This is a genomic window from Nonomuraea antimicrobica (assembly GCF_039536965.1).
Lineage (GTDB): Bacteria > Actinomycetota > Actinomycetes > Streptosporangiales > Streptosporangiaceae > Nonomuraea > Nonomuraea antimicrobica.
Map to the genome: position 1 here is coordinate 1 of NZ_BAAAZP010000008.1, position 46,616 is coordinate 46,616.

52 protein-coding genes, 1 tRNA gene and 1 pseudogene are annotated in these 46,616 nt (G+C 70.3%); 26 read left to right on the forward strand and 28 right to left on the reverse strand.

Annotated elements, in window-relative coordinates; all coding sequences use genetic code 11:
* The 3 genes and pseudogenes from ABD844_RS02175 to ABD844_RS02185 form a co-directional block, all read right to left on the reverse strand.
* Positions 1 to 527, reverse strand: a pseudogene (locus tag ABD844_RS02175) (hypothetical protein); the annotation flags it as partial.
* Positions 528 to 534: 7 nt separating this feature from the next.
* Entirely contained in the window at positions 535 to 1,179 is a 645-nt protein-coding gene (locus ABD844_RS02180; protein ID WP_344872353.1) for a hypothetical protein, read from the reverse strand.
* Positions 1,176 to 1,838 (reverse strand): hypothetical protein, encoded by a 663-nt coding sequence (locus ABD844_RS02185; protein ID WP_344872355.1) that lies wholly within the window; start codon positions 1,836 to 1,838, stop codon positions 1,176 to 1,178. The genes ABD844_RS02180 and ABD844_RS02185 overlap by 4 nt, the downstream gene beginning before the upstream one ends.
* A gap of 168 nt (positions 1,839 to 2,006) precedes the next feature.
* On the opposite strand from ABD844_RS02185, the gene ABD844_RS02190 reads away from it, so the two are divergent.
* The 5 genes from ABD844_RS02190 (at position 2,007) to ABD844_RS02210 (ending at position 9,972) form a co-directional block, all read left to right on the forward strand.
* Complete coding sequence (locus ABD844_RS02190; protein ID WP_344872357.1) at positions 2,007 to 3,956, forward strand: hypothetical protein; 1,950 nt, start codon at positions 2,007 to 2,009, stop codon at positions 3,954 to 3,956.
* 167 nt (positions 3,957 to 4,123) lie between these two features.
* Positions 4,124 to 7,006 carry an ATP-binding protein gene (locus ABD844_RS02195; RefSeq protein WP_344872359.1) on the forward strand — a complete coding sequence of 961 codons (2,883 nt, stop codon included), beginning with the start codon at positions 4,124 to 4,126 and terminating at the stop codon, positions 7,004 to 7,006.
* A 97-nt stretch (positions 7,007 to 7,103) separates the two neighbouring features.
* Positions 7,104 to 8,333: a MurT ligase domain-containing protein gene (locus ABD844_RS02200; protein ID WP_344872361.1), complete on the forward strand. Its 1,230-nt coding sequence runs from the start codon at positions 7,104 to 7,106 to the stop codon at positions 8,331 to 8,333.
* Positions 8,323 to 9,036, forward strand: coding sequence for a type 1 glutamine amidotransferase (locus tag ABD844_RS02205; RefSeq protein WP_344872363.1), 714 nt, complete (start codon positions 8,323 to 8,325; stop codon positions 9,034 to 9,036). The genes ABD844_RS02200 and ABD844_RS02205 overlap by 11 nt, the downstream gene beginning before the upstream one ends.
* A 123-nt stretch (positions 9,037 to 9,159) precedes the next feature.
* On the forward strand, positions 9,160 to 9,972 hold the full coding sequence (locus ABD844_RS02210) for an ArsR/SmtB family transcription factor (RefSeq protein ID WP_344872365.1): 813 nt from the start codon (positions 9,160 to 9,162) through the stop codon (positions 9,970 to 9,972).
* A 16-nt stretch (positions 9,973 to 9,988) separates the two neighbouring features.
* Here ABD844_RS02210 and ABD844_RS02215 read toward each other — a convergent pair whose 3' ends face one another.
* Entirely contained in the window at positions 9,989 to 10,351 is a 363-nt protein-coding gene (locus tag ABD844_RS02215) for a DsrE family protein (RefSeq protein ID WP_344872367.1), read from the reverse strand.
* 63 nt (positions 10,352 to 10,414) lie between these two features.
* Between ABD844_RS02215 and ABD844_RS02220 the strand changes: the two genes are divergently transcribed.
* From ABD844_RS02220 to ygfZ, 4 genes are all read left to right on the forward strand, one after another.
* Positions 10,415 to 10,903, forward strand: coding sequence for a heme-binding beta-barrel domain-containing protein (locus ABD844_RS02220; protein WP_344872369.1), 489 nt, complete (start codon positions 10,415 to 10,417; stop codon positions 10,901 to 10,903).
* Positions 10,903 to 11,205, forward strand: coding sequence for a DUF2470 domain-containing protein (locus ABD844_RS02225; protein ID WP_344872371.1), 303 nt, complete (start codon positions 10,903 to 10,905; stop codon positions 11,203 to 11,205). Before ABD844_RS02220 ends, ABD844_RS02225 begins: the two co-directional genes overlap by 1 nt.
* Before the next feature lie 326 nt (positions 11,206 to 11,531).
* Positions 11,532 to 11,945: a Fur family transcriptional regulator gene (locus ABD844_RS02230; protein ID WP_344872373.1), complete on the forward strand. Its 414-nt coding sequence runs from the start codon at positions 11,532 to 11,534 to the stop codon at positions 11,943 to 11,945.
* Positions 11,946 to 12,037: 92 nt separating this feature from the next.
* Positions 12,038 to 12,976: a CAF17-like 4Fe-4S cluster assembly/insertion protein YgfZ gene (ygfZ, locus tag ABD844_RS02235; RefSeq protein WP_344872375.1), complete on the forward strand. Its 939-nt coding sequence runs from the start codon at positions 12,038 to 12,040 to the stop codon at positions 12,974 to 12,976.
* A 60-nt stretch (positions 12,977 to 13,036) separates the two neighbouring features.
* Here ygfZ and dtd read toward each other — a convergent pair whose 3' ends face one another.
* Entirely contained in the window at positions 13,037 to 13,462 is a 426-nt protein-coding gene (gene dtd, locus ABD844_RS02240) for a D-aminoacyl-tRNA deacylase (RefSeq protein WP_344872377.1), read from the reverse strand.
* Between the two features lie 61 nt (positions 13,463 to 13,523).
* Between dtd and ABD844_RS02245 the strand changes: the two genes are divergently transcribed.
* Complete coding sequence (locus ABD844_RS02245) at positions 13,524 to 14,432, forward strand: asparaginase (RefSeq protein ID WP_344872379.1); 909 nt, start codon at positions 13,524 to 13,526, stop codon at positions 14,430 to 14,432.
* Here the strand turns inward: ABD844_RS02245 and ABD844_RS02250 are convergent.
* Together ABD844_RS02250 and ABD844_RS02255 are read right to left on the reverse strand one after the other, a co-directional pair.
* On the reverse strand, positions 14,429 to 16,039 hold the full coding sequence (locus tag ABD844_RS02250) for a DUF2207 domain-containing protein (protein ID WP_344872381.1): 1,611 nt from the start codon (positions 16,037 to 16,039) through the stop codon (positions 14,429 to 14,431). The two genes, ABD844_RS02245 and ABD844_RS02250, sit on opposite strands and share 4 nt — an antisense overlap.
* Before the next feature lie 28 nt (positions 16,040 to 16,067).
* A complete protein-coding gene (locus ABD844_RS02255; protein WP_344872383.1) occupies positions 16,068 to 17,150 on the reverse strand; it encodes an FAD-dependent monooxygenase in 1,083 nt (360 codons plus the stop codon).
* 100 nt (positions 17,151 to 17,250) lie between these two features.
* On the opposite strand from ABD844_RS02255, the gene ABD844_RS02260 reads away from it, so the two are divergent.
* Positions 17,251 to 18,162 (forward strand): TetR/AcrR family transcriptional regulator, encoded by a 912-nt coding sequence (locus tag ABD844_RS02260; RefSeq protein ID WP_344872385.1) that lies wholly within the window; start codon positions 17,251 to 17,253, stop codon positions 18,160 to 18,162.
* A gap of 23 nt (positions 18,163 to 18,185) precedes the next feature.
* Here ABD844_RS02260 and ABD844_RS02265 read toward each other — a convergent pair whose 3' ends face one another.
* On the reverse strand, positions 18,186 to 18,920 hold the full coding sequence (locus ABD844_RS02265; protein WP_344872387.1) for an alanyl-tRNA editing protein: 735 nt from the start codon (positions 18,918 to 18,920) through the stop codon (positions 18,186 to 18,188).
* A gap of 28 nt (positions 18,921 to 18,948) precedes the next feature.
* Here ABD844_RS02265 and ABD844_RS02270 point away from each other — a divergent pair, with 28 nt between their 5' ends.
* Positions 18,949 to 19,611 (forward strand): SGNH/GDSL hydrolase family protein, encoded by a 663-nt coding sequence (locus tag ABD844_RS02270; RefSeq protein WP_344872389.1) that lies wholly within the window; start codon positions 18,949 to 18,951, stop codon positions 19,609 to 19,611.
* A 1-nt stretch (position 19,612) separates the two neighbouring features.
* Here ABD844_RS02270 and ABD844_RS02275 read toward each other — a convergent pair whose 3' ends face one another.
* The 5 genes from ABD844_RS02275 to ABD844_RS02295 all read right to left on the reverse strand — a co-directional run bounded on the left by ABD844_RS02275 (position 19,613) and on the right by ABD844_RS02295 (position 22,387).
* Positions 19,613 to 19,978, reverse strand: coding sequence for a DUF2516 family protein (locus tag ABD844_RS02275; RefSeq protein ID WP_344872391.1), 366 nt, complete (start codon positions 19,976 to 19,978; stop codon positions 19,613 to 19,615).
* Positions 19,979 to 20,099: 121 nt separating this feature from the next.
* On the reverse strand, positions 20,100 to 20,501 hold the full coding sequence (locus tag ABD844_RS02280) for a hypothetical protein (protein WP_344872393.1): 402 nt from the start codon (positions 20,499 to 20,501) through the stop codon (positions 20,100 to 20,102).
* Between the two features lie 3 nt (positions 20,502 to 20,504).
* Entirely contained in the window at positions 20,505 to 20,996 is a 492-nt protein-coding gene (locus tag ABD844_RS02285) for a helix-turn-helix domain-containing protein (protein WP_344872395.1), read from the reverse strand.
* Positions 20,997 to 21,056: 60 nt separating this feature from the next.
* Positions 21,057 to 21,962, reverse strand: coding sequence for a M56 family metallopeptidase (locus ABD844_RS02290; RefSeq protein WP_344872399.1), 906 nt, complete (start codon positions 21,960 to 21,962; stop codon positions 21,057 to 21,059).
* Positions 21,959 to 22,387 (reverse strand): BlaI/MecI/CopY family transcriptional regulator, encoded by a 429-nt coding sequence (locus ABD844_RS02295; RefSeq protein ID WP_344872401.1) that lies wholly within the window; start codon positions 22,385 to 22,387, stop codon positions 21,959 to 21,961. Before ABD844_RS02295 ends, ABD844_RS02290 begins: the two co-directional genes overlap by 4 nt.
* A 123-nt stretch (positions 22,388 to 22,510) precedes the next feature.
* Here ABD844_RS02295 and ABD844_RS02300 point away from each other — a divergent pair, with 123 nt between their 5' ends.
* Positions 22,511 to 23,014: an O-acetyl-ADP-ribose deacetylase gene (locus tag ABD844_RS02300; protein WP_344872404.1), complete on the forward strand. Its 504-nt coding sequence runs from the start codon at positions 22,511 to 22,513 to the stop codon at positions 23,012 to 23,014.
* 65 nt (positions 23,015 to 23,079) lie between these two features.
* Here ABD844_RS02300 and ABD844_RS02305 read toward each other — a convergent pair whose 3' ends face one another.
* The gene (locus ABD844_RS02305) at positions 23,080 to 23,892 is read right to left on the reverse strand and encodes a class I SAM-dependent methyltransferase (protein ID WP_344872406.1); all 813 of its coding nucleotides are present in this window, start codon (positions 23,890 to 23,892) and stop codon (positions 23,080 to 23,082) included.
* 21 nt (positions 23,893 to 23,913) lie between these two features.
* Complete coding sequence (locus ABD844_RS02310; RefSeq protein ID WP_344872407.1) at positions 23,914 to 24,657, reverse strand: SDR family NAD(P)-dependent oxidoreductase; 744 nt, start codon at positions 24,655 to 24,657, stop codon at positions 23,914 to 23,916.
* A 114-nt stretch (positions 24,658 to 24,771) separates the two neighbouring features.
* On the opposite strand from ABD844_RS02310, the gene mshA reads away from it, so the two are divergent.
* The 3 genes from mshA to ABD844_RS02325 all read left to right on the forward strand — a co-directional run bounded on the left by mshA (position 24,772) and on the right by ABD844_RS02325 (position 27,411).
* Complete coding sequence (mshA, locus tag ABD844_RS02315; RefSeq protein ID WP_425568495.1) at positions 24,772 to 26,052, forward strand: D-inositol-3-phosphate glycosyltransferase; 1,281 nt, start codon at positions 24,772 to 24,774, stop codon at positions 26,050 to 26,052.
* A gap of 78 nt (positions 26,053 to 26,130) precedes the next feature.
* Positions 26,131 to 26,610, forward strand: coding sequence for a type III secretion system chaperone family protein (locus tag ABD844_RS02320; protein ID WP_344872409.1), 480 nt, complete (start codon positions 26,131 to 26,133; stop codon positions 26,608 to 26,610).
* Positions 26,611 to 26,667: 57 nt separating this feature from the next.
* Complete coding sequence (locus ABD844_RS02325; RefSeq protein WP_344872411.1) at positions 26,668 to 27,411, forward strand: phosphoglyceromutase; 744 nt, start codon at positions 26,668 to 26,670, stop codon at positions 27,409 to 27,411.
* A 194-nt stretch (positions 27,412 to 27,605) separates the two neighbouring features.
* Here ABD844_RS02325 and phoU read toward each other — a convergent pair whose 3' ends face one another.
* Positions 27,606 to 28,250, reverse strand: a complete 645-nt coding sequence (gene phoU / locus ABD844_RS02330; protein ID WP_344872413.1) for a phosphate signaling complex protein PhoU — start codon at positions 28,248 to 28,250, stop codon at positions 27,606 to 27,608.
* 133 nt (positions 28,251 to 28,383) lie between these two features.
* On the opposite strand from phoU, the gene ABD844_RS02335 reads away from it, so the two are divergent.
* Positions 28,384 to 29,556, forward strand: coding sequence for a sensor histidine kinase (locus ABD844_RS02335; RefSeq protein ID WP_344872579.1), 1,173 nt, complete (start codon positions 28,384 to 28,386; stop codon positions 29,554 to 29,556).
* Positions 29,557 to 29,623: 67 nt separating this feature from the next.
* On the forward strand, positions 29,624 to 30,316 hold the full coding sequence (locus tag ABD844_RS02340; RefSeq protein WP_080043325.1) for a response regulator transcription factor: 693 nt from the start codon (positions 29,624 to 29,626) through the stop codon (positions 30,314 to 30,316).
* Between the two features lie 76 nt (positions 30,317 to 30,392).
* On the opposite strand, the gene ABD844_RS02345 is transcribed toward ABD844_RS02340, so the two are convergent.
* On the reverse strand, positions 30,393 to 31,043 hold the full coding sequence (locus ABD844_RS02345) for a copper chaperone PCu(A)C (protein WP_344872417.1): 651 nt from the start codon (positions 31,041 to 31,043) through the stop codon (positions 30,393 to 30,395).
* A gap of 179 nt (positions 31,044 to 31,222) precedes the next feature.
* Between ABD844_RS02345 and ABD844_RS02350 the strand changes: the two genes are divergently transcribed.
* The 3 genes from ABD844_RS02350 to ABD844_RS02360 all read left to right on the forward strand — a co-directional run bounded on the left by ABD844_RS02350 (position 31,223) and on the right by ABD844_RS02360 (position 32,664).
* Positions 31,223 to 31,705 carry a CarD family transcriptional regulator gene (locus tag ABD844_RS02350; RefSeq protein WP_020544658.1) on the forward strand — a complete coding sequence of 161 codons (483 nt, stop codon included), beginning with the start codon at positions 31,223 to 31,225 and terminating at the stop codon, positions 31,703 to 31,705.
* A 17-nt stretch (positions 31,706 to 31,722) separates the two neighbouring features.
* Positions 31,723 to 32,193, forward strand: coding sequence for a 2-C-methyl-D-erythritol 2,4-cyclodiphosphate synthase (ispF, locus tag ABD844_RS02355; protein ID WP_344872420.1), 471 nt, complete (start codon positions 31,723 to 31,725; stop codon positions 32,191 to 32,193).
* 183 nt (positions 32,194 to 32,376) lie between these two features.
* Entirely contained in the window at positions 32,377 to 32,664 is a 288-nt protein-coding gene (locus ABD844_RS02360; protein ID WP_344872422.1) for a GlsB/YeaQ/YmgE family stress response membrane protein, read from the forward strand.
* Between the two features lie 519 nt (positions 32,665 to 33,183).
* On the opposite strand, the gene ABD844_RS02365 is transcribed toward ABD844_RS02360, so the two are convergent.
* Positions 33,184 to 34,590 (reverse strand): DUF2637 domain-containing protein, encoded by a 1,407-nt coding sequence (locus ABD844_RS02365; protein WP_344872424.1) that lies wholly within the window; start codon positions 34,588 to 34,590, stop codon positions 33,184 to 33,186.
* A gap of 55 nt (positions 34,591 to 34,645) precedes the next feature.
* On the opposite strand from ABD844_RS02365, the gene ABD844_RS02370 reads away from it, so the two are divergent.
* The 4 genes from ABD844_RS02370 (at position 34,646) to ABD844_RS02385 (ending at position 37,598) form a co-directional block, all read left to right on the forward strand.
* Entirely contained in the window at positions 34,646 to 35,032 is a 387-nt protein-coding gene (locus ABD844_RS02370; protein WP_344872426.1) for a PPOX class F420-dependent oxidoreductase, read from the forward strand.
* A gap of 43 nt (positions 35,033 to 35,075) precedes the next feature.
* Complete coding sequence (gene cysS / locus ABD844_RS02375) at positions 35,076 to 36,470, forward strand: cysteine--tRNA ligase (protein WP_344872428.1); 1,395 nt, start codon at positions 35,076 to 35,078, stop codon at positions 36,468 to 36,470.
* Positions 36,471 to 36,539: 69 nt separating this feature from the next.
* Positions 36,540 to 37,505, forward strand: a complete 966-nt coding sequence (rlmB, locus tag ABD844_RS02380) for a 23S rRNA (guanosine(2251)-2'-O)-methyltransferase RlmB (protein WP_344872430.1) — start codon at positions 36,540 to 36,542, stop codon at positions 37,503 to 37,505.
* Between the two features lie 20 nt (positions 37,506 to 37,525).
* A tRNA-Thr gene (locus tag ABD844_RS02385) sits at positions 37,526 to 37,598 on the forward strand.
* Between the two features lie 109 nt (positions 37,599 to 37,707).
* Here the strand turns inward: ABD844_RS02385 and ABD844_RS02390 are convergent.
* From ABD844_RS02390 to ABD844_RS02430, 9 genes are all read right to left on the reverse strand, one after another.
* Positions 37,708 to 38,925 carry a tyrosine-type recombinase/integrase gene (locus ABD844_RS02390; protein WP_344872432.1) on the reverse strand — a complete coding sequence of 406 codons (1,218 nt, stop codon included), beginning with the start codon at positions 38,923 to 38,925 and terminating at the stop codon, positions 37,708 to 37,710.
* The gene (locus tag ABD844_RS02395; RefSeq protein WP_344872581.1) at positions 38,922 to 39,107 is read right to left on the reverse strand and encodes a helix-turn-helix domain-containing protein; all 186 of its coding nucleotides are present in this window, start codon (positions 39,105 to 39,107) and stop codon (positions 38,922 to 38,924) included. Before ABD844_RS02395 ends, ABD844_RS02390 begins: the two co-directional genes overlap by 4 nt.
* A complete protein-coding gene (locus ABD844_RS02400) occupies positions 39,104 to 40,423 on the reverse strand; it encodes a replication initiator (RefSeq protein WP_344872583.1) in 1,320 nt (439 codons plus the stop codon). The genes ABD844_RS02395 and ABD844_RS02400 overlap by 4 nt, the downstream gene beginning before the upstream one ends.
* Before the next feature lie 250 nt (positions 40,424 to 40,673).
* The gene (locus tag ABD844_RS02405) at positions 40,674 to 41,012 is read right to left on the reverse strand and encodes a hypothetical protein (RefSeq protein ID WP_344872434.1); all 339 of its coding nucleotides are present in this window, start codon (positions 41,010 to 41,012) and stop codon (positions 40,674 to 40,676) included.
* A 14-nt stretch (positions 41,013 to 41,026) separates the two neighbouring features.
* Entirely contained in the window at positions 41,027 to 41,704 is a 678-nt protein-coding gene (locus tag ABD844_RS02410) for a DUF2637 domain-containing protein (protein WP_344872436.1), read from the reverse strand.
* 27 nt (positions 41,705 to 41,731) lie between these two features.
* Complete coding sequence (locus tag ABD844_RS02415; RefSeq protein ID WP_344872438.1) at positions 41,732 to 43,066, reverse strand: FtsK/SpoIIIE domain-containing protein; 1,335 nt, start codon at positions 43,064 to 43,066, stop codon at positions 41,732 to 41,734.
* Entirely contained in the window at positions 43,059 to 43,385 is a 327-nt protein-coding gene (locus tag ABD844_RS02420) for an SCO3933 family regulatory protein (RefSeq protein WP_344872440.1), read from the reverse strand. Before ABD844_RS02420 ends, ABD844_RS02415 begins: the two co-directional genes overlap by 8 nt.
* Before the next feature lie 324 nt (positions 43,386 to 43,709).
* Entirely contained in the window at positions 43,710 to 44,906 is a 1,197-nt protein-coding gene (locus tag ABD844_RS02425; protein WP_344872585.1) for a helix-turn-helix domain-containing protein, read from the reverse strand.
* A gap of 2 nt (positions 44,907 to 44,908) precedes the next feature.
* The gene (locus tag ABD844_RS02430) at positions 44,909 to 45,241 is read right to left on the reverse strand and encodes a putative quinol monooxygenase (RefSeq protein WP_344872442.1); all 333 of its coding nucleotides are present in this window, start codon (positions 45,239 to 45,241) and stop codon (positions 44,909 to 44,911) included.
* A gap of 148 nt (positions 45,242 to 45,389) precedes the next feature.
* On the opposite strand from ABD844_RS02430, the gene ABD844_RS02435 reads away from it, so the two are divergent.
* Positions 45,390 to 45,818, forward strand: coding sequence for an ATP-binding protein (locus ABD844_RS02435; protein WP_344872444.1), 429 nt, complete (start codon positions 45,390 to 45,392; stop codon positions 45,816 to 45,818).
* A 534-nt stretch (positions 45,819 to 46,352) separates the two neighbouring features.
* Here ABD844_RS02435 and ABD844_RS02440 read toward each other — a convergent pair.
* Positions 46,353 to 46,616 (reverse strand): tetratricopeptide repeat protein (locus ABD844_RS02440; protein WP_344872446.1); only part of this gene is annotated, 264 nt, incomplete at its 5' end.

Genomic DNA, 46,616 nt, shown 5'->3' on the forward strand with positions numbered 1-46,616 from the left:
GCGGGCGGCGCGTCGCCGGGCGGGGCGGGCTGCTCCTGGCCTGAGGACGGTGGCGGCTCCGGAGCGGCCTGCCCCGCGCCCGGCTGTGTGCCCGTCTGTGTGCCCGGTGGGGGGCCGAACATGGGGACGCTCCGCGCCGTCCCGGCGGTGGACCGTACGGCGGGGAAGGGCTGGGTGGCGTCGTCGATGGGCTCACGCTGAGCCGGTGGCCAGACCTGTTGGTCGGGATGGGGTTGCCTGGGGCGGGGCTGGGCGGCCGGGCCGTACCCGGGAGGCGTGCCCTGCCGAGGGCGCGGCCGCTGGGGCCGCGGCGCCCTCTGCTGGTACGGCGCTCCCTGCGGGTGGGGCGGGCTCTGCGGGTGGGGCGGGCCCTGGCGGGGCGGCACGTCCTGCTCCGGCCGCGCTCCGAGGCCGGGCGGCGGGACCTGACTGGGCGGCGGGACCTGGCCGGGCGGGGGTGGCTGATCCGCGTCCGGCCGCCGGTCGTTCCGCGGCGTGAACCAGTCGCGCTCCTCGTTCGTGCTCATGCTGCGATCACTTCTTCACCGAGTAGACGGCCTGCGGCGAGGCGGCGAGCGTGCGCGCGCCCTGCTCGTCGAGCCCGAGGTCGATCTCGACCTCGGGCCGGTACGACTCGACCAGCACCGACCCCGGGAGCCCGAACACGACGCCCGCGCCCGGCAGCGCCGACGCCGGGACCTCGAAGAAGAAGCGCCCGCTGGCCCAGATGTCCGGCTGCAGCCAGGTGTCCGACAGTTGCACGGAGTTGTCCACCCGGTCGGTGGCGTCGAATCTCTTCCCGTCGGCCGCCAGCAGCACCGGCTGCCCGAGGCGGAACGGCTGACGGCTGGACTTGGCGGACACGCTGACGATGAGGAAGAGGTTGTCGGTCCCGATGGTCTTGCTGAAGCTCTCGATCGACTTCGCGGCGGTGAACGAGTCGAGCCGTACGGAGAACCGCCGCGCGTCCACCTCCTCGCCCTTGCCCCCGGTGTACGTGAGCGCGTCGGAGAGCTCGCCCTCACCCAGGTGCAGGGTCTGGAGCCCGACCGCGCCGGCGAGCAGCACCAGCCCGGCGACCGCGTTGAGCAGCCGCGAGCCGGTGCCCCGCCGCCGCTCGGCCCGCCTGCCGCGCCGGGACTCGGGGCCGGCCGCTGATCGTCGCTGTGTGGCGGTCACGCTGGGTCGCCCTCCTTGACCGGCAGGGTCACCCGGGCCTTGACCTCGGGCGCGAACTTGTCGCCCACCTCTTTGGTGACCATCGTCCAGCGCGGGAGGTTGTTGTTGAAGTCGGGGGCGAACTCGAAGGCGGCCACGTCCATCGTGATCTTCTCCGGTGGCTGCTGACCGTTCTTCAGCTCGTAGCGCACGACGACCTGGCTGGTCACCCCGGGGAAGAGCTGGCCCGTCTCGCCGCCCTTGCTGAGGGCGTAGGCGAACGGCCCCGCCTCCTTGTCGAAGGCCGGGCTGATCTTGATCAGCGAGCCGGCGAAGGAGGTGGCCAGGTGGGCCTGCTCCGGCCGTACGGGCGGGGCGCCCACGCTGAAGGTGTCGTCCGCCTGGTTGGTGACGTCGAAGACCAGCTCCACGAACCGCTTCTCCTCGTCCCAATCATTCTCGGGGGGTTCGACCTTCACCCGCGACTCGACGAACTTGGTGGAGTACAGCCCCTGGTCGAGCACCGCGCCCTGGCCCAGGGGGTCAGGCTCCTCGGTGGCCTCGCTCAGACCGCCCAGGAGAGCGGTGATCCCGAGGGCGGTGGCCGCCACCAGGGCGATGGCGGGCACCACTACCGGACGTCTGGGCCTGTCGGTGCTGCCGCCGGTGGGTTCCGTCATGGGTATGGATGGTAATAGGTATCGCTTGTCCCATCTGCCCCTATGCTCCCATCGGGTCGGTCGAATTGCCGAGAACCCTGCCATTACCGGGCCGGTAACTCATACGCTGTCACGAAGCGGAAAGGGCGAGCCCAACATCTAATGACATATCGGCGGCCGGAGGGTCACGTGACGGACGTGCATCCCGAGCATGCCCAGCTCCAGGCGGACCGCATCTACCTGGGCTGGCAGTACATCCTGCTGCACCCCGACCCCGGCCCACCGCCCAAGCGTCCCTCTCCCGTCCAGGAGGCGCCCCAGGAGGCCGCCGCGCCCGACCCCGCGCAGTCCGAGCTGCTGCGCCGCGAGCGGCTCCAGGAGGACATGCTCAACCGGCCGGTCCGGCACGTGCGCCTGTTCATGCTGATCTTCAGCGTCCTGATCCTCGCCGCCGCCCTGGCCGGTTACCTCGCCTGGATGTTCGCGCTGGTCGGGCTCGTCGCCGCCGGCGGCGTGGCGGGCATCTGCACCTACGCGCTGGTGCAGGGCGACCGGGCGGTCAGGTACCGGGTGCTGGAGCAGCAGGCCAGGGACGAACGCCAGCAGCAGGAACGCGACCGGGAGCTGTTCCGCGCCCAGGAGGAGCACGCCCGGCGCTACCGCGAGTGGCAGGAGTCGAAGGAGCGGCACGACCGGCAGCTCTCCTGGTACGCCGTCGCGGTGCCCGACGAGATCGACCGCATCGACGTGGCGGGCGGCACCTTACCCGGCTGGTCCGCGCTGATCACCCTGCTCGGGGCCACCCGGCTCTACAGCGGCGGCCATCTGACCGTGCTCGACCTGTCCGAGGGCGCCATCGCCAAAGACCTGATCGAGCTGGCCCGCAAGGGCGGCGACGACCCGCTCGTGTGGGTGCTGCCGGTCGATCTGCCCCGGCTCGACCTGGGCGCCACGCTCAAGCCCGAGGCGTTCGCGGACGTGCTGGCCCACGTGGTGAGCGTGAGCGAGGAACACCGCACCACGCGCGACCTCAGCTTCGACAACGCGATCCTGGAGCGGGTGCTGGAGGTGCTCGGCGAGAACGCCACGATCAGGCAGGTCACGGCCGCCCTGCGGGCGCTGGCGCAGGTGGGCGACCCGCGCGACGACCTGCGGTTCGGGCTGATCACCGCCACCCAGCTCGAACGCATCGGCACGCTGTTCGGCCGCGGCGTGAGCGACCGGGTGGTGATCGAACGGGCCTGGGCGCTGGAGTCGCAGCTCCGCAAGCTGGAGTCCCTCGGCACCGAGGCCGTACGCCTGCCGCCCGCCCGGCTCCGGGTGGTGAGCATGGACCGGCAGGCGGGCGTGTTCGGCAACCGGGTGCTCGGCACGTACGTGGCCACCGCCCTGACCCACATCCTGCGCCAGTCGCCCGCCTCCGACCGGCCCTGGTACCACACGATCATCGTGGCGGGCGCGGACAAGCTCAGGGGCGACGTGCTCGACCGGCTCATGGACGCCTGTGAGACCTCCCGTACCGGGCTGGTCCTGACGTACCGGTCACTGACGCCGACCGTGCGCGAACGGCTCGGCAGGGGGCACGCCGCGGTCGCGTTCATGAGGCTGGGCAACGCCGAGGACGCCCGGGTGGCCAGCGAGCACGTCGGCACCGAGCACCGGCTGGAGCTGGCCCAGCTCACCGAGACGATCAGCGACTCGCTGCCGGGCCTCAACGGCGGCTACACCTCCACGATCGCCCAGTTCGACGACGAGCGGGAGGACCGCGAGCAGAATCGGGTGGACCTGGTCGGGGACATCACCGAGTCCACCGAGTGGGGCAGGACCGCCGACAAGATCTCCGAGAAGGAGCGGGTGCTCCAGCGCTCGCGCGAGTTCCTCGTCGAGCCGCACCAGCTCCAGCAGCTCCCCACGACGTCCGTGATCGTCACGGACGCCACGACGCAGGGCAGGCGCGTACGCCTGGCCGACGCGAACCCCGCCATCCTCGCCTTCCCCAAGACCACGCTGGGCGAGCTGGAGGAGGTGGGAGACGCCGTGCTGGCCCTCGACCCCAGGAACGGCAACGGCGAGGCGGAGCCGCCGCCCAACCTCGGGCCACCACCGCCACGCCTGGACTGGCGCAAGGGGAGGCAATGACATGGTCAATGTCAAGGTGACGAGCTGACGGTTGGCGGAATTTAACAAAGAACCGTCTGTGGGGGATTGAAATGCAGCCGAGTGTGTCGCTGAGTGGGCCTTGGTATCGAATTCAGTCGATCGCAGCACCCTCGCGATGTTCGTCGGCGGAATGGGATTTCGTCACCGTGCTTCCCGCGGTGCTGTCGGCGGCGCAGCGTGGCCGGCCGTTCGTCATCGGCTGGCTGTCGCGGGGGTCCGGGGCGCCGCTCGAACTCATCACCAACGCCGGCCCGTTGTCGCCGCCGCGCCAGCCGCGCCGGTCCACCGACCTGCCCGACGACCCGAGCGGGCCGCAGCCGCTGCTGTTCCCCGGGGGCGCGCGGGGGGTGCGGCTCGACGAGGAGTACCTCGCCGACCTGGCGGACCTGGTGTGGGCGCCGTGCCCGGGGCGGCAGGCGCCGCCGCTGGGGAGCAAGGGGCGCGAGTTCGACCCCGACGAGCTGCGGCGGCCGACGTTGTTCGAGTCGACGCTGGTGACCTTGATGTCGCGGCCGTTCGCCTGGCTCGTCGTCGCCGAGCCGACCGACCTGCTGGACGCCGAGGTGGCGCACCTGCGTACCCAGCTCAACGTGCTGCGCCAGTACGGCGACGCCTCCGAGCGCTCCCGCTTCGACGCCGAGCGGGCCGAGCGCCGCATGCAGGAGCTGGACGCCTTCCGCGAGGCGGGCCTCTGGAACGTACGCGTGCTGGCCGGCGGTGCCACGGCCGACGAACTGCGGCAGATCGCGCCCGTCCTCGTCGGGTCGGTCGAGATGAGCCACCACCCCTACCGGCTGCGCAGCTCGCACGGGGCGGCCTACGCCCTGTCGGAGGCCCTGGCCATCGCCGCGCAGGACCCGGCCGACGGTGCCGCCGCCCCGTTCGCCGCCACGGCGGGGGCGCTGGCGGCGCTGGCCGGGCTGCCCCGGCGGGAGGTGCCCGGCGTACGCGTGCTCGACTCGGGCTTCTTCGACGTCACGTCCGAGTCCGACGGCCGGTCCGACGGGGCCGAGCTGGAGCTGGGCGAGATCCTCGACGGTCAGGACAGGGGGGTCGGCACGTTCCGGGTGCCCCTGGCCACGCTCAACCGGCACGCCTTCGTCACGGGGGCGACCGGCTCGGGCAAGTCGCAGACCGTACGGCACCTGCTGGAGCAGCTCAGCCGGGCCCGCATCCCGTGGCTGGCCATCGAGCCGGCCAAGTCCGAGTACGCCGCCATGGCCGGCCGCATCGACAACCCCGTCACGGTGATCAACCCGTCGGCGCCCGACGGCGTGCCGTTCAGCGTCAACCCGCTCGAACCCGAGCCCGGCTACCCCGTACAGGCCCACATCGACATGGTCAGGGCGCTGTTCATGGCCGCCTTCGACGCCGAGGAGCCGTTCCCGCAGATCATGTCGCTGGCCCTGCAGCGCGTCTACGAGGCCACCGGCTGGGACGTGGTCACCGGCGGCGCCGTGCCCGGCTCGAACGTCCCGCCCAGCGTCCCCACCCTCGAACAGCTCCAGCAGCACGCCATGGACGTCATCAAGGAGATCGGCTACGGGCGCGAGGTGCAGGCCGACGTCGAGGGCTTCATCTCGCTGCGGCTGCGCTCGCTGCGGGTGGGCTCGGCCGGGCGCTTCTTCGAGGGCGGTCACCCCGCCGACATCGGCGGCCTGCTCGAACGCGACGTCGTCCTGGCCATCGAGGACGTGGCCAACGACGAGGACAAGGCGTTCCTCATGGGCACCCTGATCATCCGGATCGTCGAGCACCTGCGCATGCGCGCCAGGAAGGAGCGCTCGGCCGAGCTGCGCCACGTCATCGTGATCGAGGAGGCGCACCGGCTGCTGCGCGACCGGGGGCACGGCCGCGCCTCCACCCACGCCGTGGAGCTGCTGGCCGGGCTGCTCGCGGAGATCAGGGCGTACGGGGAGGGCATCGTGGTGGCCGAGCAGATCCCCACTAAGCTCGTCTCCGACGTGGTCAAGAACACGGCGCTGAAGGTCGTGCACCGGCTGCCCGCCGAGGACGACAGGAAGCTCGTCGGGGCCGCCATGAACCTCAGCGACGAGCAGTCCCGCCACGTGGTCTCGCTGGAGCCGGGCTCGGCGGCCGTGTTCGCCGACGGCATGGACCGGCCGCTGCGGGTGCGCGTGCCGCTGGGGGAGTCGCGGGAGAAGGTGCTGCCGGGGCCGCCGCCGCCCATCCGGGGGCGCAGGTCGGCGGCGTGCGGGACGCAGTGCCGTACCGGGCTGGCGTGCACGCTGGTGGAGCTGCGCGAGGCCGACGTGCTGGCCGCGGCGCCCGAATGGTCGTGGTTGCGGATCTGGTGCGACACGGTCGTGCTGGCGTTCGTGAGCAACCGGCCGCTGCCCGGCGTGCCGCGCGCCCTGGCGGCCGCCTGGGGCGACCTGCCGGCGCGGCGCAGGGAGTGCCTGCTGGCCACCATGGTCGAACGCTCGGTGCAGCGGCGTGCCTGGTCGCTGCGGACCTGGTTCGACCCGGCGCTGCTCACCGAGAAGGCGGCGGAGACGGCCGGACGCCTGCTCGGCGGGCTCGACAGCGGCGGCGAGCGCCCGGGGGCGTCGTGGGTCATCCCCCAGGTGCGCTGGCTGCACGAGGTCGACCGGCTCTTCCCGTACGGGCAGCCCGCCCCGAACCTGCGCAGCCCCGCCCCGCCCATGGAGTACGCCCTGTTCCGCCCGCCGAACGGAAACGGCTCGGGCGACCTCGCCCACACCGAGCTGCTCGGCCACCGGGCCAGGGCGCTGCGCCACCACCCGCTGTCGATGGAGGTGGACCGCAACAGGACGCTGGCGTGGCGGGTGATACTCGGGGACGACGAGCACGACGGCGTACAGCGGGACATCGTGACCGTCGCGATCGGCGTCGAGTCGTCGGCGCGGATCCGGCACGTGGGGCAGACGATGGGCGCGGGCTGGCTGGAGGGCGTGCTGTCGTGGCCGCGCCGTTTCGTGCTCCCGTTCGAGCAGGGCGGCGCCCCGGAGATCACCTTCGGTGAGCCCGCCGCCACCTCACCGTGAGGAGGGACCGGCCTCCGGGCGCCGGGCACGCCGGACCTGGCGGCGTTTTCCCGTGCGTCTCCAGTCCAAGGGCCAACGCGGACTAGGATCCATGCACATGACCCAGCTTCCTCTGCGGGCGCAGCTCGCCAGTGCCCTGGGCCGCAGTGCCGCCACGCTGTCCAGGATGACCGGGCGTGGCGACGGCTCGGTGATCGGCGGACGGGTCGGCCTGCTGCTAGAGCCCGACCTCCTGCGCCAACTGGCCCGCGACCGCAAGTTGGCCCTGGTCAGTGCGACCAACGGCAAGACCACCACGACCCGGCTGATCACCTCGGCCCTGCTCGACGTCGGCGAGGTGGCCACCAACGCCTTCGGCGCCAACATGCCGGCCGGGCACGTCTCCGCGCTCTCCCAGCACAAGCACGCGCCGTTCGGCGTGCTGGAGGTCGACGAGAAATACCTGCCCGAGGTGCTCGGCACGACCGGCGCGGGCGTCGTGTGCCTGATGAACCTCAGCCGCGACCAGATGGACCGCGCGGCCGAGATCTGGCTGCTGGCGCAGAAGTGGCGCAAGGCCCTGTCCGGCAAGCCCACCCACGTCATCGCCAACTGCGACGACCCGCTCGTCACCTGGGGCGCCTCCACGGCCGCCAAGGTCACCTGGGTGGCCGGCGGGCAGCGGTGGAAGGAAGACTCCTGGTGCTGCCCCGAGTGCGGCGGCCCGCTCGACCGCAAGGACGCCGACTGGGCGTGCCGCGAGTGCACCTTCCACCGGCCGGAGCCGCAGTGGGCGGTCGACGACGAGTCGGCGATCGACCCACGCGGGCAGCGCTGGCTGCTCGACATCCAGCTTCCCGGGCAGGCCAACCGCTCCAACGCGGTGATGGCGCTGGCGGTGGCCGACGCGTTCGGGGTGCCGGTGGAGCGGGCGCTGCCCAGGCTGCGCGAGGTCACCTCGGTGGCCGGCCGCTACACCACGGTCGAGCGCGACGGCCGCCACGCCCGCCTGCTGCTGGCGAAGAACCCGGCGGGCTGGCTGGAGGCGTTCGACGTGGCCGACCCGCAGTTCCCCATCGTCCTGTCGGTCAACGCGCAGGGCCCCGACGGCCGCGACACCTCGTGGCTGTGGGACGTCGACTACCGCATCCTGCGCGGGCGTCCCGTGTTCGTCACCGGCGAGCGCCGGCTCGACCTGGCGCTGCGGCTCGACGTGGCCGGCGTGCCGTTCACGCTCTGCGGCACGTTCGCCGAGGCCCTGGCCATGCAGCCGCAGGGCCGGGTCGACGTGATCGCCAACTACACCGCCTTCCAGCAGATCCGATCGGAGTTCGGTCGTGCCGAGTGACAGCGCCCTTCGCATCGTCTGGATCTACCCCGACCTGCTGAGCACGTACGGTGACCAGGGCAACGTCCTGGTCCTGGAGCAGCGGGCGCAGCGCAGGGGGATCGAGACGGAGACGATCCACGTACGCTCGGCCGACCCCGTCCCCGAGACGGGCGACATCTACCTGATCGGCGGCGGCGAGGACCGCCCGCAGATCCTGGCCGCCGCGCGCCTGCGCCGTGACGGCGGCCTGCACCGCGCCATCGCCCGCGGCGCGGCCATGCTGGCGGTGTGCGCCGGCTACCAGATCATGGGCAGCACGTTCGGCGGCGAGGAGGGCCAGCCGGTCGACGGCATCGGCCTGCTCGACATCGCCAGCACCCGTGGGCCCGCGCGGGCCGTGGGCGAGCTGGTGGCCGAGGTCGACGCCGCACTCAACCTGCCCACGCTGACCGGTTTCGAGAACCACATGGGCGTCACCAGCCTCGGCCCCGGCGTCCGGCCGCTGTCGAGGACGATCGCGGGCGTGGGCAACGGCGACGGGTTCGAGGGCTGCTACGCGGGGCACGTCGTCGGCACCTACCTGCACGGCCCCGCGCTGGCCCGTAACCCGGCCCTGGCCGACCTGCTGTTGTCGTGGCGGGTGGGGGAGCTGGCGCCGCTCGACGACTCCCGCTACGAGGCCCTGCGCCAGGAACGCCTCGCCACCGTCCTCCAGGGCTGACGGCGTCCCGGAGATCCTTCTTCAGGAGGTGCCGTGACCATGGGCGCACGGTTGACATGCAGCCGTTCGGCTGCCTATTCTGCAGACATGCAGCCAAACGGCTGCCTGTTTGGACGGCGATAGATGGACGAGGTGTTCAGGGCGCTGGCCGACCCCAGCCGCCGCAGACTGCTGGACGCGCTCAACTCCCGCAACGGTCAGACCCTGCGCGAGCTGTGCGCCGGGCTCGACATGGCCAGGCAGTCGGTCAGCAAGCACCTGGCCGTGCTGGAGGAGGCCAACCTGGTCACCACCGTACGGCGAGGGCGGGAGAAGCTGCACCACCTCAACGCCGAGCCGATCAACGCCATCGCCGAACGCTGGATCAACCAGTACGACCGCCACCGCGCCGAAGCCCTGGCGGACCTGAAGACGGCACTGGAGGAACACCCCATGGACCAGGCGAGCACCGACTTCGTCTACACCACCCACATCCGCACCACCCCGGAACGCCTCTGGCAGGCGCTCACCGAACCCGCCTGGACCAAGCGCTACTGGGGCGTCGAACTCGCCTCCGACTGGACCGTCGGCTCGGCGGTGACGTGGGAGTTCGAGGGCGTCACGATGGCCGACCCCGAGCAGGTCGTGATCGAGTCGGATCCGCACAAGCGCCTGGCCTACACCTGGCACACGTTCACCCCCGAGTTCGGCGAGATCATCGGGGTGAGCGCCGGCGAGCTGGCCGCGCTGAACCAGGAGCCGAGATCGACGGTGGCCTTCGAGATCGAGCAGATGGGCCCGACGGTCAAGCTCACCGTCGTGCACGGCGGCTTCGTGCCCGGCAGCGCCGTACGCGCGAGCATCAGCGGCGGCTGGCCGGAGATCCTGTCCAGCCTCAAGACCCTGCTGGAGACCGGCGAGGCCCTGCCCGCCGCGGATCAGCAGGCGGGCCAGTAGACGGCCACCAGACGGCTCAGTAAACCAGGGCCTGCACGCCCTCGGCGGTCACTTCCTCGACGAACGCCGGCGCCCCCGCGATGCGGATGCCGTCGATGAGGTCGTCGACGGTGATGTTCCTGCGGGCCGCGCACTGGGTGCAGAGCGTCACCCGCCCGACGGCCAGCACGGCGTCGAGCAGGTCGGTGAGTGGCGCGGCGTGCGGCAGGCTGAACTCCTTGGCCCGCCCCGGCAACGCGAACCACGACGACTCGCCGGTCAGCCACAGGGAGACGGACACCCCGCTCGCGAGCGCGGCCGCCGCGACCGTGAAAGCCTGGTTGCACCGCTCGGGGGCGTCGGCCCCGGCGGTAACCTTGATCACCAGTGATCGTGCCATGCCCGCCACCCTAACGCCACGCGGGAGTCGCGGCGGCGTCCGCCGCCACTAGTCTTGGGCACCATGGAAGAACCTCAGGTGCACCCCGACCTGGAGCCGATCGCGTTCCTGCTGGGGCGGTGGGAAGGCGCCGGCGTGGGCGGCTACCCGACGATCGAGAGCTTCAACTTCGGCCAGGAGATCGAGTTCGGGCACAACGGCAAGCCGTTCCTGACCTACGTGAGCCGCACCTGGCTGCTCGACGACGACGGCAACCGGGTCAGGCCGCTGGCGACCGAGTCGGGCTACTGGCGGCCCCAGCCCGACAGGCAGGTCGAGGTCGTGCTCGCGCACCCGACCGGGATCGTCGAGATCTACATCGGCGAGGTCGTCTTCCACAAGATCGAGCTGCGCACCGACGTGGTCGCGCGCACCGCCTCCGCCAAGGAGTACACCGCGGGGCACCGGCTTTACGGGCTGGTCAACGGCAACCTCATGTGGGCCTACGAGATGGCCGCCGTCGGTCACCCGCTCACCGACCACATGTCGGCAGAGCTGAAGAAGGTCGCCTGATGAGCACGGCGTTCACCGAGGAGGTCGTCGAGGCGATCAAGCGCCACATGAACGACGACCACGCCGGCGACGCGCTGCTCATCGTGCGGGCGCTCGGCGACCGGCCGGGGGCGGGCAGCGCCGTGACGAGCGACGTGGACGCCGAGGCGATCACGTTCACGATCGACGGCGGGGAGCGGGTGCGGGTGCCCTGGGGCGAGACGCTGACCGAACGGGCCCAGGTGCGCAAGGCCGTGGTGCGGCTCTACCGGGAGGCGTGCGCCAGACTCGGTGTCCAGGCCCGCGGCGAGCACCAGGACTGATCACCCCCGCTGGTGAGCGGTCGCGTGGACCTGGCCAGGACATGAAGAAGGGCCCCGGGCGGCGCTCCGCCTGCGGTGCAGACGGGCCGGATGGACCATGGTCGGGACGGGTGTCCCGCCCTCCGGCTGCCAGGGGCCCCGGTGGTTGCCTCGTATTCGCCTCACAGCACGAGACAACAGCCCGCGAGGTCAGCGGGCAACCACCTCGCTAGCCCGACTATGACTCACCATTATTCGGACCACCTCCTTTCCGCGTACCCATGAAGCTATGCGGTGCCGTGCGAAAGGGGCAAGCGAATATCCAAGGCGCGCTTAGACTCGGGGTTATGACGGAGACGCAGTGGCATGAAGAACTCCGCGCCAAGGGCTACCGGGTCACCCCGCAGCGCCAGCTCGTCCTGGAGGCGGTCAAAGAGCTGGAGCACGCCACCCCGGAAGAGATCTGCGTCAAGGTCCGCGAGACGGCCCGCGGCGTCAACATCTCGACCGTCTACCGCACGCTCGAGCTGCTCGAAGAGCTGGGCCTGGTCACCCACACCCACCTCAGTCACGGTGCCCCCACCTACCACCTGGCCGCCGAGGCGGATCACGTGCACCTGGTGTGCCGGGGCTGCGACGAGGTCTTCGAAGTACGCCCCGAGCTGGCCGAAGGGCTGGTCAACGGGCTGGACGAGGAGCTGGGCTTCGCCGCCGACGTCCACCACCTGACCGTCTTCGGCCGCTGCCGCAACTGCCGCTGACCCCCGGTCCCCCTTCCGCGAGGGGAGTGCGGGCCCGTCCCGCGTGGGCACCCTTTTCCGGCCGTCCCGCGACTGCGGATAGCCTGGAAGGCATGCGTAGCCCTCTGCTCGATCTCCCCGGCGCAGTCCCCGCGGACGCCCCGGACTCCGACGTAGCCGCACACTACGGCGACCTGTTCGCCGAGCAGCGCGCGCTGGCCAAGGGAGAGGTGGTCGTCGACCGCAGCAATCGCGAGGTGATCCGCATCTCCGGCGCGGACCGGCTGAAATGGCTCAACGACCTCACCTCGCAAAAGCTCGACACGTTGCGACCGGGCGAGTGGACACAGACGCTCGACCTCGACCTGCAGGGCCGGGTGCTGCACCACCTGACGCTGGTGGACGACGGTGAGAGCGTGCTGGCCCACGTCGAGCCTGGCACCGCGCAGAGCCTGGTCGACTACCTCGACCGCATGCGGTTCATGTTGCGCGTGGAGGTGTCGCGGGCCGACGACCTGGCCGTGCTGTCCACGGCCGCGGAAGACTTCCTGGTGCCGCGGGCCGAGCTGGCCGAGCACCTGGGCAAGCCCCTGGCGGGGCTGTGGGCCTACGAGGCGCTGCGGATCGAGGCGCACCGGCCGCGGCTCGGCTTCGAGACCGACCACAAGACGATCCCCCACGAGGTGGCCTGGATCGGCGGGGCCGTGCACCTCAGCAAGGGCTGCTACCGCGGCCAGGAGACCGTGGCGCGGGTGCACAACCTCGGGCACCCGCCGCGCCGCCTGGTCTTCCTGCACCTCGACGGCAGTGTCGACACGCTGCCCGAGCACGGCGCCCCGGTGATCTTCGAGAGCCAGGAGGTCGGGGTGGTCGGCTCGGCGGCCCGGCACCACGAGCTGGGTCCGATCGCGCTGGCCGTGATCAAGCGTACGGTGCCGGTCGACGCCCCGCTGCTGGCCGGTGGGGTGGCCGCCGCGCAGGAGGTCGTCGTCCCGCCGGACGCGGGCCGCAACGTCGCCATCGACCCCGCCCTGCGCCGCCGGGTCCGCTGACCGCCGCGCGCGCCGTGGGCTGTGTCATGAGCCCTGGCCGGGGCTCCACGGGGCGCGCGGTCACAGGTCCAGCACCAGCGTGATCGGCCCGTCGTTCACCAGCGACACCTTCATGTCCGCCCCGAACACGCCCGTCTCGACGTGCGCCCCCAAGGCCCTCAGCTCCTCCACCACGGCCGCCACCAGCGGCTCGGCGACCGGCCCCGGGGCGGCCGCCTGCCAGGTGGGCCGGCGGCCCTTGCGCGCGTCGCCGTACAGGGTGAACTGACTGATCACCAGCAGCGGGGCGGCCACGTCGGAGCACGACTTCTCGCCGTGCAGGATCCGCAGCCCCCAGAGCTTGGCGGCGAGCCTGGCGGCCTGCGCGCGCGTGTCGGTGTGCGTGACCCCCACCAGGACGAGCAGGCCGGGCTCGCTGATCGCCCCGACCGTGCGCCCCTCGACCTCGACCGACGCCGAACTGACCCGCTGTACGACTGCCCGCATGGAATCCCATTCTGGACCAGGTGCGGCCCCTCCATACACTCGTCCCGAAAGGGGATGTGACATGTCGATGATGGTGGAAGTTGTCCGTTCCGGGTTCGTGGAGTCCACGCATCGGGCACGCGTGCTGACCGTGGACGCCCAGGGCCGGCCGGTCGAGACCAGGGGCGCGGTGCACGTGCCGGCCTCCCCACGGTCGTCGATGAAGCCGCTGCAGGCGCTCGGCATGCTCCGTGGCGGCCTGCGCCTGGAGGGCGAACTGCTCGCGCTGGCCTGCGCCTCGCACTCGGGCGAGCCCTTCCACGTGGACGGCGTCAGGAAGATCCTGGTCGGGGCGGGCCTGGAGGAGTCGGCGCTGGGGTGCCCCGAGGACTACCCGATCGACCGGTCGGTGACCGAGCGCGGGCGCGTCTACATGAACTGCTCGGGCAAGCACGCCGCGATGCTCGCCACCTGCGTGGTGAACGACTGGCCGCTGACGACGTACCTGGAGCCCGCGCACCCGCTCCAGCGCAGGATCCGCGAGACGGTGGAGGAGCTGACCGGGGAGCGGGTCGCGGCCTCGGGCGTGGACGGGTGCGGGGCGCCGCTGTTCTTCGTGTCGATGCTCGGGGTGACCAAGGCGTTCCGCGCGTTCCCGATGTCGTCGGAGGACTCGTTCGAACGGAAGATCTTCGACGCCATGCGCGCCTACCCCGAGTGGACCTCGGGCACCGACCGGCCCGAGGCCAAGCTCATGCGGGCGCTGCCCGGCCTGATGCTGAAGGCCGGGGCGGAGGCGTTCGACGCGTTCGTGTTCGAGGACGGGCGCGCGGGCACCGTCAAGATCGAGGACGGCTCCCAGCGGGCCCGCGTGCCCGTCACCGTGGCCGCGCTGCGCTCGCTCGGCCTGGACGCGCCCGAACTGGCCGAACTCGGCGCCCCCGAGGTGCTGGGCGGCGGACGGTCCGTGGGCGAGCTGAGGATCCGCTAGAGGCTGCGGAACTGCCGGGTGGCGGAGATGGCGCCGGAGGTGGTCGTGGTGAACGTCCGCATCGATCCGGCGAACTTCGACAGGTCCCACTCCGCCGGCCCGTGGTACCAGTACAGGTTGTCGGCCCGGTGGCCGTTGCCGGTGACGGAGGCCACCACCCGCGACCAGTGCTCGACCCCGTCGAAGATCACGGCGTAGGGCAGGTAGCGGGAGAACAGCTCCACCCGGTGCTGTTCCGGCACCTCGCCCAGCTCGCCGGAGAACAGGTACTGCCGAAAGCCCATGGTGTGCGCGAGCGCCGCCGAGCCCTTGGCGGTCTTGGCCGGCATGTACTGGCCGCCGACCGCCAGCGCGCCGCCCGCGATGACCAGGGCCAGGCCCAGCAGCCCGTACGTGGTGAACCAGGCCAGCCCGACCGTGGCCAGCAGCCCCGCGCCGATGAGCACCACGCCGATCGTGGTCCACCTGGTGCGCTCGGTGTCGGGGCGGCGGGCGAACCAGCCCTGCTTGACCACGTCCGCGTAGAGCGCGTCGCGCACCTCGCCCAGGTGCGCCGCGAACGAGCCGGTCAACTGCGACAGCAGCACCGCGTCCCGGCCCTCGAAGATGGCGTCGTGGAGGGCCCGCTCGTACGGCAGGAGCGCGTCGACGGGCGCGTTCCGCAGCCTGACGAGCAGCCAGTCGGGCGCGTCGTACGTCTGGCGGGGCTGCTCGTCGATGCGCAGGTAGCCGCGTACCGCGAGGTCCACGATGGTGGCGGTCACGTCGACCACGTCGGCCTGCTCGTCCACCAGCGTGCCGATCTGGCCGGGCCGTACGCCGTCGGGCGGGGTGAAGTGCCCGTTGTGCACCGGGACGACCGCGCCGCTCTCGTGGCCGACGATCCGCGCGTCGCGGCCCCGTGTCCAGTAGAGCAGCGCCACGCCGCCGAGCAGCAGCACCAGCAGCCCGGCCAGCGCGCCCCCGGTGACGGTGTCGAGCGTGAACGCGGCGGCCAGCGAGAACCGCCGCTCCAGGATGGGCCGGCCGCCGCTGGAGCCCTTCGGGTATCCGACGACCACGGTCAGGGCCTGGCCGGGGGAGAGGTTCGCCTGCTCGAAGTCGGCCCGCGTGGCCACGTGGTCCATGGAGGCCGAGGTGCAGCCGATGGCCGAGGTGAGCTCGCCGGCGAAGCAGGACAGGTTCTGCACCTGCCCGGGGCCGCTCACCTGGACGGTGGCCTTGGCGACCGGCTGGTTCCAGCCGTTCACCGCGAACCAGCGCAGCTCCTCGACGCCGCCCGAGGTCGTCACCGCGCCCATGACGTCGTACTCGACGGTCTGGCCCGTTACGGTGAGCACGTCGCCGGCCAGGGTGCCGCCCTTGACGTTCGTGATCCGGTAGACGCGGTCGGTGGTGTCGTCGTAGCGGGTCCGGGTGATGAACGTCCGCTTGAGCGGCCCCGACGCCCCGCTGATCTTCTCGACCACGTGCAGGGTGCCGTCCTTGCCGAGGGTCATCGTCACCTCGTCCGTGATCCCGGCCTGCGCCGCGAGGGCGGCGGGCGCGGCGGTCAAGGTGAGAGCGGTGGCCGCCAGGGCGGCCATCGTCAGCCTGATACCCGTCATGGCGGCAAATCGTATCGGTTCGTGACTCTCAGTCCAGTGTGATGGCATTCGCCGCCCGCTGAACGCTCTCCGGCGCCGCGCCCCGCCCGGGGTTCTCCAGGGCGAGCGCCTGGTTCGCGGCCACGAACGGGCGCATCCGCTCCTCGTAGCGCGCGAAGGCGGTCGCGGGGTCCGCGCCCAGCTCCTCGGCCAGCACGTACGCCCCCACCATGGCCAGGCTCGTGCCCTGCCCCGACAGCGGCGAGGCGCAGTAGCCCGCGTCGCCCACCAGCGCGACCCGCCCCTTCGTCCAGTGCTCCATCCTGACCTGGGCCATGGCGTCGAAGTAGAAGTCGTCGGCCTTCCACATCGCCTCCAGCAGCCTGGGCGCCTCCCAGACCCGCGCGCAGCGCCGCTCGACGAGCCGCCGCTGCGCGTCGAGGTCGCGGTGGTCGTAGTCGATCGGCTCTTCGGCCTCGAAGCCCAGGTTGACCCGCATCTCCGAGCCGTCGCGGTCGCTGAAGACGGCTCCTCCTGCCCCGCCCTCCCCGAACCAGGTCTGCCAGCGGTCCAGGCCCAGGAAGTTCTCGGTGGTGAAGATGGAGACGTACGTGCCGAGGTGGTGCACGAAGCGCGACTCCGGGCCGAAGGCGAGCCTGCGCACGTTGGAGTGCAGGCCGTCGGCGCCGATGACGTAGTCGTAGCAGTCTTCCGCGCCGCTCTCGAACGTCACCCCGCCGTCCTCGGTCAGCGTGGCGATCGAGTCACCGTAGACGTGGCGGGCGCCGCCGGCGGCGACGAGGATCCGGGTGAGGTCGTCGCGCATGATCTCCACGTCGGGGCTGTCGAACCGGCCGCCGCTGAACGTCTCTTCGGTGCTGCGCATGGTCTCGTTGCCGTCGCGGTCGACCATGGACATGCCGCGCATGGTCGTACGCAGGGCCTCGATCTCCGCCAGCACCCCCATGCGCGCGGCCACGGTCAGGGCGGCGCCCCTGAGGTCGACGGCCTGGCCGCCCTTGCGCGGGGCCGGTGCCCGTTCGACCACGGTCACGTCGTAGCCGTGCCGCCCCAGCCAGTGGGCCAGCACCGGGCCGCCGACGCTCGCCCCCGACACCAGTACCTTCATCATCACTCCTTTGTTGACGTCGTACGCAGATCTGAATGTACGTAGTAAATACAGCAGGTCACAAGGCTATGATGGGAAGATCTGTACTAGTACAGGAGGCTCGATGACCACATCGCCGCACGCCCGCATCGCCGCCGACATCAGGCAGCGCGTCGCCGACGGCCGCCTCCGTCCCGGCGAGCGGGTGCCCTCCACCCGGCAGCTCGCCCGAGACTGGGGCGTCGCCCTCGCCACCGCCGCCAAGGCGCTGACCCTGCTGGCGCGGGAGGGCGTCGTGGTCGCCGAGCCCCGGGTGGGCACCGTCGTGGCCGAGCGCAGGGGCGTACGGGCCGGACCGGCGCCGTCCGGCGGTGAGTTGACGCGCGAGCGCGTCGTCAGGGCCGCGATCGAGATCGCCGACACGGAAGGGCTGCCCGAGCTGACCATGCGCGCCGTCGCGGGACGGCTGGGCGTGGCCACCATGTCCCTCTACCGCCACGTCGGCGGCAAGGACGACCTGGTCATGATGATGGTCGAGGCCGTGATCGAGAAGTTCGCGCTGCCCGCCGAGCCGCCCGAGGGGTGGCGGGCACGGCTGGAGGTCTCGGCCCGGGTCCAGTGGGCCGGCTACCGCGCCCACCCGTGGATGGCCGGGGTCACCTCGCTGACCAGGCCGCTGCCCTCACCCGCCCTGCTCAGGCACACCGAATGGGTGATGGCGGCGCTGCGGGACACGGCGCTCGACGCGGTGGCCAAGATGCACGTGCACACGCTGCTCTACAGCTACGTGCAGGGGATCGCGGCCAACCTCGAACTGGAGCGGCGGGCGCGGGCCGCCACCGGGCTGACCGCCGACGAGTGGATGAGCAGGCAGGAGGAGCACCTGGGGTGGATCACGCGGTCGGGGCGCTATGGGGCCTTCGCCGGGGTCGTGGCGGAGCTGGACGGGGACTTCGACCTCGACCTCGACGTGCTCTTCGAGTTCGGTCTGAAACCCCTGCTCGACGGCCTGGCCTCCGTGATCGGGCCCCGCTGACCACCCGCGCCCGGCAGGCGAGGTCAGCCGGAGATCTGGATGCGGAGGCGGCGGAAGCCGCGCCCCTTGCTCTCGATCTTGGCGACCCTGATGTGCCCGATCTGCTTCGTGGAGGCCACGTGGGTGCCGCCGTCGGCCTGGGTGTCGAGGCCCACGATGTCGACGACGCGCACGTCCTGGACGGTCTCCGGCACCAGGTTCGTGGCGGTGCGGATGATGTCGGGGATCGCGAACGCCTCGCCCCGGGGCAGCACCTTGACGTCGATGCGCCGGTCGGCCGCGATCTCGGCGTTGCAGGCGTCCTCGACGGCCTGCTTGAACCCTGGCGGCACCTCAGGCAGGTCGAAGTCCATGCGCGCGCTGAGCGGGTCCATGTTGCCGCCGGTGACCAGGCAGCCGTAGTCCCTGAACACCACGCCGCACAACACGTGCAGCCCCGAGTGCGTACGCATCAGCGCCGAGCGCCGCTCGTCGGCCACCGCGCCCTCGACCACGGCGCCCACCGGCGGGATCGGATCGCCCTCGGCCGGGATCAGGTAGAGATCGTCCCCTTTGCGCGCTCCGACGATGCGCGTTTCGACACCCTGCCAGATCAGAACCCCGTGATCCGCCGGCTGCCCGCCACCGCCCGGATAGAATGCCGACCGGCTCAGCACGATTCCCTCGGGCGTGGAGTCCAGTACGACGGCCTCGAAGTCGCGCAGATTCTGGTCGGACAATTCCAGGCGTCGCGTGCGCCCGTGGAGATCGTCGCTCATATCGGCAGCCTAGCGCCCTGAGGTGGTCATGCCTGGCCTGACGCGGTTCGCCCTGCTGATCGCGATGCTGTCCGGATCGGCGTGCGGCAGCACCTCGGCCGGGGGCGCCGTGCCGCCGTCCCCCGCCGAGCGGGAGGCGCCGGTGGTGATGTTCGTCGGCGACAGCTTCACGGTCGGGTCGGGCCCGGTGCCGCGCCGGCAGTCGTACGCCTCGCAGACCGCCCGGCTGCTGGGCGGCCGGCCGGTCATCGCCGGTGCGAGCGGCACCGGCTTCTGCAACGAGGGCCGGGCGGGCCGTACGTTCGAGCGTTCGTTCGAGGTGGAGCTGGCCGGGCGCCCGGCGCCCGCCCTGCTGGTCGTCTCGGGCGGCCACAACGACCGCCGCTGCGGCGCCACCCAGGTGCGCGAAGCGGCCGTCCGCCTGCTGGCGAGGGTGCGTACGCACTGGCCGGACACCCGCACCGTCGTCGTGGGCCCGATCTTCATGGGCAGGACCCCGAGGAAGGCGTACGCGGTGCGCGACGCGCTGGCGCAGGCCGCCGAGGCGGCGGGGGTGTCGTTCCTCGACCCCCTGGGCGAACGCTGGCCGCCGGGGGCGACCCTGCCCGACGGCGTGCATCCCACGCTCGCCGGGCACGAGAGCATCGCCGCCTGGCTGGCGGGCGAGCTGGGTGGCCTGACCCTGCGGTGACCTACCAGGGCCCGTACGGGCCGCTGCCGCCCCGGCCGCCCATGCCCTTGACGGCGGGCTTGACGTCCACGATGTAGATCGTGGCCGCGATGACCGCCACGATCGAGAACAGCCCGAGCCCGATGCCGAGGAACACGGCGCCGCCGACGCGGATGAACGCATCGAGGTAACTGAACGCCCCGGCCGCCGAGAACAGCGTGGCCAGGCCGAGGATCAGCAGCCACAGGTTCTTCTTCAGCTTGCCCGCCGAGATGAAGGCGGCGGGCTGCACCCGCAGGGCATGCACCAGCGCGTAGACCGACATGCCCAGGATGCCCACGGCGAGTGCAAGGAAGAGGAAGTTGAAGACCCCGTAGATCATCGTCATGTTGTCGTCTCCGCCCAAGGCCGTGATGAATCGGCTTCAGCCTAATAGGCAGCCCGCTCACGCGGGCACCCCTGAACGAAAAGGCCCGTCTCCCGCACGGAGACGGACCTTCGGGACAGCGTCAGACCTTGGCCTTCGTCGTGCGGGTCCGCCTGGCCGGCTGGGCGGGCCTGGCCTTCTCCGACACCTCTTCGAGCTCGAGGGCGGCGTCGGCGCTCGTCTTGCTGACGACCCGGCGACCGCGGGTGGCGAAGTCCTCGTAGACCTCGGTGGCCCTGTGGCTGAGCTGGTCGGCGTAGCCGCGGGCCTTGTCGGGGAACTCCCTGGCGAAGCCCTCGGCCTTGTCGGCGTATTCGCGGGCCTTGCCCGGCAGCTCCTTGGCCAGGTCGTAGCGGCGCGACTGGAGCTTCTGGAGCTGACCGGGCAGCTCGCGCAGCTTCTCGACGGCGAAGTCGCCGACGCCGGCGACCGCGTAGAACGGCTTGGACTCGGTGAGCTTCTTGACTTCGGTGGCGAGCGTCATGGGTTAACCTTCCTTGGTTTCGTGTGTGGCGTCGCTGTCGCCCGAGGGCGCCGCGAAGGGCTCGAGAGCGGCGAGAAACTCCTCGGGCAGCGGCTCGTCGTCCACCTCGGAGTCGCGCCGGGGATGAGCGTTCTGGGAGGTCTGCTCATCCTCGGCGGGATTCTCCTTGCGGAACGAGTCGTAGATGTCGATCAGCACTTGGCGTTGCCGCTCGCTGAGATTTGCGTCGGCCCTGATCGCGGTGATCACGTCGCTCGGCGGCTCGCGGTCCTCGATAAGGCCCGCCTGCACGTAGAGCGCCTGTGAGGAGATGCGCAGACCTTTGGCGATCTGGTTGAGGATCTCCGCGCTCGGCTTGCGCAGGCCGCGCTCGATCTGGCTCAGGTAGGGGTTGGAGACCCCGGCCGCCGCGGCGAGCTGGCGCAGCGAGATCTTCGCCTGCTGCCGCTGATCGCGGATGTATTCACCGATCGAGCCGACTTTGGGTAGTGCCATACCTCTAGTCTGCCTCGCGGTGCTTGCTTTTGCAAACACAGCGATTAACAGGAGCAAGCGTCAGAGCTGGATGACCCACAGGAACGGGGCGCTGGTGAGCAACGTCACCGACAGCGCGATGAAGCCGTAACGGACGGACGCGGCGAGCTCGGGGCCCGGCTTGATCAGGCGATCCACCCTCGCCATGACGTTGTGGACGTGCACGCCCAGCATGCCGTGGGGCGTCGGCATGGCCCCGGCGGTGCCGAACCGCAGCAGCGCCGTGGCCAGCCGGCGCGGCGAGCAGTAGCGGCGGGCCCGGTCGTCGGCGGCCATCTCGATCAGCAGCTCGACCTGGGCCTGCGCGTCGGCCACCACCTTCGACCAGGGCAGCGCCCTGCGCAGCGCGGCGAACGGCAGCAGCACCAGGTCGTGCCGCTCGCGTACGTGCGCCGCCTCGTGCGCCAGGACGGCCTCCAGCTCGCCCTCGGACAGCAGCTTGAGCGCGCCCTCGCTGACCACGACCTGCGAGCGCAGCCCGGGTACGCAGTAGGCGGCGGCGCTGGGATGGGCCAGCACCCGCACGCCCGGCACGCCGGGGTCGTCGTGGGAGATCAGCGCCAGCAGCATCCGGTGCCTGCGCCGGGCCCGCAACGCCTGCACGCCCGCGGTGAGCAGCACCGCGATCAGCACGGCCAGCGCGGTGAGCCCCGCGATCAGGGCCAGCACGTGCAGCGGGTCCCACGCCTGCCCGGGAGCCTCACCCTGCGCGAACGCGATCAGCCCGGGCAGGATGCCGACCCCGTAGGGCTGGACGGCGTAGGCGAGCATCGCGCCCGTGGTGGCCAGCCCCCAGGACACGCCGAGGGACTGCCAGAGAATGATGGCCAGCCGGGGGGCCCGCGAGGTCCACCGGGCCGTGGTGAAACGCCAGGAGCCGACCGCGCACGCTGTGGCGAGCGCTGCCAGGGCCGCTGCCGTGATCACTCTTCCTCCAGCTCCGTGAGGGCTCTGCGCAGGATCTCCGCCTCCGTGCCCGACACGGCTTGGGCGAAGCGGGTCAGGGCGGCCGAGCGGTCGCCCGTCAGGTCCAAGGCTTCCAGCATAAGCTCGGCGATGTACGTGTCACGGCTTTCCGCCGGCTGATATCTCCACGCGCGGCCGTCGCGGGTGCGCTCGAGGAAGCCCTTGCGGGTGAGGCGGTCGAGAACGGTCATGACCGTGGTGGGAGCGAGGTCGCGGTCGGCGATCAGCCTGCCGACCTCGCGGGCGGTCAGCGCGTTGCTCTCCGCCCAGAGGATGTCCATGATGCTGCGCTCAAGCTCGCCAAGACCCTTCACGTCATTCAGACTAGCTCTACAACCTGTCGAGCTGGCATTCGGGTGACACGACTTCTTCACGTCGGGGTCCACGTCACGTCCCGCAATCTTTTCATGACCGACGGCTGACCGTCTTTTTGCGGTACGCGCTCGGCGAAGGCGGGGATCCTGGCCGTCGTTTGCCGCTCCCGGTCCGGCACTGACATTGTCGGGGGCATGGAGATCACGCTGGTCCAGGGCGACATCACCGAGCAGCGGGCCGACGCCGTCGTGAACGCGGCCAACTCCTCGCTCCTGGGCGGCGGGGGCGTCGACGGCGCCATCCACCGCAGGGGCGGGCCCGAGATCCTCCAGGAGTGCCGCGGGCTCCGCGCCTCCCGGTACGGCCGGGGCCTGCCCACCGGGCGGGCCGTGGCCACGACGGCCGGCCGGTTGCCCGCCAAGTGGGTCATCCACACCGTCGGCCCCGTCCACTCGGCGTCGGAGGACCGTTCGGACCTGCTGGCCTCCTGCTATCGGGAGTCGCTGCGGGTGGCCGAGTCGCTGGGGGCCAGGTCGGTGGCCTTCCCCGCGATCTCGACCGGCATCTTCGGCTGGCCGATGGACGACGCCGCCCGCATCGCCCTCGACGCGGTGCGGCAGTCGGGCACGGCGGTCGAGGACGTCCGGTTCGTACTGTTCGACCACGACGCGTACGCCGTCTTCGAGGCCCGCCTCTGACGGGTCCCGCCGGGAGGCGTGCCCGCGGCGGCGACGGTTCCCGGCGGGCGGCACGCCTGTAGCGGTCAGCGGGGATCGACGGCCGACCAGGGGAGGGTCAGCTCGCCGAGCCGCCACCGCGCGGCACCGCCCAGCGGCGGCCGGGCCGGGACCGGCCACGACTCCGACAGCAGCCCTATCGCGGCCAGCCACCGCTGCCGCCGCCCATGAGCCCCGTACGGGGCGCTCACCGCCCAGGCGCGGTCGAAGTCGCTCAGGAACGCATGAATCCGCTCACCCGGCACGTTCCGGTGGATGAGCGTCTTGGGCAGCCGGTCGGCCAGGTCGGAAGGCCGTTCGAACGCCTCGAAACGGGCGGAGAACGTGACCGTCTCCGGCCCGCAGGGCGAGAGCCCCACCCAGACGGCCCGCCGCCCGTTCTCGGACGAGGTGCCCTCGACCAGGACGCCGCCGGGGGCCAGGCCGGCGCGGAGCACGTCCCAGTAGTGCCACGCCTCGTCCTCGTCGTACTGCCGCAGCACGTTGAACGCGCGTACCAGCGTGGGCGGGCGCGGGACGGGCAGCTCGAAGCCGCCGAGCCGGAAGCTCAGCCCCTCCCGCTCGTACGGCTCGGCCAGCGCCACCCGCGCCGGGTCGATCTCGATGCCCACGACCTCCACGCCCGGCGCCACCCGGCGCAGGCGGGTGAACAGCTCCAGCGTCGTGGTGTGCGAGGCGCCGTAGCCGAGGTCGACCACGAGCGGCCGACCGGCCGAGCGCAGCAGGCGGCCGTGCACGGCGGCGATCCAGCGGTCGCCGCGCCGCAGCCGGTTGTGGCCGGTCGTGCCCCGCGTGACCGCCCCGACCGGCCTGCCCGCCGCCCTCCCCGACCCGCTCACCCGCGCGGGGCTCCCACCGGCTCAGCCACTGACGCGGTGCACCTTGTGCTGGGCGGCCTGGGCGCGGGGGCGGATGACCAGGCGGTCGATGTTCACGTGGGAGGGCCGGGTGACGGACCAGGCGATCGCGTCGGCCACGTCGTCGGAGGTCAGCGGCCCCGGCACGCCCTCATAGACGCGGGCCGCGGCCGCCTCGTCGCCCCTGAACCTGGTGACCGCGAAGCCCTCTGTCTGCACCATGCCCGGCGCGATCTCGACGATCCGCACCGGCTGCCCGACCAGCTCCAGGCGGAGCGTCTCGGCCATCGAGCGCTGCGCGTGCTTGGCCGCGACGTAGCCGCCGCCCCCCTCGTACGCGCTCAGCCCGGCCGTCGAGGTGAGCATCACCAGCACGCCGTCTCCCGACTCGACGAGCTTGGGGAGCAGCGCCTGGGTCATGCGCAGGGAGCCGAGCACGTTCACGTCGTACATCCGCTGCCAGTCGTCCAGCCGCCCCTCGGCCACCGGCTCCATGCCGAAGGCGCCTCCGGCGTTGTTGACCAGCACGTCGCACCGCTCCAGGGACGCGGCCAGTGCGTCCACCGACTCCTGCGCGGTCACGTCGAGCGTCACCGGCCTGATCGAGGGGACCTCCGCGGCCAGCCGGTCCAGCCGGTCGTGGCGCCGGGCACCTGCCACCACCTCGAACCCCTCGGCGGCGAGCCGTCGCGCGGTCGCCTCTCCGATCCCGCTGCTCGCACCCGTCACCACTGCCGTCTTCCGCATGCCCCACATCCTGCCAGGAGGAAACAGTGGCGGTCATGCACCCCTGGTTGTCACCGTTTGACGGGAATGTCGAAAAAATCGGGATGGTTGTAAAACGTTTGGAGGTGGTGTCGAGTGAGGCGACGACGGGTCAACCGGGTCGCGATCATCAGCATGCACACGTCGCCGCTGGACCAGCCCGGAACGGGCGACGCCGGCGGCATGAACGTGTACATCGTCGAGTCGACCAAGCTACTGGCCCAGCTCGGCGTGGAGGTGGAGATCTTCACCCGGGCCACCGCCCGCGACCTGCCGCCCGTGTACGAACTCGCCCCCGGCGTGCTCGTACGACACCTCACGGCCGGCCCGTACGAGGAGATGGACCGCGCCGACCTGCCCGGCCAGCTCTGCGCGTTCCTGTCGGGGGTGCTGCGCACGGAGGCCATGTACGACCCGGGCCGCTACGACGTCATCCACTCCCACTACTGGCTGTCCGGCCAGGTCGGCTGGCTGGCCAAGGAGCGCTGGGGCGTGCCCCTCGTCCACACCATGCACACCATGGCCAGGGTCAAGAACCGGCTGCTCGCCCAGGGCGACCAGCCGGAACCCCTGGCCCGCGTGGTCGGCGAGCAGCAGGTCGTCGAGATCGCCGACCGCCTCGTCGCCAACACCGCCGACGAGGCCCGCGACCTGATCGAGCTGTACGGCGCCGCCGAGCAGCGCGTCGCCGTCGTCAACCCCGGCGTCAACCTCACCGTCTTCCAGCCCGCCTCCCAGGGCGCCGCCCGGCGCCGGCTCGGCCTCCCGCAGGACGCCCACGTCCTGCTCTTCGTCGGCCGCGTCCAGCCGCTCAAGGCCCCCGACGTGCTGCTGCGGGCCGCGTCCAGGATGCTCATCGACGACCCGTCGCTCCGCGGGCGCCTGGTGGTCGCCTGCGTGGGCGGCCCTTCGGGCAACGGCCTGGCCCAGCCCTCGCTCCTCACCGACCTGGCCGCCGCACTCGGGATCTCGGACGTCGTCCGCGTCGTGCCCCCCGCCCCCCAGGAAGAGCTGGCCGACTGGTACCGGGCTGCCTCGGTCACCGTCGTCCCCTCCCACAGCGAGTCGTTCGGGTTGGTGGCGCTGGAGTCGCAGGCGTGCGGCACGCCGGTGGTCGCCGCCGCGGTCGGAGGGCTGCGCACGGCGGTCCGCGACGGGGTGTCCGGGCTGCTCGTGGACGGCCACGATCCGGCCGACTGGGCGCGGGCGCTGCACCGCTTCGTCACCGCGCCCCGCCTGCGCGACCAGCTCTCGGCGGGCGCGCGTACGCACGCGGCGGCGTTCGGCTGGCAGGCCACGGCCGCGCGCCTGATGGACGCGTACGCCGCCGCCATCGCGAACCTGCACAAAGTCCCCGTGGCCGTGTCGAACTTCTGACCCCGTCCCGGTCCGTGGCGGCTTTTGTCGTGGTTTTCACCGCGGCCCCTGTCGTGGGCGGCCCCTATTGTGGTCGGCATGCGCGATGTCGTCGAAGCCGCGCTCAAGGCCGCGGACGTCTCCTACGACGAGCCGCGGCCGGGGGCGTTCCTCGCCAGACTGCCCGGACAGCACAAGCTCGCCACCATGGCCTGGCTGATCGTGGGCGAGCGGGTGCTGCACATCGAGGCGTTCTTCTGCCGTCAGCCCGACGAGAACCACGCCGAGTTCTACCGCTGGCTGCTCGGCAGGAACGGCTCGATGTACGGAGTGCACTTCTCCCTCGACCCGGTGGGCGACGTCTACCTGGTGGGGCGGATGCCGTTGACGGCCGTCACCGAGGAGGAGGTGGACCGGCTGCTGGGGTGCGTGCTGACGTACTCCGACGAGTGGTTCGACCGCGCGCTGGAGCTGGGGTTCGCGTCGTCGATCAGGCGGGAGTGGGAGTGGCGCGCCAAGCGCGGCGAGTCCCTCGCCAACCTCCAGGCGTTCGCCCGCTTCGCCGACCCCGACCGCTGAGCCGCGCGGAGCCGACCCCAGCCTGCCCGTACTCCCGCGAACCATAGGATTGGCCGCATGGCGACTTTGGTGCTGCTTAGACACGGTGAGAGTGACTGGAACGCGAAGGGCCTGTTCACCGGTTGGGTGGACGTGAGCCTCTCGGCCAAGGGTGAGGACGAGGCCCGCCGCGGCGGCAAGCTCCTCCAGGAGACCGGGCTACGCCCGGACGTCGTCCACACCAGCCTCCTCACCAGGGCCATCCAGACGGCCCAACTGGCGTTGGCTGAGGCGGACCTGCGCTGGCTCCCGGTGAAGCGCAGCTGGCGGCTCAACGAACGCCACTACGGCGCCCTCCAGGGCAAGAACAAGGCCCAGACGAGGGAGGAGTTCGGCGACGAGCAGTTCGTGCTGTGGCGGCGCTCCTACGACGTGCCCCCGCCCCCCATCGCGGACGACGACGAGTTCTCCCAGGCCGGCGACCCCCGTTACGCCCTGCTCCCGCCGGAGCTGATGCCTCGTACCGAGTGTCTGAAAGACGTCGTCGACCGCATGCTCCCCTACTGGTACGACGAGATCGTCCCCGACCTGGCGGCCGGTCGCACGGTGCTGGTGGCGGCCCACGGCAACTCGCTGCGCGCCCTGGTCAAGCACCTCGACGGCGTCGGCGAGCAGGAGATCGCCGGCCTCAACATCCCGACGGGCATCCCGCTCCTGTACGAGCTCGACGCCGACTACCGGCCGACCACCCCCGGCGGGCGCTACCTCGACCCCGAGGCCGCGAAGTCCGCCATCGAAGCCGTGGCCAACCAGGGCCGCTGACGCCTCCGGACATCCCCACCTGAGTGAGCCGACCGGGGGCGGCTCACCCAGGTGATCCGCTGCCCGGACCCGAACACGAATCATCCCTGCCCGGTCCGGCGGGGGCGGGCAGGGATGGACTGGAGGGAGGCAGGGCGCGGGAAGTCGGGGCGTGGAAGTCGGGGCGTTCGCCTCACGGACCTCCCACCGGCCTGTTAACTTGGGCGAGCCCCGGTGACCAGGTAGACCACGTCATGGGCGACCCGCACCGCATGATCCGCGTACCGCTCGTAATACCGTCCGACCAACGTGATGTCGATCGCCGGCTCCACCCCATGTTGCCAATCCTTGGCCAGGATGTTCCTGAACAGCTTCCGGTGCAACCGGTCCATCGCGTCGTCGTCCTGCTCGAGCTCCAGGGCGGATTCGACGTCGCGCGAGGCCACGCAGCTCCCGGCCTTGGTGACCAGGTTCTCGGCGATCTGCCCCATCTCGAGGATCGTGGAGCGCAACGCGGGCGGGATGGCGGAGTCGGGGTGCCTCAGCCGCGCCACCTTGGCCACGTGCACGGCCAGGTCGCCCATCCGCTCGAGGTCGGTGCCCATGCGCAGCGCCGTGATGACCATCCGCAGGTCCACCGCGACCGGCTGCTGCCTGGCCATGAGATCGAAGATCGACGACTCGACCTCGGCGAACGTCGCGTTCACCTCCTCGTCGCGGGAGATGACACTCTCGGCGAGCTGGAGGTCGGCGTCGAGGAGCGCCGTGGTGGCACGGGAGATGGCCGAACGGACAAGGCGGGTCATCTCAACCAGCTTGTCGGTCAGTAAATCAAGTTCCTCATGGTATGCGTCGCGCATGTTGTCACACTACGGGGCAGCCGATGAACGAACCCCTACAGCAAGATGAACTTTCCAGGAAAGGGCCGTTCATCCCCTGATGAGAGGGTCTGTCCCTGCGGAAACGCCACCTACCATCGGAGGCATGAGTGAGATGGCCATGAGCTTCGCGGCCCTGGCCGGGTTCGTGGTGGGCGCGCTGGCGGTCCTGTTCTACCGGAACCAGATCGAGGCGCCGAGCCGCACCGCGGCGAAGGATGGCGTGGAGACCGGTGCCGCGCTGCCCCAGGGCGTGGCGTCCGTGCTCGCCGTGCTGCCCTCGTCCGCCGTGGTGCTCGACGCCCACGACCGTGTCCTGCGCGCCAGCTCGGCTGCCCGCGCGTTCGGGCTGGTCAAGGGCGACCGCCTGATGGCCGCTGAGCTTCTCGCGCTGGCGCGGCAGGTACGCCGCGACGGCGAGATCCGCGAGAGCGAGATCGACGTCGCCGGGCACAAGTTCGGCCAGGAGACCACCAACTTCGCCGTCCGCGTGGCGCCACTCGGCTCGTACGGCCAGGTGCTGGTGCTCGCGGAGGACCAGACCGAGCGACGCCGGGTCGAGGCGGTGCGCCGCGACTTCGTCGCCAACGTCAGCCACGAGCTGAAAACCCCGGTCGGCGCCATGAGCCTGCTGGCCGAGACGATCCAGGACGCCGCCGACGACCCCGAGGCGGTCAGCCGCTTCGCCGGGCGCATGCAGCTCGAGGCCGCCCGGCTCAACTACCTCATACAGGACCTGATCACACTCAGCAGGATCCAGGGCGCCGAGCCCATCCCCACGCCGGGCCAGGTCTCCATCGACGAGGCCATCCACGACGCCATCGACCACTGCAACACCAGGGCATCCGCGAAGGACATCGCGCTGGTCACCGGAGGTTCGGAGGGCCTGCGCATCTGGGGCGACGACGAACTGCTCGTCACCGCCCTGCGCAACCTGATCGACAACGCCGTCGCCTACAGTCCCGAGCACACGAGGGTCGTCGTCAGCGTGCGACCCTCGGGCGACACCGTCGAGATCAGCGTCAGCGACCAGGGCATCGGCATCCCGGAGGAGGCGCTCGAACGCATCTTCGAGCGCTTCTTCCGCGTCGACGCGGCCCGTTCGCGCATCACCGGCGGCACCGGGCTCGGGCTCGCCATCGTCAAGCACGTCGCCGCCGCGCACGCCGGCGAGGTGTCAGTCTGGAGCAAGGAAGGGTCCGGCTCCACCTTCACGCTCCGCCTGCCCGCCTTCGGCGGGTCGGCGGTGGCAGTACCACCCTCGATTCCCCTGGAGGCAGCCTCGTGACCGAGCGAAGCGAAGGAACCATTGGACGCGGCACTCTCCGAGTCATGAGGCCGGCGGAGGAGAGCTCATGACCCGAGTTCTCGTCGTGGAGGACGAGGAGTCCTTCTCCGACGCCCTGTCCTACATGCTGCGCAAGGAGGGCTTCGAGGTGTCGGTCGCCGCGACCGGGCCCGAGGCGCTCGACACGTTCGACCGCAACGGCGCCGACCTGGTGCTGCTCGACCTGATGCTGCCCGGCCTGCCCGGCACGGAGGTGTGCCGCTCGCTGCGGCAGCGCTCCAAGGTCCCGGTCATCATGCTCACGGCCAAGGACAGCGAGATCGACAAGGTCGTGGGCCTCGAACTGGGCGCCGACGACTACGTCACCAAGCCGTTCTCCTCGCGCGAGCTGGTGGCCCGCATCCGCGCGGTCCTGCGCCGCCAGGGCGACGTCGTGGAGGAGCTGGAGACGGCCGTGCTGGCCGTCGGCCCGGTGCGGATGGACGTCGACCGCCACGTCGTCGCCGTCCGCGGTGAGCAGGTACAGCTCCCGCTGAAGGAGTTCGAGCTGCTGGAGGTGCTGCTGCGCAACGCGGGGCGGGTGCTGACCAGGGGCCAGCTCATCGACCGCGTCTGGGGCGCCGACTACGTGGGCGACACCAAGACGCTGGACGTGCACGTCAAGCGGCTGCGCGCCAAGATCGAGTCCGACCCGTCGAACCCGCGCTGCATCCTGACCGTGCGCGGCCTGGGCTACAAGTTCGACGCGGTCGAGGAGTGAGAAACCCCGGTACCCAAGCGGTACCGGGGTTTCCGCACGCCCTCGTTCAGGCGTGACTCGTTCAGGCGTGACTTGGTCAGTGGGCCTCTTCCGCGGGTGCGGACGGCGTCGCGGAGGGCGTGGGCGCCGGCGTGGCGCCCGGTGCCGGCGGGTACTCCGCGAACTCGCGGCTGCGCGTGACCACAGGCACGTTCATGGACACGACGCCGGCGTTGGCGAACTGGAGGTCCAGCTTGATCGTCTCGCCGCCCCTGAGGCTCTTGGAGATCGACTCCAGCATGAGCTGCGGGGTGGGCTTGCCGGTGTTGACGAGCTGGTTGCTCGGGAGCTGGATCGGGGCCGTGACCTTCACCGAGCCCAGGGTGCCGGCGGAGACGGCCTGGAGGGTGTCGGGGGCGCCCGTGTTGAGGATGTTCAGGTAGATGGGCGCCGAGCCGCGCCAGGGGAGCTGGGCTCCAGAGTCGGGGCCGAGGATGAACGCCTGAGGGATGTTGATGCCGCTCTGGTTACCGTACTTGCCCTTCTCGATCAAGGCTTGCGCTTCGTTCGGTGCGTACGGCTTGTTGGTGGTGGCGTCGAATCCAGCCCCGCAGCCCACGAGCACGGGCGCGGCCAAGAACGCGGCTGCTACGACAATCCAGCGACGGCTGGTCACGGGCGGGTTCTCCTTGGTCTTGCGCAGGTGTCGCGCGTGCGTGATGTGCAGCGCCCACCATATCCACCCCAATGCAAGGTCATATCCACACCCCCGCAGGTCATTCGCTATGTCCAGAAATGCGATTCATACAGTTGCATGCTTGTCAAGCCCCAATATGCGGCCTTGACCTGCAGTTATGAGGATTTCACTGTTCCGGGAGGCTGTGGATGCGTGGTACCCTGGAGTACAGCGGAAGGGGTACTTGTCACATGACTTTCCAGGTCGGCGACACTGTCGTCTACCCCCACCATGGGGCTGCTCGGATCGAAGCAATCACGACGCGATCCATCAAGGGTGAGGAAAAGACCTACCTGGTGCTCAAGGTCGACAAGGGCGACCTTACCGTCCAGGTGCCAGCCGAAAACGCGGAACTCGTCGGTGTGCGCGATGTTGTCGGCCAGGAAGGCCTTGAGCGGGTTTTCGATGTCCTTCGCATGCCGCACACGGAAGAGCCGACCAACTGGTCTCGTCGTTACAAGGCCAATCTGGAGAAGCTCGCCTCCGGCGATGTGAACAAGGTCGCCGAGGTGGTTCGGGACCTGTGGCGGAGAGACCGTGAGCGTGGTCTGTCCGCGGGCGAGAAGCGCATGCTCGCCAAGGCTCGTCAGATCCTGGTCAGTGAGTTGGCCCTGGCCGAGAAGACCAATGAGGACAAGGCCGAGGCCCTTCTCGACGAGGTTCTCAACTCCTGAACACGAATCTTCCACGGGTGGGCGTCGGTGTCGACGTCCACCCGTTCGCTTCTGACGACTCTGGGCGCGAGCTCAGCCTCGCGGGCCTGCGCTGGCCGGATGAGATCGGGCTCGAGGGCCACTCCGACGGCGACGCCGCCGCCCACGCCGCGTGCGACGCGTTGCTGTCCGCGGCCGGGCTGGGCGATCTGGGGCGGTTGTTCGGCACCGCCGACCCGCGCTGGAAGGGAGCCTCGGGCGCCGCGCTGCTGGAGGAGACCGCGCGCCAGGTCCGCGCCGCCGGGTTCGAGATCGGCAACGTGGCCGTCCAGGTGGTCGGCAACCGGCCCAAGCTGGCGCCGCGCAGGGAAGAGGCCGAGAAGGCCCTCAGCGCGGCCGTAGGGGCCCCTGTGAGCGTCTCCGCCACCACGACCGACGGTCTGGGCCTGACCGGCCGTGGCGAGGGCGTGGCGGCCATCGCGACCGCACTGGTGGTCAACCTTTCCTGAACGCCGGGCGTCTCATGGAGGGATACGTGAGGGTGTCCCGGCGGGCCGTCGTCCAGCCCGTCGATTTCGGAGGCGGCGGTTCGTCACTGGCGCGGTACGGGCCGCCGCCTTCTCCAGGGTAGTTTGCCCGCCCTGAGGGTACGTTTCCCCACGACATGTGAACGTCTTCGGGGGGAGCTACACATGATCGGCGCGATCATTTCCGCGATAATCATCGGCGCCGTCATCGGCGCGCTGGCCCGGCTGCTGGTGCCAGGCAGGCAGAACATGTCCGTCGGCCTGACCATCATCGTCGGCATCGTGGCCGCCCTGATCGGCACGCTGATCGCGTCGGCGGTCGGCCTGACCCACACCAGAGGGATCAACTGGCTCGAGCACCTCATCCAGCTCGTCCTGGCCATCATCGGTGTGCTCCTCGTGACGCGCCTGGGCATCGGGCGCGGCGGACGCAGCGGAAAGACCCCGACCTGACCTGACCCGCTCCTTCGCCACGTCGGCGGACGAACCCCGTAGATGGGGCAGCGACCTCCCCGTGAGAGTGCACCAGTCACCCTCCCGGGGAGGCTTCATGCCGTCACCCGTCGAACCCATCCTTGGTGTTGTCGCGATCGCCGTCCCCCCGTCGTCCCCCCGCCGTCCCTCTCGCCGTCGCGATCGGCGCCGTGATCGGCTTGATCGGACCCCTGCTGCTGCCCGGCAGGCGGCACGTGAGGGAGCCGAGCCCCAAGACTGACCTCCGCAGAAGCAGGAAGGCCCGCCCGAGCCCCAAGGCCGGCCCCCGCAGAAGCAGGAAGGCCCGCCCGAGAACCACGCCCCGGGCGGGGCCCTACGCGTCCCACCTGCTCACACGTCCCACCTGCCCGCACACCCCGCCTGCTCTGGCTCGGTTCTGCGGCGGTTGGTCTCGCGGCGCTTGACCTGGGGGAGCTTGACTTGAGGGGCGCTTGGCCTGGCGCTCGTTCGAGCTGGCGGCGGTCAGCTTTCCTGCGGTCAGTCTTCCGGGGGGCGGGGGGTGCTGCGCAGGCGGCCGGAGGGGGCCGGGGTGTCGTCGTGGATCACCGGGTGAGGGGCGGTGTCCTCCAACTCGTCGGCGTTCGTGCGCGTGTTCGTGGCCACGGCGGCGGCCGCCACGAGTTCCTCCCCGTCGGCGGCTTCAGGGCCGTGCTCAGGGTCGGGGGCGTCGTCGTCGATGACGGGGTGCGGCTGGGTGTCGGCGTCCCTGTCGCTCTCGTCGCCTGGACGGGGGTGGACCAGGACGTCGGTCGGCTTGACGCGGTCGCCCCAGCGCACGGGGCGCGTCGGAGGCTCGGGCTGTGGCTCGGGGGCGGGCTGCGGCACCCGGCCGAGTGGTGGTGGTTGGTCGAGTGATCGGTCCAGGTCGAGCCGTGGGGCGGGAGCGAGTGCCGCTTCCCGGGTGGGCTGTGGGTCGGGCTCCGGCCGGGGTGCGGGCCGAGGCTCCTGTTCAGGCTCCTGTTCGGGCGCCGGTTCGGGCTCGCGCAGCGGCTCCGGCTGCGGGTGGGAGTGCGGCTCGGGCTGCGGGTGGGGCTGCGGGTGGGGCTCCGCGCGTACGGGGTCGGTGCGTCGGGGCTCCGGTTCGCGTCCGGCTTGGGGCCCAAGCTCAGGTCGGGGGTCAAGCCCAGGTTGGGGGTCAAGCCCAGGTTGGGCATCGCGTTCAGAGTGGGGGCTGCGTTCGGACTGGGGCTCGCGTCCGGCTTCGGCGTGGGAGGCGCGTTCGGGCTGGGGGTCCGGCTCGGGGTGTTTGTCCTCCTCCTGCACCGGCCACTCGGACACGCGCCCCGAGATCGACGGCGTCTCGGGGGCGGCCGTGGGGCCGACCGGCGGCGTGGGCGCCAGGACGGGCGGCGGGACCTCCGAATGGAGCCTGGGCGGCGTCCCGGCCTGTGGCCGGGGGCGGTGGAACGGCACGATGTCCTGCTCCGCGGCTCGGTCGTCGTCCCCGGCACCGGCCGTGGAGCGGCGGGCCTGTACGTGCTTGATCAGCAGTAACCACAGCCACAGCGCCAGGGACAGCATGACCCACGGCGCCAGGGCCACGCCCACGGCCGTCTGCAGCTCGTCGAACGTGAAGCGCAGGGCCGTCGCCACGTTCGCCGCCGCTGCCGCCACGATGAGCAGGGCCAGCACGAACGCGGCCTGCAGCCGCACCAGCAGCCGGGCCGGACGCAGCAGCAGCACGCCGATCAGCCCCACCACCAGCAGCGCGTCGAAGGCCGCCGGGTAGATGAAGGCCAGGTTGGGGCTGGCCGCACCGGCGAGCGCCAGCGTACGCAGGTCGTCGAAGGAGAGCGCGCACGCGGCCCCGGTGAGGGCGGCGACGGCGAGCCCCGCCAAGGCGATGCCCAGGCGACGAAGCAGAGAGGGGGGTGTCACGTCCATGGCGGTTTCGAGCCTACAGAAGAATAGGGCCGAGACCGATCAAGGGAGGCACCTTATGGGCGAGCTGTCGGAAGATGTCCGCAAACTCCTGGACGCGCCGAATTATGCGACGGTGACGAGTCTGAACCCCGATGGCGGGCCGCAGTCGTCGGTCGTGTGGGTGCGTACGGACGGTGACGACGTGCTCTTCTCGACCGTCAAGGGGCGCAGGAAGCCGCGGAACTTCGAGCGTGACCCGCGGGCGAGCCTGCTGGTCATCGATCCCGCGAATCCGTACCGCTACGTGGAGATCCGCGGTCGGGTGACGTTGACGCCAGACCCTGAGGGCGCGCTCATCGAAGAGCTGTCGCAGAAGTACCGAGGGCTCCCATGGGAGGACAAGCCGGGCGCCGAGCGGCTCATCGTGCGTATCTCGCCTGACAAGGTGTACTTGCGGGGCTGATTTATCGACGTGCTGACGCCGCCGAGGCGTTAGCCTTGCCTTTGTGAGCCTGCACATCTACGACACCAGCACGCGCGCCATCCGTGAATTCGTTCCGGTCGAAGCCGGCCGGGCGTCGATTTACCTGTGTGGGGCAACCGTGCAGGCTCCTCCGCATATCGGACATATCCGGTCAGGTGTGAACTTCGACGTGCTCAGGCGCTGGCTGACGCGTTCTGGGTACGACGTGATGTTCTGCCGCAACGTCACGGACATCGACGACAAGATCATCAGGGTGTCGGCCGGGGAGAGCGTGCCCTGGTTCGTCGTGGCCGAGCGTAACCAGCGGGCCTTCACCTGGGCCTACGACACGCTGGGCTGCCTGCCCCCGACCGTCGAGCCGCGCGCCACGGGGCACGTGCCCGAGATGATCACGCTGATGGAGCGGCTGATCGAGCGCGGGCACGCGTACGCGTCGGGTGGCGACGTCTACTTCGCCGTGCAGTCCTACGCCGACCGCTACGGCTCGCTGTCCAACCAGAAGCTGGAGAACATGCGGGCGGCGGCCGACACCGACGACGAGTCGTGCAAGCGCGACCCGCGCGACTTCGCCCTGTGGAAGGGCGAAAAGCCGGGCGAGCCGACGTGGCCGACGCCGTGGGGTCCTGGGCGGCCCGGCTGGCACCTGGAGTGCTCGGCCATGGCGACGAAATACCTGGGCTCGACGTTCGACATCCACGGTGGCGGGATCGACCTGATCTTCCCGCACCACGAGAACGAGATCGCCCAGTCGCAGGCGGCCGGAGACGGCTTCGCGCGCTACTGGATGCACAACGGCATGCTCAAGATCGGCGCCGAGAAGATGAGCAAGTCGCTCGGAAACTCGCTGCTGATCCCCGAGATGGTGCAGAAGGTGCGGCCCGTGGAGCTGCGCTACTACCTGGCGGCGCCCCATTACCGCTCCTCTATCGACTACTCGGAGGAGGCGCTGCAGGAGGCCGCGGCGGCGTACCAGCGGATCGAGGGGTTCGTGACGCGGGCCGCCGAGGTCATCCACGACGTCGACGCCGACGCGCCGCTGCCGCAGGCGTTCTCCGACGCGCTCGACGACGACCTGGGCACGCCGCAGGCGCTGGCGGTCGTGCACGAGGTGGTGCGCGAGGGCAACGTGGCGCTGTCCCGGGGCGACAAGGAGGCCGTGGCGCGGCTCCTGGCTGAGACCCAGAACATGCTCGACGTGCTGGGCCTCGACCCGCGTTCGCCGCAGTGGCGCGGCGCGGGGTCCGACCTGTCGCCGATCGTGGACGCTCTGGTGGCGGTGGCGCTCGAGCAGCGCAAGGCGGCCAGGGAGCGTAAGGACTACGCGGCCGCCGACGCGATCAGAGACCAGCTCACGGCGGCGGGGATCACGGTGGAGGACACTCCGCACGGGGCTCGCTGGGAGCTCACCCGCCAGTAGCTGCCGGCTCTTTGTGCGCGATTTGCGGTGTGGGCCGAGGTGGCCGATCTCCCGAGTACCCTAGATGGCATGGCAGCAGGCGGTAGGGCTTCGGGCAGGCCCGCAAAGAAGAAGGGCCCGTCCAAGGGCGCCGGAGGGCAGGGCCGCCGGGCGCTCGAGGGCCGGGGCGCGACGCCGCCTGCCGAAATGCGGCATTGGTACAAAGACAAGGCCCGCACCCAGCGCATCGCCAGGGAAGAGCAGGGGGGCGAGCGGCGCGCTGCTCCCGCCAGGTCGCAGCGGCGCTCGGACGACGCCCCCGAATACATCGGCGGCCGCAACCCGGTGCTGGAGGCGCTGCAGGCGGGGGTGCCGTCCACCGCTCTTTACGTCGCCCAGCGCATCGACAACGACGACCGCGTACGCGACTCCATCAAGATCGCGGCTGAGCGCGGCATCGCCCTGCTCGAGGTCACCCGCGACAAGCTCGACCGCTTGACGGAGGGCGCCGTCCACCAGGGAGTGGCCCTCCAGATCCCGGCATACGACTACGCGCACCCCGCGGAGCTGGTGGAGCTCGCCCAAGTCGCCGCCGAGGTGCCGCTGATCGTCGCCCTCGACTCGGTCACCGACCCCCGCAACCTCGGAGCCATCGCCCGCTCCGCCACCGCCTTCGGCGCCCACGGCCTGCTCATCCCGTCCCGCCGCTCGGCCAGTGTCACGGGCGGGGCCTGGAAGACGTCCGCCGGCACGCTGGCGAACCTCCGCGTGGCCCGCGCCTCCAACCTGACGGCGGCGCTACGCGAATACCGCGATGCCGGGCTGTTCATCATCGGCCTCGACGGCAGCAGCGAAATCGACCTCGATAACGTCGAGCTGCTGTCCGAGCCGCTGGTGGTGGTCGTGGGCTCGGAGGGCAAGGGCTTGTCGCGCCTGGTGCGGGAGCAGTGCGACGTGGTGACCCGCATCCCGATGCGAGCGGCCGCCGAGTCACTCAACGCGGGGGTGGCGGCCGGGGTGGCGCTGTATGAAGTGGCTCGTCACAGGCGTCCCTAGCGTCTACACTGGTAGGCCGTGCCGACGTAGCTCAATCGGCAGAGCATCTGTCTTGTAAACAGAAGGTCAGGGGTTCGATTCCCCTCGTCGGCTCTGCAGCAAGTAGCCCCTGAACAGGCGATTCGCCGTCAGGGGCTTCTTGGTTTGTCAGGACAATGTCGAGATCTTGCTAACACCTTTGCTAACACGGTGGCTCCCGGCTTCAGCCGTTGATGGCCTTGGCGAAGACGTCGGCGGCGGACGCTGCTTGCTCGTGGATGACGTGGGCGTAGACGCGCAGGGTGATCGCCGGGTCGGCGTGGCCGAGGCGGGCCGCGACGACGTGGACGGGGACGCTGGCCAGGAGCAGCGTTGTGGCGTGGATATGGCGGAGGTCGTGTAGGCGGGCGTGGGGGAGTTGGGCTCTCGGGTTCTGGTTGTTGTGGGTCTCGATGAGCTTGGGCATCAGGGAGCTGGGCGTATCTGGGAACAAGGGCTCTCCCCAGCCGGTCGTGAAGACGTACGCGCCGCCGCCCTTCCAGGACTCGCCGAGTCGGAGACGCTCCTCGTCCTGGCGGGCGCGGTGGGCCTTGAGAACCCTGACCGTGCTGGGGTCGAGGGACACCACGCGGGAACGTCCGCTCTTCGTGGTGCCCTCGACGCGCTGGCGGTCGATGACTGCCGCGGTGCCGGTGATGTGGATCTGAGGCTTGTCCAGGTTCACGTCCGACCAGCGAAGGTTGAGCAGCTCTCCGCGACGAGCGCCGGTGTACGCGGCCAGATGGAAGAAGGCATACAGGCGGTGCTCTTGGGCCGTGGTGAGAAACGCCCGGAGCTGGGCGGGCGTCCAGATCAGGCCCGGCTCGGTGGCCTGGGTGCGTGGGAGCTTGGCCCGTTCGGCGGGGTTGTTGGGAAGCAGCTCGTCCACGAGCACGGCGTCCGTGAGGGCCTTACGGAGCACTGTGTGGACGTGCTTGACGGTGTTCGCGGCGAGTGGGCCGCCCTTCCTGCCGCCGCTTGTGAGGAGGTCGCGGTAGAACTTCGTGATCGCCGCCGGGCGTAGTGCTTGCAGGCGGACGTTCCCGATTCGAGGACCGATGTAGAGGCGGATCATGTCGCGGTAGCCCTTGAGCGTGTGCGGCTTGATTTCGACGGCGTGGCCCTCGATCCACTCGGCGAGGTAGGCGGCTACCGTGATGGTGTTCCGATCGATGTACTCGCCGCGCCGAGCCTTGACCCTGGCCTCGTCGCGAGCGGCCTTGGCGTCATCCTCAGTGGCGAAGCCGCTCACCCAGCGCGGCTTGCTCTCGCCGGTCTCAGGATCCTTGACGCGGATGACGTACGACCAGGTGGTGCCGCGCTTCATCACGCCGTCACGGAGCTTCGGGGCCTTCTTCTTGCGTGGCTGGTCGTCTGCGGCTGCCACGAGGGTCCTGGTCATGCTGCGTTCTCCTTTGAGGTCAAGCGGGTGATGTAGTCGTTGAGCGCCGTGACGGTGATGCGGCGAGAGCCGTCGATGCGGAGTGAGGCCACTGCGCCTGTGGCGAGCAACTGGTAGAGCTTGCTGCGTGAGATGGCCAGGGCTTCGGCGGCTTCGGGGACGGTGAGAAGGAGTCGGGTCAGAGATGGCCTCCCGAAGTGGTGCCGGTAATGGCTGCGGAAAGGAGCGCGTCACCGGCCGATTGGCCTTGACCGGCGTACTGCCAGTGGGCGATGACCAGGACGGTGTCCTCGTCGAAGAGCGGGAGGCGTCCCGTGGTGATCTCTTCGGTGCGCATGTGTTCTTCGCGGGCGGTGCGGAGTTCGCCCAGGGTGGTGGAGTAGTGGCGGCTCTTGGTGGAGAAGTGGCCGCGGAAGCCCAGCATGTGCGCCCAGTGGGTGAGTCTCAGGTCGGCCAGGCCAGGGCGGCTGCCCAAAGTCATGCAGGCGGCGATCAGGCGGCGGGCGTGTTCGCGGATGGGCAGAGCGTCGAGGTTGTCGAGAGGTTGGATGCGGCGGTCCAGGGTGCCGACGCATTCGGCGGCCTTGGTGGCGTACTTGGCGATGTAGGCAGCGACAGCTTGCTCGGTGAGGTCGCCGTTCATGGTGATGCGGCGGACGTCGAGCTGTGTGCCCCACTGGAAGGTGCGGCTGAGTGGCTTGACCTCTGCTGTCACGACGGCTGCTGCGTGCTGGACAGCTTGGGCCAGGGCGTCAGCGGTGGCCCAGGCTGGTGGCGGCGAGTTGGGTCCGTCGGGTCCGTCGAGGCGGATGACGGCGTGGAAGTGGACGACGCCGCGGCGCTGGTATTCGGCGACTTTGGCGAAGGCGATGCTGACGTGTTCGCGCAGGGCCTTGACGGTCAGGTCGTTGAGCTTGGCGAAGCGGCGGCGTAGGGCGAGCGTGAAGCGGCGCCAGAGTTCGGGGCTGATGGCGTTGAACAGGACCGAGCCGTCGTAGTCGTAGCAGTCGGGGCACAGTGGTTCGCCGAGGCGTGGATCGTCGGCGCTGTGTCGTTCGGTGCAGGACATGACCTGTCCGTGCGGGCAGGTCTGGGCGTTGCGGCGGGCGTGGCAGGGCAGGACCTTGCCGTTCTTCTCTCGCCGCACGTGGACGGCTCCGAAGGAGGGCGCGGTGAGCGTGACGAACAGGCACGGGTGCGAGCTGACCGTGTCGGGTACGCCCTTGCCGCCGACGAGGCCGGCGCGGACGAGCTGGTAGGTGTCGGCGCGGTAGACCTCGGCGCAGGCCGGGCAGCGGGTGACGCGGCGGGTCTTGCATGGCACGCGCAGGACGCCGTTCGGCTCCTGGGTGGTGGTGTAGCGGTGCAGGAGGTGGCCGGTGGCCTGGTCGTAGTGTTCGACTTTGCCGCGCAGGTGGATGGGCTGTCGGCAGCCGCCGGTGCGCTTGATCTGGCAGGCCCAGCGGTCGTAATCGGGTTGGTTGAGCCGGTGAATCATTCCAGCCACGGCGTGGCTGTGGGCAAGGTGGGGCAAGATGGGTTCCGTCCTATCCAGTGACTCTGGTGTGGATGGCCCCGGCCTGGCGCGGATCTTGGCGGATGTGTGGCCAGGCGGGGGCGCTACAGCGGCTATGCGCCGTGGTTGTCGATGCCGGTGCCGTCGCAGTCGGCGCAGGTCTGGTCGTCGGTGATTCCGGTGCCGTTGCAGGTGCAGCAGCGGTAGTGACCGACAGGTGTGGCGTCCATGGTCATTGGTCTTTCTGCGGGCTGTCGGGTGTGACGCAGCCGCGGTAGCTGTTGTGGGCGTCGTACCGGGCGCGAGAGTCGGCCAGGATCGCTACGGCGCGGTACTCGATCGGGCCGAAGCGGAGTGAGGTCGTGACGTGGCTGTCCTCGCCGTCGAGGTGGCTGCCGAGCAGGGTGGCCAGGCGGTCGATCTCGGCACGCATCTCGGTGTCCTGGGCGTCGGGCACGAAGTGGTGAACGACTGTGCTCCGAGGCGTCGGGATGTCGGGACGAGCTTCGAGGAAGTCGGCGAGGGCACGCAGTCCGGCGACGAACGCGGGCCGCGAGTGGGTGGTGAACATCTGGGGCGTTCCTTTCACCGAGCTTGTTCGGGCTGTAGAAGGTGGAGAAGATCGGCGGCGAGTTGGTCGGACACGCCCAGGCGGGCGCGGATGAGGTCTGCGGTGATCGGCCCGCCGTGCTTGGAGTGGTGCTCGTCGGCGACGCGGCGGGCGTAGTCCACGAGGGTCGGATCGGGTGTGGGAGCGTCGTGCTGGCGGTCGACCTCGTCAGCCGGAGCCGGCGCAGGACGTTCAGCGGGCGGGATGTTGTGGGACTCTGCGGAGACGGCTTGGGACGTCTGCGGGACGTCCTGTAGCGAGTTGGTACGGGTGGCGGTGGCGCGGCGTTCGAGCATGGACACCGCGAGGAGGAAGGCGCTGGCCGGGGTGGCGGCGGTGATCCAGCCCCAGACGGTCGGTGTGGCTTGGGCGAGGTTGGCTGCCAGGGACAAGATGATGCTTCCGGTCAGGACCAGGACGGGCCAGGAGATCAGTCCGCGTTGCGTTCGGCCGGTCTTCTTGTCGCGCTGGCGCTCGCGGGCAGCCATGACGCAGGTCAGGTCGATACAGATGGCGATGGCCCAGGACATCCAGCCGGTCTGGCCGTGCTGGTTGGCGGTGTCGCGGATGTGGGTGAACGAGCCTGCTCCTGCGATGAGGGCCAGGACGAGGACCAGGCCGGTGTTGAGCAGCCAGGCGGCGAGGCGGCGCATTTCTACCCCTCCTTTCATGAAGTCGCATCAGGCCGTCTGCTGGTCGGGCGTCTCCATGGGTTGAGCGGTCATCACGTCGGCCCAGGTCGGTGCCTGGTCGGTGTAGGCGCGGGCGGCGTGTTCGGCCGCGGCTTCGCTGACGTAGAAGGAGCGAGCCCGATACCACTGGCCGTCCTGGCTGGCGACGATGGCCACGCCGGGTGTCTCCGCTGCGATGGTGCGGGCAGAGTCGAGCGCGGCGGGGTCGAGGTCACCCAGGGTCATGGTGGCTGTCTCGGGGTCGTTGACGCGGTGGCAGATCCGTCCCGAGCATTGGGCGCGCAGGGCGGTGACGCCGGGGCCGAGGTCGGAGCCGATGCGCTGACCGGAGCAGAACAGGTAGATGCCGAAGGCTCGCCCGAGCTGCGCCACCCGAAGGAGTGCGGTGGAGGTCTTGGCGATCTCGTCCTTCTCACTCTTGTCGGCCATCAGGTACAGCTCGGCCAGCTCGTCCACCAGGACCACGACGGGGATCGGGCGCATGGTGGGTGGGAGTTGCCAGATGTTGCGGGCCGAGGTCATCCGGCACACGCCCATCCGGTCGGTCATGAGCGCTACCAGGTCGTCCAACAGTCCGCCGCACTCGGCTCGTGTGGTGGCCAGGGCGGACAACCGGGGCTCGTACGGGGTGAACTCCACGCCGCCCTTGAGGTCGAAGCCGACCAGGGCGACGGGTTGTGGTGCCAGGCCGACGATGAGCGCGTTGGCGAGGTTGGACTTGCCGGACTGGGTGGCTCCCGCGTTGATGTAGTGCGGCACGGTCTTGAAGTCGATGACCCACGGCCCGCCTGTCTCCAGCCGTCCCACGGTGACCTTGAGCAGTTCGGTGGAGGGCGGGAGCTCGTCGACCTTGACCAGCGGGTCCCGGATGGTGGCGGCCAGCCGTACCCGTCCTGGTTTGTCGGAGGAGACGCGCACGGCGTGCACGCCCCAGGAGTGCGCCAGGCGTTCGGCGACCTCGGCGTAGTCGGCCGGGATCTGCCCTTCCAAGGTGTGCAGGGTGACCCGCCAGCCGTGGCGGGTCGGCAGCGGCAACCACATGAACGGCTTGGTGTCCACGGGAATGCGCTGCCACTTGCGCCGGACCCGGACGACGCCCGTCGAGGCGACCAGGCCGGGGACGGTGGTGAACCAGAAGCGCTGCCGCTTCTTGGTGAGGTTGCAGCCGAGGGCGACCTCGCGCCAGGACGCCCGGATGCTGATGGCCATGATCGGGAAGCCGATGAGGAGCCAGAATGAGCGGTAGTGCCAGCGGCGCCAGGCCCAGAGCCCGGCCGCGACGGCGGCCAGGACTCCGAGCATCCACCAGAGCTGGTCAGACATCGGTGGCCTCCTGCGGGAGCAGGGCGGTCGCGCGGTAGGAGATGCCCCACTTCCCGGCCATCTCCCAGACGTAGCCGAGCAGGCCGACCGCTCGGACAGCGTCTCCAGTGGTGATGGGCGGCTCTCCGGTGATGCCGATCTTGACGAGTTCGATCCGGCCGAACTCGTCTTCCACCGACACGGTCACCTCGTAGACGGTGTTGCCGTTCTTGTCGGTCTTGATCTCGCCGGTGTCGCGGTTGAGCACCCGCGGGCGCGGGGCCTTCACGCAGGTGATGCTGAGCTTGCTGACGTCCACGGGGATGGGGACGGTACGCATGGCGAATACACCTCTCGTCAGCCTGTTGATCAGGCGTTTCAGGACGAGGGAGGCCGTGCCGTCAACTCGGAGGCGATAGCATCGAAGCGCCAACTAGGGTGCTTATCGCATCCGGCCTGGGCGGGTCTCCCGCTCAGGCCACTTTCATGTGTGGCCTTCTCTCCGCCTTCTGTGAGCGGACCTTCTTGATCCACCCCTGAAACGCGAAGAGCGTTCGTGCTGGGCTGCCACCCTCCGACTACGGAGAGTTCCAGCTACAACACGAACGCTACCTGATACTGAGAGTAATCGCTAGTACTTAGAGTACGTGTGCACGTACTTTTTCTACGCCCCCACTCGCTCGGCCAGTTCCCGCAGCTCAGACGAGGCCGGATCCTGCATCGACAGCAAGTCCGCGACGAGTTGCCGGACGATCCGATGGTTACGGATCTGCTCGGGAGTGACGCTCTCGGCCTCCAGCAACGCTGCCACCGCCTCATCCACCTGACGACGCTGCGCATGCGCCCGCGCGAGATCCACGGCCAGCCGCGCGCGCCGCTCTGCCGACAGCGTCGAGGCGTCCACCGCAGCGCCAACCCGTAGCGCATGGCCGGCGTCGCCCACCTCCACCGCCACGGCCACCTCATGCAAGGCCACGTTGGCTGGCCCGAACTCGGTGTTGTAGTCGTTGCGCCCCTCGCCAACCCGCGCCGCCATCTCACGCGCGCGCGACAGGTGCTCGTAGGCGACATCGGCCTGATTGAGCCGCGAAGCGGCCACGGCCCGCTGCAGAGTGAGCCCACCCCACAACGACATCGCCTCCACATTGCCCTGATCAGTGAGGAACCACAGCGCCTCAGCGGTGGTGCGCGCCGTCTCTTCCACCTGATCGAAGTGACGCGCTCCCAGGAACACGAACCCCAGCCGGAACGCGCCGGCCGCCATCAGCAACGGGCTCCCCGCCCGCTCGGCCGCACTGATAGCCCGATCGGCAGCGATCCACGCCGCCTCCGGCTCACCCAGCTTGGCCAGCGATGCCGAACACGTCTGATAGGCCACCGACAGCAACTCGAACAACTCCCGCTGCTGCTCATCCGGAGCAGACCGGGCGGCACTCTCCAAAGTGGGCACCAGCCCGCGCAACAACTCGGTCAGCTCGACGTAGCGGCTCTGGTGCGTCAGCTCCCACGCGTGATCGACCCGCGGCTTGAGCTGATCGATCGCAGGCGCCGGCGTGGCGTGCAACATGGCCTGCAGCGAATGAGCGCCGGACAGCACCAGCCGCAGCCCGGCCGTGCCGGGCGTCTCTTCATTGGTGGCGGCGACCACGGGCGCTTCGGCGGCCAGCTCCGACAGCGGCACGTCCAGCGTCTCGGCGACCTTCTCCAGCACGGACATACGGTCGACCTTGCGTACGCCCCGCTCCACCTGCGAGATCCACGCCACCGACCGATCCACCAGCCTGGCCAGCTCGGCCTGCGACAGGCCACGCCGTTTGCGCTCCTGGGCGATGCGCCGTCCGAGCGCCCGCTGATACTCCATGCTCACGACGCCGTGCCCTTTCCGGTCTGCAGTCTCAGCCAGTCGACCTCCACCGAGGCCAACAGCTCTTCGCGAGCCGCCAGGAAGCGCCTGGTGTGCTCGGTCTGCTCGTGGGCGTCGAAGGCGTCGCGGTCCCGGTACAGCTCGTAGAAGATCCGCTGGAGCGGCTGGCCGTCCACCTGGTGCGAGGCGTACACGATCGTTCCCGGCTCGTGCTTGCGGATCGCCTCGATTGTCTCACCGACGAGAGTGTCGAACGCCGCAGCGCTGTCTTCGTCCTTGCAGGTGAATCGCACCATTAGTCCGAACATGTACGCCTCCTGGATCGCTGTCACGGGCTTGGATCTCGATTGTCTTTACTCGACCAGTACTTATTGTGCGGCGCAAGTACACCAAGTCGCTTGTACTTGAAGTATAGCATCAGTACTTTAAGTATCGATAGCGATTGCAGTGCTCTGACCTGCACGAACGCGAGGAACGGCGATGTCCCCAGCGCTGAACAGCCCGAAAGAGATCCACCGGTGGTGTCGTAACTTCCCTGGCACCAAGGCCCAGATCCGTGAGGCCCGCCGATTCGTCACCAGCTACCTGGGCGACCTCCCCGAAGCCGACACAGCCGAACTCGTCGTGTCCGAACTCGCCACCAACGCCATCCGCCACACCCGCAGCGGTCGGGCTGGCGGCCGATTCGGCGTCACTCTCCATGCCGGCACCACGCTCCTGATCCTCGCCGTCGACGACGAAGGCGGCCCCTCCATCCCATACGTATGCCAGGCCGAGGACACGGATCAGAGCGGCCGCGGCCTGCACCTCGTGGACAGCCTGACAACGCGCTGGGGCGTCCACGGCGACGAAGGCGGGCGCACGGTGTGGGGGCTCATCCCTCTCGCCTCGGCCGGCCAGACCGTATGAGCGATTGCTTGTCTCCCCACCTCCCTGACCCAGAGCCGGACCACACGCGGCTGACCTGGTTCAAAGCCCGCAAGGAACCACGACGGCGAACGCTCGCCTGGACCTGCCACTGCGATGTGGTCGTTCACGAACTGTGCACCGCAGGCGGACAGGCATTCCTGCGGCGTACGGACCTTGCCACTGAAGAGGTCTACGAGACCCACCGCATGAGCACACGAGCGGGCTGCGCCATGTGGCACGCCCTGCTCTCCGGACTCGTACGGTGAGACCTCTCGCCTGATTGTCCTCGGCCTGCTGCGGAAGTGGTCTAGGTTGGCTCGCGTGTAGGCCCGGCGGAGTTACTCGGCGGAGTTATCGGTGCATGGCGGCGAGCCGGATGAGAACTTTCTCTACGGTTTCAAGGGCAGCCCGCCTGCGGCGGCCTGCCGCGCGTGCGCGGCAAGCTGGCCCGGCTGCGGCTCTCCGGCCGGTCCGGGCCAGCACCGCCCACGCGCACATAGACACCCGGTGACTCAGCTCCGCAGACTGTAGCGATCAATGACCGCCATAGTCCGCGCGGATCCGCTCAGCTTCCCGTTGCATCTCTTCTGCCTCGGCCGGGCGGCCCAGCGCCGCGAGCCAGATGCCGAGGTTGGTCAGGGAGGTGGCGAGGTCGGGGCGGTAGCGCTCGGGGAAGGCGGCGGTCAGCTCCCGGTAGGTGGTCACGGCTTCTTGGGTCGCCGGGAGGGCTTTGTCCGGGCGGCCCAGCTCTGAGAAGCAGTTGCCGAGGTTGGTCAGGGAGGCTGCGAGGTCGGGGCG

Excerpts from the sequence above, each read along its gene's own strand:
- ABD844_RS02185 (WP_344872355.1), bottom strand. The coding sequence starts at position 1,838 with ATGACGGAACCCACCGGCGGCAGCACCGACAGGCCCAGACGTCCGGTA.
- ABD844_RS02200 (WP_344872361.1), top strand. The coding sequence starts at position 7,104 with ATGACCCAGCTTCCTCTGCGGGCGCAGCTCGCCAGTGCCCTGGGCCGC.
- ABD844_RS02210 (WP_344872365.1), top strand. The coding sequence starts at position 9,160 with ATGGACGAGGTGTTCAGGGCGCTGGCCGACCCCAGCCGCCGCAGACTG.
- ABD844_RS02215 (WP_344872367.1), bottom strand. The coding sequence starts at position 10,351 with ATGGCACGATCACTGGTGATCAAGGTTACCGCCGGGGCCGACGCCCCC.
- ABD844_RS02220 (WP_344872369.1), top strand. The coding sequence starts at position 10,415 with ATGGAAGAACCTCAGGTGCACCCCGACCTGGAGCCGATCGCGTTCCTG.
- ABD844_RS02225 (WP_344872371.1), top strand. The coding sequence starts at position 10,903 with ATGAGCACGGCGTTCACCGAGGAGGTCGTCGAGGCGATCAAGCGCCAC.
- ABD844_RS02230 (WP_344872373.1), top strand. The coding sequence starts at position 11,532 with ATGACGGAGACGCAGTGGCATGAAGAACTCCGCGCCAAGGGCTACCGG.
- ygfZ (WP_344872375.1), top strand. The coding sequence starts at position 12,038 with ATGCGTAGCCCTCTGCTCGATCTCCCCGGCGCAGTCCCCGCGGACGCC.
- dtd (WP_344872377.1), bottom strand. The coding sequence starts at position 13,462 with ATGCGGGCAGTCGTACAGCGGGTCAGTTCGGCGTCGGTCGAGGTCGAG.
- ABD844_RS02245 (WP_344872379.1), top strand. The coding sequence starts at position 13,524 with ATGTCGATGATGGTGGAAGTTGTCCGTTCCGGGTTCGTGGAGTCCACG.
- ABD844_RS02250 (WP_344872381.1), bottom strand. The coding sequence starts at position 16,039 with ATGACGGGTATCAGGCTGACGATGGCCGCCCTGGCGGCCACCGCTCTC.
- ABD844_RS02255 (WP_344872383.1), bottom strand. The coding sequence starts at position 17,150 with ATGATGAAGGTACTGGTGTCGGGGGCGAGCGTCGGCGGCCCGGTGCTG.
- ABD844_RS02260 (WP_344872385.1), top strand. The coding sequence starts at position 17,251 with ATGACCACATCGCCGCACGCCCGCATCGCCGCCGACATCAGGCAGCGC.
- ABD844_RS02265 (WP_344872387.1), bottom strand. The coding sequence starts at position 18,920 with ATGAGCGACGATCTCCACGGGCGCACGCGACGCCTGGAATTGTCCGAC.
- ABD844_RS02270 (WP_344872389.1), top strand. The coding sequence starts at position 18,949 with ATGCCTGGCCTGACGCGGTTCGCCCTGCTGATCGCGATGCTGTCCGGA.
- ABD844_RS02275 (WP_344872391.1), bottom strand. The coding sequence starts at position 19,978 with ATGACGATGATCTACGGGGTCTTCAACTTCCTCTTCCTTGCACTCGCC.
- ABD844_RS02280 (WP_344872393.1), bottom strand. The coding sequence starts at position 20,501 with ATGACGCTCGCCACCGAAGTCAAGAAGCTCACCGAGTCCAAGCCGTTC.
- ABD844_RS02285 (WP_344872395.1), bottom strand. The coding sequence starts at position 20,996 with ATGGCACTACCCAAAGTCGGCTCGATCGGTGAATACATCCGCGATCAG.
- ABD844_RS02300 (WP_344872404.1), top strand. The coding sequence starts at position 22,511 with ATGGAGATCACGCTGGTCCAGGGCGACATCACCGAGCAGCGGGCCGAC.
- ABD844_RS02310 (WP_344872407.1), bottom strand. The coding sequence starts at position 24,657 with ATGCGGAAGACGGCAGTGGTGACGGGTGCGAGCAGCGGGATCGGAGAG.
- ABD844_RS02320 (WP_344872409.1), top strand. The coding sequence starts at position 26,131 with ATGCGCGATGTCGTCGAAGCCGCGCTCAAGGCCGCGGACGTCTCCTAC.
- ABD844_RS02325 (WP_344872411.1), top strand. The coding sequence starts at position 26,668 with ATGGCGACTTTGGTGCTGCTTAGACACGGTGAGAGTGACTGGAACGCG.
- phoU (WP_344872413.1), bottom strand. The coding sequence starts at position 28,250 with ATGCGCGACGCATACCATGAGGAACTTGATTTACTGACCGACAAGCTG.
- ABD844_RS02335 (WP_344872579.1), top strand. The coding sequence starts at position 28,384 with ATGGCCATGAGCTTCGCGGCCCTGGCCGGGTTCGTGGTGGGCGCGCTG.
- ABD844_RS02340 (WP_080043325.1), top strand. The coding sequence starts at position 29,624 with ATGACCCGAGTTCTCGTCGTGGAGGACGAGGAGTCCTTCTCCGACGCC.
- ABD844_RS02350 (WP_020544658.1), top strand. The coding sequence starts at position 31,223 with ATGACTTTCCAGGTCGGCGACACTGTCGTCTACCCCCACCATGGGGCT.
- ABD844_RS02360 (WP_344872422.1), top strand. The coding sequence starts at position 32,377 with ATGATCGGCGCGATCATTTCCGCGATAATCATCGGCGCCGTCATCGGC.
- ABD844_RS02365 (WP_344872424.1), bottom strand. The coding sequence starts at position 34,590 with ATGGACGTGACACCCCCCTCTCTGCTTCGTCGCCTGGGCATCGCCTTG.
- ABD844_RS02370 (WP_344872426.1), top strand. The coding sequence starts at position 34,646 with ATGGGCGAGCTGTCGGAAGATGTCCGCAAACTCCTGGACGCGCCGAAT.
- rlmB (WP_344872430.1), top strand. The coding sequence starts at position 36,540 with ATGGCAGCAGGCGGTAGGGCTTCGGGCAGGCCCGCAAAGAAGAAGGGC.
- ABD844_RS02390 (WP_344872432.1), bottom strand. The coding sequence starts at position 38,925 with ATGACCAGGACCCTCGTGGCAGCCGCAGACGACCAGCCACGCAAGAAG.
- ABD844_RS02400 (WP_344872583.1), bottom strand. The coding sequence starts at position 40,423 with ATGATTCACCGGCTCAACCAACCCGATTACGACCGCTGGGCCTGCCAG.
- ABD844_RS02405 (WP_344872434.1), bottom strand. The coding sequence starts at position 41,012 with ATGTTCACCACCCACTCGCGGCCCGCGTTCGTCGCCGGACTGCGTGCC.
- ABD844_RS02410 (WP_344872436.1), bottom strand. The coding sequence starts at position 41,704 with ATGCGCCGCCTCGCCGCCTGGCTGCTCAACACCGGCCTGGTCCTCGTC.
- ABD844_RS02415 (WP_344872438.1), bottom strand. The coding sequence starts at position 43,066 with ATGTCTGACCAGCTCTGGTGGATGCTCGGAGTCCTGGCCGCCGTCGCG.
- ABD844_RS02420 (WP_344872440.1), bottom strand. The coding sequence starts at position 43,385 with ATGCGTACCGTCCCCATCCCCGTGGACGTCAGCAAGCTCAGCATCACC.
- ABD844_RS02425 (WP_344872585.1), bottom strand. The coding sequence starts at position 44,906 with ATGGAGTATCAGCGGGCGCTCGGACGGCGCATCGCCCAGGAGCGCAAA.
- ABD844_RS02435 (WP_344872444.1), top strand. The coding sequence starts at position 45,390 with ATGTCCCCAGCGCTGAACAGCCCGAAAGAGATCCACCGGTGGTGTCGT.